The organism is Rhizobium sp. IBUN (assembly GCF_000510625.1).
Classification (GTDB): domain Bacteria; phylum Pseudomonadota; class Alphaproteobacteria; order Rhizobiales; family Rhizobiaceae; genus Rhizobium; species Rhizobium altiplani.
Window position 1 is genome coordinate 1 of record NZ_AZNV01000028.1, and the last position, 57671, is coordinate 57671.

Below are 57671 nucleotides of genomic sequence, written 5' to 3' on the forward strand. Positions count from 1 at the left end.
TCTGCTCGCTGTTCTGCAGCGGCTCTATCTGGTCGCGATCCTGGCGTTTGTTGTTGCGGTGGTCTTCTTCTATGTCCAGCACGGCGGTCCCGTGCTTGCCGTGCTTGGCCTTNCTGCGGCGCTGTTCCTGATCTTCGGCGCGATNGCCGATCTGTGGTATCGCGCCGGCGTCGGCAAGGTGGCTGCCTCCGTCGCCTGGAGACGCCTTGCCGGCCTGCCGCGCTCGGCCTTCGGCACGGCGCTCGCGCATGCCGGGCTTGGCGTTGCCGTCCTTGGCATCGTCGCGGTGACCACCTTCGAAACCGAGCATGTCATCGAGATGAAGCCCGGCCAGACGGTCGAAGCCGGCGGCTACNCCGTGCGGTTCGACGGCATGAAGCCGGCGACCGGACCGAACTACAGCGAAGAGCGCGGTCATTTCACCATCGGCCGCGGCGGCGTCGAGGTTGCCGATGTCTGGTCGTCCAAGCGGATCTACACGGCGCGGCAGATGCCGACGACGGAAGCCGGCATCGTGACNTTCGGGCTGAGCCAGCTCTATGTGTCGCTCGGCGATCCGACGAACGACGGNGGCATGGTCGTGCGCATCTGGTGGAAGCCCTTCATTCTCTGCATCTGGGGTGGCGCGGTGATCATGGCGATCGGCGGCTTCGTGTCGCTGAGCGACCGGCGCCTGCGTGTCGGGGCGCCGAACCGCAGGGCAAAGCCGCTGCGTCCTGCCATGGAGCCNGCCGAATGATGAGNCGTCTGCTCCTGGTGATAGCGATAGTTCTGTCGGCNGCGCCGGCCTTTGCCGTCAATCCGGACGAGGTTCTTGCCGATCCGGCGCTCGAGGCGCGCGCCCGGGCGATCTCCGCCGAACTGCGCTGCATGGTCTGCCAGAACCAGTCGATCGACGATTCCAATGCCGAGCTTGCGAAGGACCTGCGCCTGCTGGTGCGCGAGCGGCTCACCGATGGCGATACGAACGAACAGGTGATGAACTACATCGTCTCGCGCTACGGCGAGTTCGTGCTGTTGAAGCCGCGCTTCGAAACGAAGACGATCCTTCTGTGGGGCGCGCCGCTTCTGCTCGCCGTCGCAGGCGGCCTCTCGCTGAGCGTCTTCGCACGGCGTCGCGCGGAGGTACCGACCGGCAGTCGCCTCAGCGAGGAGGAAGAGAAAAAACTCGACCGACTTATGCATGGCGATGGTCTTTGACTGAGATCAATGTTGAACTGCTTTGCTCATTCTACCGTCGTGCCAGCAGCATTCCGGAAGAGCGAGGCATGAGATGCAGGCCAAGGACATAATGACCACCAACGTGGTTTCAATCAGCCCTGCGGCTAGTGTGCGGCATGCAGTCGCCGTCATGCTTCAAAACAACATCAGCGGCCTTCCGGTCGTCAGCGACGAGGGACGCGTTTGTGGTATGCTGACGGAAGGCGATCTTCTCCTCCGGCGGGAAATCCGGGTTTCGCTGCGGTCATCTCGCGTGTCCGAAGTCACCTCGGAACTTGACCTTGAGCGCTACATTCGCACTCATGGCTGGTCCGTGGCAGATGTCATGTCTCCCGACGTCATTGTCGCATTGCCGGACAGCGAGGTGTCAGACATCGCCGACAGCCTGCAGGCCCACCGAATCAAGCGGTTACCCATCGTCGAGAACGGGCGACTTGTCGGGATCGTGAGCCGGCGCGACATTCTGGCAATCATTCTCGACGCGCCGCCGGCCACGCTTCCTCGCGAGGATGAGAGTATTCGTCTGGCGGTACGTACGCGTCTGAGGTCCGACCTCGGTTTGACGCCGCAAAGGGTGCAAGTCTCTGTCAAGAACGGCGAAGTGACCCTGGACGGCCACCTGGAATCGGATCTGAAGCGAAAAGCAGTGCGCACGCTTGTCGAAAGCTTGGGAATCGGCGGCTATCGCGACCGACTGCATGTCATCACGCCCCAAAGTGCAGACTGCTCCGACATTGCCTCGGGCTAGCATCGATCTTCAGTAGCAACCAGTCGGTTTGTTTCGCAAACTTGGTCTTGAGAAGCCGTGGCGAATGGCACCTCTACTGGAGCAGTTGGACGAGGAGGCTTGTTCGCTTCGCGCCCCGAAATCGAACAAGCCTCTGTCAAGTTCCCAGCATTGACACGGGCATCGCCCGACCCGCGACAGCAATATAGGAAAGCACCGGAACGAAATCTTTGACCGATGTCAAAGATGGCAAGTTCCGATTGGCGCTCGGGTGGCGGCCATAGATCGGACATCGGCCAGGCGAGCCGCAAGTCAAGATGAACTTCACTCGCCCGCGAGGGCCTGGTCCAAAAACGGGCGAATATCTTTGGTAAGCGCAGCTGCGTCGAGTGGACCAACGTGCTTGGCCACGATGCGTCCATCCCGGTTGATGACGAATGTCTCCGGAACACCATAAACGCCCCAGTCGATCGAAGCCCTGCCTCTTGCATCGATCCCGATTGCGGCGAAAGGATTCCCGTTCTTACGTAGAAACGGCAGCGCCTTTTCGGGAGCGTCCTTGTAGTTGATCGCAACGACGGTGATGCGCGTGTCTTTGGCGAGTTCCATCAGGACCGGGTGCTCCTGACGGCATGGAATGCACCATGAGGCGAAGATGTTGACGACGGTCACCCGCCCCCGGATGCCGGCGTCCGCCAGTCCTGGCGTTGCTGAACCGGCGAGCGGCGGAAGATCCACATGTGGGTGTGGTTGGCCGATAAGGGAGGAGGGGAGTGTAGAAGGAGTGTATCCGTCGGCCGATTCCCGATACAGCACGTTGCCCACAGCACTTGCTATTCCGAGGAATGCGACGAGCGGTATTGCCGCTACGAGGTAACTCCGCATCCTAGCGTTCTTCGCGATTTGGCCGGCGACGCACGACCGCGAGCGCCTCGACCTGTCGGCGGTAGCTTCGGCTGGTAATCCAAACCTTCGCCGCCATCGCAAACATCACCGAGAAGGCCAGCGCGTAAGCGGCGAAAACATACTCCTGATGCGTCATCTCAACTATCCCTTTGTGACGCGGCCCTTGCTGCGAGCCTGTAATGGGAGACCAGCTTTCTTCGCCAGATCTCGTTTCGTATCGATGCGACGTAAAGCGTTGCAAAGAGCGTGGTGAAAGCGAGGCCCATGATCAGCAGCGGTCGCAGAAATTCGATGTCGAGAGCGGGTCCGTCAAATCTCAGGACACTTGCGGGCTGGTGGAGTGTATTCCACCACTCGACAGAGAATTTGATGATCGGAATGTTCACGAACCCGACAATGATGAGAACCGCGGAGACTCGGGCAGCCCGCGTCGGCTCGTCAACGGCGCGATTGATCGCCAGTATGCCAAGGTACATGATGAACAGCACGAACATGGACGTCAGCCGAGCGTCCCAGACCCACCAGGTCCCCCACATCGGCTTTCCCCAGATCGCGCCAGTGACAAGGGACACGAAAGTGAACGCGGCGCCGAGAGGCGCTGCCACGCGGGCTGAAACGTCTGCCAAAGGGTGTCGCCAGACGAGCGATCCAACGGCGTTCAGCGTCATGACCGTGTAGCACAGCATCGCCATCCACGCCGAAGGAACGTGAACGTACATTATTCTGACAGTCCCGCCTTGCTGGTAGTCCACATCGGAACTGAAGGCGAGGTAAAGGCCAATTAGAAAGAACAGCATCGTCAGCGCCGATAGAACGGGGATTGCCCGATCTGACATTTCGACGAACCGGGTGGGCTGCGCGAGGCCTTTGACGTATTTTGTGACGTTTGAATATGAACTCATGCCAGGAGCCATAGCGCCTGATTGCGCCTCGATAATTGATCCTGGTCAAACATTTCGAAGTGACCCGCAGTGATCGAAATATTGGAAGACTTCTTCAGCGCCCCGATTGCATGAAGCCTGGCCGGCAGCACAAAAGGCGCGACAGCATGGCGCGTTCCAAATGTGCCGTGCTTCCTCACGGAGCCTGCGAGATGTTCAGCAAGTTGACGGAGATCAAATACGGGGCTCGGGAGCCGGTGTATCGCTGCTTGCAGAATCAAGGAGCATGACATGGATTTCGAGGCGTTTTTCAAAAGCGAGCTGGACGGTCTTCACAGCGAAGGTCGCTATCGCGTTTTTGCCGATCTTGAGCGTCACCGCGGCAGCTTTCCGCGCGCCACGCGGCACACGGCGGACGGTCCGAAGGACGTGACGGTCTGGTGCTCCAATGACTATCTCGGCATGGGCCAGCACCCGAAGGTGATCGAGGCGATGAAGGATGCCATCGATCACTGTGGCGCGGGTGCGGGAGGCACCCGGAATATCTCTGGCACCACCCACTATCACGTTCTGCTCGAGCGCGAGCTGGCCGACCTGCACGGCAAGGAAGTGGCGCTGATCTTCACCTCGGGCTATGTTTCCAACTGGGCGGCCCTCGGCACGCTCGGCGCCAAGATTCCCGGCCTGATCATCTTCTCCGACGCCTTGAACCATGCCTCGATGATCGAAGGCATCCGCTATGCCAAGTGCGACAAGGTGATATGGAAGCACAACGACATCCATGATCTCGAAGCCAAGCTGGCGGCCGCCGATCCGAAGGCGCCGAAGCTGATCGCCTTCGAATCGGTCTATTCGATGGATGGCGATATTGCCCCGATCAAGGAAATCTGCGACCTCGCCGACAAATACGGCGCGATGACCTATCTCGATGAAGTCCATGCCGTCGGCATGTACGGGCCGCGCGGTGGCGGCATTGCCGAACGCGAAGGCCTGATGGACCGCCTGACGGTCATCGAAGGCACGCTCGGCAAGGCGTTCGGCGTCATGGGCGGCTACATCGCCGCCTCGACGGCGCTGTGCGACTTCATCCGCTCGTTTGCCTCTGGTTTCATCTTCACGACGGCGCTGCCGCCGGCTCTTGCTGCCGGTGCGGTTGCTTCGATCCAGCATCTGAAGGTCAGCCCGTTCGAGCGGGCACGCCACCAGCATCGTGTCCGCAAGCTGAGGGCGCTGCTCGATCAGCGCGGCATCCCGCACATGCCGAACCCGAGCCACATCGTGCCTGTGATGGTCGGCGATGCCGCCAAGTGCAAGTGGATCTCCGACCTGCTGCTCGACAATTGCGGTGTCTACGTGCAGCCGATCAACTACCCGACGGTGCCGAAGAAGACCGAGCGCCTGCGCATCACTCCGACACCGCTGCACAGCGACGCCGACATCGAGCATCTCGTCGAGGCGCTGCATTCGCTCTGGTCGCGCTGCGCGTTAGCGCGGCACGTGGCCTAGCCAGCGCTATTCGGACTGGCAATTGCGAGCGACGTCGTTGCCCGTGGACGGTCAAGGATTTCGCTCATTCAAAATGAGCCATACGCCACGGATACCAGAACGCAACCCGCGACGAACAAGGCTCTGCCAGGGCGACGATGCTTGGAGAAGGTGTTGGCGATTGTTCCCGGCCGTGCCGACTGCCTCCTGCCAACCTGAAGAAGGTGTCAGTCGCCGGCGGGCGAGGAAACCACAGCCGCTCGGTAGCCCCGGCATGGCCAGAAGGCTCGCCAATAATTGATCGCGATCAAAGACGCGTTGGTCCTTCCGGTGGACAAGACCTTATCGAATTCCTCAGGAGAAGACGGCCTTGATGATAGCCCAACACGACCGGCAAGCTGCCATCGCGCAGAATGATCAAGCAGATGGAAAGGAAGGTCCGGCGCCGTCGAGGCGGCAGGCCGTGGCGCACCTGCGGCGGCTTGTTCCTCTTCTTGGAAGCCACCGACGATTGACAATCGGCGCGATGCTTGCCCTGACCGCCGCAGCCTTGATTTCACTTGCGCTACCGATGGCCGTTCGGCGCATGATTGACAACGGCTTCGGGCAGGGCGATGGCGAATTCATAAACCGCTACTTCCTGATGGCCATGGCTCTGGCAGTGGCGTTGGCAATTGCCAGCGCTCTTCGATACTATTTCGTGACGGCACTGGGAGAACGCCTGGTAGCCGATCTCCGGAAGAAGGTCTTTGGCCACGTCCTGTCACTTCCCGCCCAATTTTTCGATTCGAACCACTCCGGCGAAATTGCCTCGCGTCTCACCGGTGACACTGCCCAGATCAAGACGGCGGTCAGTCTGACAGCTTCGGTGGCGTTGAGAAACTCAATCCTGTGCGCGGGCGCCCTCGGCATGATGTTCGTGACAAGCCCTGGCCTGTCATCGATCGCCCTCGCGGTGATCCCCTTGATCCTCTTACCGCTGATTGTCTTCGGCCGCTCAGTCAGGAAGAAGTCCCGAGCGGCCCAGGACTCGCTTGCGAGCGCCTCCGCCTATGCCAGCGAAATCATCGCGGCAAACCGGACGGTGCAGTCTTTCAACGCCGAAGATGCTGCCCGTCAACGGTATGTCTGCGACGTCGAAATGTCCTACGGCAAATCCATTGCGGCGGCACGCTCGCGCGCTTGCCTGACAGGCTTTGCCATCGCACTCATATTCGGCAGTGTGGTCGGCGTCCTCTGGCTTGGAGCGCACAGGGTCCTCGCCGGCACGCTCTCGCCAGGAAGTCTCAGTCAGTTTCTGATCTACTCGGTGATTGCAGCCGGCTCCCTGGGCTCTCTATCGGAAGTCTGGGGTGAGCTGGCGCAGGCGGCAGGAGCCGCCGGTCGGCTTTTCGAGCTTTTGAATGAACAAACCTATGATCGCGAGCCTGAGGCAAGCATGCCGCTTCGCGGCCCCGTCCGCGGTGGCATCGAGGTATCAGAGCTGCATTTCTCCTATCCCAACACCCCCCAGAAAGAAATCCTCGCCGGACTTTCCATGACGGTCTCTCCGGGAGAGACGGTCGCTCTTGTCGGGCCATCGGGTGCCGGAAAGAGCACGGTCTTTTCGCTTCTGCTCGGATTCTATGACGGCAGCGCCGGACGCCTTTCCATCGATGGTCGAGACGTGCGCTCCATCGCCCCGCGAGACCTCCGCAAGGAGATTTCGATCGTGCCACAAGAGGTGACGATTTTCGCGACCACCATCTTCGAAAACATCGCGTTCGGAAGACCCGATGCAACGCGGGACGAGGTCGTCGCAGCGGCGATCAAGGCCCAGGCGCATGGTTTCATCACTGGCCTTGAGAATGGATACGACACTGTCGTTGGCGAAAGGGGTCTGACACTTTCTGGAGGACAGCGCCAGCGGTTGGCGATTGCCCGCGCTATACTGAAGGACGCCCCTGTCCTCCTGCTCGATGAGGCAACCGCGTCGCTTGACGCCGAGAACGAGCAGCTCGTACAGGAGGGCTTGGAACAGCTCATGGACAATCGATCGACCATCGTGATCGCTCACAGACTTGCGACCGTTCTCAAGGCCGACAGGATCCTTGTGGTCGACGCGGGCCGGATCGTCGAGCAAGGAACGCACGCCTCTCTAATGCGCAACGGCGGCCTCTACAAACGGCTGGCCGAACTCCAGTTCAAGGGGCCCGCCACCGACACCGAGCTGGACGCAGCGTGAGGCGCCATCCAAACCGCACACCGGTCGATGCAGCTATGCGAGCAGTTCGTCTGCGGGCGAGGGTGGGATGGCGAACCAAACCTTGTGACCGGGCGCAGGGAAGTGGTGCGCTGAGGTCGTGGTGACGCGCAGGACGTGGGATAAAGGCGTTTCTGTGTAGGCAAAGTCTTCAGTCCCTGTTTGGGGATTGGCTCGCCAATCTAGGGTCGGTTTGTTAAGCTGCAGCTAAGCCAAGCGAGGCTCGGACATGCCAAACGATCCACCGCGATCTCATCTGGCGGCAATGAAAGGAGACGGCTTCTACAACCGTCATTCCGCAATGCAGGCCACTGGCATTTCAGCACTCCTTTCATTGTGGGAAACGGCGTGCCGGACAATCGCCGCGGGCGAAGGTCCCTTCACCATCGTCGATTATGGTTCCTCACAAGGCCGCAATTCGATGACCCCCATGCGCGTGGCGATTAAGGCGTTGAGGCTCCGGTCGGGCCCATCCGTGCCAATCGAAGTCGTCCACACTGACCTTCCTACGAATGATTTTTCGGCTCTGTTTGAAGCGCTTTCTTCAAGCCCTGACAGCTACATGAATGAAGCTTCTGATGTTTTTCCCTCTGCGATCGGAAGGTCGTATTTCGAGCCATTGTTCCCACGTCAACGCGTGGATCTTGGATGGTCGACGTGGTCATTGCAGTGGATGAGTACCGGAATGATCGAAGCGCCTGATCACATTCTCGCTGGAATGAGTGCCACGCCTGCAGTGGTTTCTGCGGTAAGGCGACAACAGGCGAAAGATTGGGAGCGCTTCCTGGTCCTGCGGTCATGGGAAATGCGCCCTGGCGGGAAACTCGTGACGGGCTTTACGGCCCGCGCAGCCGACATCACGGGTTGGGAATGGCTCCTTGGCGAGCTCTGGTCGGCATTGTGTGACATGAGGACGGATGGCTGGCTTTCGGAACGAGAGCAGACCCGCATCACAATACCGATCGGCATACGGACCTTGGATGAGATCAGGAAACCGTTCTTGAAAATTGAAAATTTCGCCGATCTGGAACTCGAGCATCTCGATCTCGTCAGGCTTGCTGATCCTTGTTGGGAGCAATTCGAGAGGAACGGCGATGTGTTGGCGTTCGCCAAGCGTCACACGGCAATGATGCAAGCCTGGTGCGAGCCGACAATCGCGAGCCTGATCGAGCCATCTCGCAATCCGGCCGCAATTGTCGCTGAACTGTTCAGCCGGTTTGAGCGTAGACTGGTTCAAGGTCCCCGGCCTCACGAACCCTACATGGCCGCCGTGGTGTTATCCAAACGAGCCTAGCCAGAGAATTGGCGCGCGGCGGAATTTCTCGATGCTCCTGATGCCGACAAATCTCTTTCTGCCAATACGGGTGTGGTCCATCCGGGCAGCCCTGTTGCGAGAGGCTCTGGAGGTCTTTTCCGTCCCGTCTTCCAGAAAGCCGGCCCGGTGACCGGTGGGCGCATATGAGCTTGCTGCGTCTTCAACATTGCAGCGAGCCGGCTCTCACTTCATGATAAGCGCATCGGATATCGAAAGCGGCGGCCAATGCATATCTACCTGGTTCGACACGGCGAATCGCTAGGCAATATCAATGAACAAGCCTACCGGCAGTTCGGCGACCATAATGTTCCGTTAACGCAGTGGGGGTATCGGCAAGCACTGGCGGCCGGGCGAGCGATCGCAGCCTATCTTGCCGAATTGCCGCGCGGACAGATACGACAACTTGACCTCTGGTATTCTCCCTATATGCGGACGCGGCAAAGCAAGGACGCCTTGCTGGAGGCGCTGCCTCCCGGATTGGTCAGGAGCGTTCGTGAGGACTACCTGTTGCGCGAGCAGGATTTCGGTCTCTTCACCGAAATCTATGACCACGCGGAGCGAAGACAGAAATTTCCTGATGAGTTCGAGAAATGGGCGAGATTGCGGAGCAACAGCGGGAAGTTCTACGCAAGGCCACCGGATGGCGAGAGCCGGGCGGATGTGGCCCAGCGGCTTCGTCTATTCCTTCAAACCGTGACGAATGACCTGCGCGATGGCAACAACGACCTGATCGTCGTCGGCCATGGTGTCACCAACCGGGCGTTCGAAATGAACCTTCTCCACCACGCCGTCGATTGGTTCGAGCGCTCCGACAATCCGGGCAATTCCGACGTGACTTTAATCTGCGGGACACACGCGCGCGGCTTCAGATCAACCCTGTTGCACAAGGCCGAAGACCGCCGAAGCGGAGATGAAGAGTTGCGCGATGCCTATGGATCCGAACTGACGATCACGCCGAAACCCACGTCATAGCTCAGCGCTGCAAACCCGCGGCTATCGCATGAGCCAGAAAAGTGCCACTGCTTCGAGCCAGGGCGTGAAGGGCCTCCATGGAGGGAGGGTTCGAAGCACCGGTTGCCACGATGCCTCGAAGCCTCCCTCGTCCTTCCAGGAGATGAAGGACAAGAAGGACATAGGTCGCAAATCGGAGCGGGGAAGGGGACCAAAGCCTGAGACAAGTGAATATGGTCCATTTGCAAGGCGGATAGTAGGCTAGCAAAATCAAGCACCTGGCAAATGAACTCTTGCGGGACCATCAAAAAGTCAGAACGCGTTGTCGATTTTTGCCGTCCCCAAACGTTCCTTGTTGGACGGCGGTTTCGAAATCCGCCCAGTCGTCCTTTCAATGTCAGGAGGAGTTGATGTGATGGATGCGAACAATCTTGTTTCCGCGCGGGAGCTGGCCAGAAGAAACGGCCTCAGTTTTCCGAACGAAAGCCCCGAGTATCGGCGGGCCCGCGATGAATTGCTCGCCGAGGAAATCGAGTTGCGCCGACATATCGAACGCGTTGCCGAGCAGCGCCGCGCGCTGCCTCCAGGCGGTCAGGTCCGGAAGGACTACCGCTTCCAGGGCCCCGATGGCGAGGTTACCTTGAGAGACCTGTTCGGGGACAAATCCACATTGGTGATTTACAGCTACATGTATGGGCCGCAACGCGAACGACCATGCCCGATGTGCACGTCCATGCTGTCGGCGTTCGACGGAGAAATCCCCGATATTTGCCAGCAGGTCGCCTTTGCCGTCGTCGCACGCTCGCCGATTGAACGCTTATTGGCGTTCAAGAAGGAGCGCGGCTGGCATCACTTGCCTCTCTACTCCGACACGACAGACGAATTCAGTCGCGACTATCACGCCATTGGTCCTGATGGCGGCGATGACGCTGCCTATAACGTCTTCACGATCAAGGATGGCGTCATCCGTCACTTCTGGAACCCGGAAATGGGCCCCGCAACTGCCGATCCCGGCCAGGATCCGCGCGGCGCGCCAGATTTCATGCCGCTGTGGACCGTGCTCGACACAACGCCGGATGGGAGACCGCCGAGCTGGTATCCGAGCCTTACCTATAGCAGTGGGCCGTAGGGCAGGGCCGCTTATAAGGCGGGCGTCAGCCTTGCCTGCCGACGCTCGCATACATGCCCGTTGTACGAAACTCGGTCGGGTTCGTGCCATAGATGCGCCGAAAGACCTTGGAAAAATAGTTCGCGTCCTCGAAGCCTGAGCGGATTGCGACCTCCTTGACGGGCATGTTCGCGGTCTTGGTCAACAGTTTGACGGCCCGCTTCAGTCGTTTCTGCAGGACGAACTCGGCCGGCGGCAGGCCCTCGTTGGCTGCGAACATTCGCGAGAAATGTGCCCGGCTGAGGCCTGCGACCCGCGCAAGATCCTCGACCGGCAGAGGACGTTCCAAATTCGCCATGATGTAGTCGATGACATGCTGCATCGTCCGGTATTCTTCACTGAAAACAGGATGCGAACCGAAGACATCGTCGTACAGCGCCATGGCCGCCTCATAGGCGATTGCCGAAGCCAGGCCCGGCGTCTCCGCGCCATTGATCAGCCGGAGACTGCAATCTGCCAGATGCTCGATCGTTTGCGGTTGCAGTTTCAGGATCGGTCCGGTCACCGCGAGGATCGAGCGGTGGATGCGCAGCGCCTCCTCTCCGTTCATCGAAATCCAGAAAAATTCCCAGCGGTCCCCATCTTCAAGCCAATAGCGGTGATTGTGCGGGACGAGCACGAGCAGTGTCTCGCCTTCTTTCACCCGAAGCTGGCGATTCTCGTAACGCAGGTTGCCCGCGCCTTTGATCGTATGCTGCAGGACGGTGAACGGTGTTTGGCCGCGCTTTCTGCCGTCCCAGTCGTAGGTCGCATTCTCGCGGATCTCGTAGCCTGTGCTGGTCGGCATGGTGTGCAGGCTCTGGCGGCCACGCGGCAGCGAGACCGTCCTCATGACCGGCCCATTGTCAATCAATTTTTGCAGCACAAAATTACCCATGAAAGCATAATCCTTCTCTGGCGGCCCCGCCGAATATGCGCATAATCCGCCCCCAAGAGAGAGAACACCGCCTGTACCGAGGAGCGGCAGGGAGGAGAATAAGCCGGATTTCTGGCCTTTTTTGGTGTCGGGCGCAAGTCCGGGTCCATTTCTTCTTCTCATCGTTCAGCGCCGGCAAATTTGATCGCATTGAGGCAAGGATCATGAGTTTCAAAATCGCTATCATCGGCGCAGGCAGCGTCGGCTTCACAAAAAAACTGTTCACCGACATCCTCTGTGTGCCGGAATTCCAGGACGTTGAGTTCGCGCTTGCCGACATGAGCGAACATAATCTGCAGATGATCAAGCAGATCCTCGACACGATCGTTTCCTCCAACAAGCTGCCAACCAGGGTTACGGCGACGACGAACCGCCGCGAGGCACTGACGGGTGCGCGCTATATCATCAGCTGCGTGCGCGTCGGCGGCCTGGAAGCCTACGCCGATGACATCCGCATTCCGCTGAAGTACGGCATCGACCAGTGCGTCGGCGATACGATCTGCGCCGGCGGCATTCTCTACGGCCAGCGCAATATTCCTGTCATTCTGGATTTCTGCAAAGACATCCGTGAAGTCGCAGAGCCGGGTGCGAAGTTCCTGAACTACGCAAATCCGATGGCAATGAATACCTGGGCCGCCATTGAATACGGCAAGGTCGATACGGTCGGTCTCTGCCATGGGGTCCAGCATGGCGCCGAACAGATCGCTGAGGTGCTCGGCGCGAAATCGCCTTCCGAACTCGACTACATCTGCTCTGGCATCAACCACCAGACCTGGTTTGTCGATCTCAAACTCAACGGTCGCAAGATCGGCAAGGACGAGCTGGTTGCCGCCTTCGAAGCCCATCCCGTCTTCTCGCAGCAGGAAAAGCTGCGCATCGACGTGCTGAAGCGGTTCGGAGTCTACTCCACGGAAAGCAACGGCCATCTGTCCGAGTATCTTCCCTGGTACCGCAAGCGCCCCGACGAGATCACCAAGTGGATCGACATGTCCGACTGGATCCATGGCGAAACCGGCGGTTATCTTCGTCACTCCACCGAGACCCGCAACTGGTTCGAAACCGAATTCCCGCAATTCCTGGAGTCGGCATCAAAACCGATCGATCGGGCCAAGCGTTCGAACGAGCATGCGAGCCATATTCTTGAAGCCCTCGAAACCGGACGTGTCTACCGCGGCCACTTCAACCTCAAGAACAATGGGATCATCACCAACCTGCCAGCCGATGCGATTATCGAGTCCCCCGGCTTCGTCGACCGCTTCGGCATCAACATGGTTTCCGGTATCACGATCCCCGAAGCATGTGCGGCCACCTGCATGGCGTCGATCAACGTTCAACGCATGTCGGTTCATGCGGCCGTCAGCGGCGATATCGACCTTTTGAAGCTCGCCGTTCTGCACGATCCGCTGGTCGGTGCCGTCGCGACGCCGGAGGAGGTCTGGCAGATGGTCGACGAGATGGTCGTCGCCCAGGCGCGCTGGTTGCCGCAATATGCGGATGCAATCCCGGCTGCCAAGGAACGTCTGGCGAAATCGACTGTCAAGACCCGCGACTGGGCAGGTGCCGCCCGCCGCAACGTCCGTTCCATCGACGAGCTGCGTGCCGAAAAGGCTGCACTCAAGCAGGCAGTCTAAAGCTTTCGGACACGGGTGGCGATGGGGCTCCGGGAGGGAACTCATCGCCGAAGGCCCGTCGCCGGATCGTTTGAGGAGAAGCGGGGCTGCCAAAAGCACCCCGAAAAACAAAGGGAGAGACGATGAGTAATATCCGCAACCTTGGCATTCTTGCCGGACTGGCGCTGAGCGTCTCGGTCTCGGCATTGAATGCCTATGCTTCCGAGCCGACGACACCGCCCGTTCCGCCGCAGTTTCCGGCGGAAGGCAAGATCAAATACGTATCGAGAGACTCCATCGAGGAATTCAAGGCGCTTCCGGCGTATCACGAGCCGGACTGGGTCACGAAGAACTTCGTCGACAGCGGCAAGCTGCCGCCCGTCAAGGATCGACTGCCCAAGGAACCTCTCGTCTTCAAGACCGACAACATGGTCGACGGCATCGGCGTTTATGGCGACACGATGCGCCATGTCATCGGCGGCCGGCCGGAAGGCTGGAACTATGGTGCCGGCCAGACACAGGGTTGGGGCGGCATCGATATCGGCCTGTCGGAGTGCCTGACGCGCACCGCGCCGCTCTTCCAGGTCGAAGCAAAGGATACCGAGCCGCTTCCCAACCTCGCCAAGAGTTGGGACTGGTCGCCGGATGGCCACAAGCTGACCATGCATCTGGTTGAAGGTGCCAAGTGGTCGGATGGCGCGCCGTTCAACGCCGACGACATCATGTTCTACTGGGACGACGAAGTCATCGATCCGAACGTCTCGCCGCTTGGAGGGGGCGCATCGCCTGAGGCCTTCGGCGAGGGAACGACGCTCAAGAAGATCGACGATTACACCGTCGAATGGACCTTCAAGGATGCTTTCCCGAAGCAGTATCTCTACACCATGGCCTATCCGAGCTTCTGCCCGGGCCCGTCGCATATCCTGAAGCCGCAGCATCCGAAGTATTCGAAGAACACTTACGACCAGTTCAAGAATGCCTTCCCGCCGGAATTCATGAACATGCCGGTCATGGGTGCCTGGGTGCCGGTCGAATACCGTCCCGACGACATTATCGTCATGCGCCGCAACCCCTACTACTGGAAGGTCGACGAAAAGGGCAACCAGCTGCCCTATCTCAACGAGTTGCACTACAAGCTGTCCACCTGGGCTGATCGCGACGTGCAGGCCGTTGCCGGTTCCGGCGACTTCTCCAATCTTGAGCAGCCCGAAAATTTCGTGGCTTCGCTGAAGCGTGCAGCCGAAAAGACGGCACCTGCACGTTTGGCCTTCGGCCCCCGACTGATCGGCTACAACATGCGCATGAACCTCTCCGCAAACGGATGGGGCGACCCTGATGCCCGTGGCCAGGCAATCCGTGAACTGAACCGGAACGAAGACTTCCGCAAGGCAGTCACCATGGGTCTCGACCGCAAGGCAATCGGCGACTCGCTGGTCAAGGGTCCATTCACGGCGATCTATCCCGGCGGCCTCTCATCGGGCACGAGCTTCTATGATCGCAAATCCGTGGTCTATTATCCGTTCGACCTCAAGGGTGCGAAGGAACTGCTCGCCAAGGTCGGCCTGAAAGACACCGATGGCGATGGCTTCCTGAACTTCCCGGCGGGAACGGAAGGCGGCAAGAACATCGAAATCGTGCTTCTGGTCAACAATGGCTACGCCACGGACAAGAGCCTTGCCGAGGGTGTCATCGGCCAGATGGAAAAGATCGGCCTGAAGGTCATTCTCAATGCGTTGGATGGCCCGAAGCGTGACGACGCCCACTACGCCGGCCGTTTCGACTGGTTGATCCAGCGCAGCTCGCCCGAGCTAGCCTCGGTCGTCCAGAACACCGAGCAGCTGGCGCCTGTTGGTCCGCGGACGAGCTGGCAGCATCGTGCCGGCAAGGACGGCAAGGTTGACCTGATGCCTTACGAACAGAAGATGGTCGATATCATCACGAAGTTCCAGAGCAGTCAGGACAACAACGAGAAGGTCGAGCTGATGAAGCAGTACCAGAAGGTTGCGACCGAGAATGTCGATACGGTTGGCCTCACGGAATATCCCGGTGCCCTGATCGTCAACAAGCGCTTCTCGAACGTGCCTGCGGGTACTCCGATCTTCATGTTCAACTGGGCCGAGGATTCCGTCATCCGCGAGCGTCTGTGGGTGGCCGCCGACAAGCAGGGTAAATACGAGCTGTTCCCCGAACAGCTGCCTGGCAAGCCTGGCGACAAAGGTCCGAACAACTAAGAACTCCCCTCCCAACGAGGACTCCGGTCGCGCGTGAAGCGCGGCCGGGCAATATCAACAAGCCAGCCGCACCGACAGGCGCGACCGGCGGCAAGGAGAAGCGAACCGTCCGATGTTACGATTCCTGCTCGTGCGCATAGCCTCTGCGATTCCCGTCCTCATCATTTTGAGCATCGTGACATTCGCGATCATCCAGGCTCCGCCCGGTGACTATGCCGACTACATCCGTTCGCAGCTGATCAATCAGAGTGGTGCCTCATTCGCGCAGGCGGATGAACAGGCCCAGGCATACCGGATCGCCCACGGCCTCGACCAACCGATGGTCATCCAGTACGTCAACTGGATCAAGGGCATCATTACCCGCGGCGATTTCGGCTACAGCATGTTCTACAACAAGCCTGTTGCCGATGTCGTGGCCGAACGCCTGCCGCGCACGCTGGCGCTGGCACTGGTCTGCCATATCTTCGCATCCGTGCTCGGCATTGGCTTCGGCATCTGGGCCGCAACCCGTCAGTATAGCTGGATCGACAGCCTTCTTTCCGGCATCTCCTTCCTTGGCATGACGGTGCCGCGCTTCCTGATGGCGCTGATCATCGTCTACCTCCTGGTCTTCCAGTTCAACGTCTCGGAAATCGGCAGCTTCTTCTCGCCGCAATTCGGCGGGGCTCCATGGTCCTGGGCAAAGTTCGTCGATCTCGTCAGCCATGTCTGGCCGGTCGTCGCCATCGCCACCTTCGGCGGGCTCGCCTACAACATGCGTGTCATGCGCGGCAATCTGCTCGATACGCTGAACGCGCAATATGTTGAAACGGCTCGCGCCAAGGGCCTCTCCGGCAGTGCTGTTGTCATGCGCCACGCAGTTCCGAACGCGCTGCATCCGCTCGTTATGTATCAGGGCGTCGTGCTTCCATACATGCTGACCGGCGAGATCGAGACCGCGATCATCTTCTCGCTGCCAACCGTCGGACCGGCGATCGTCGGCTCCATGGCAATCGGCGACGTCTACGTCACGGCCACCTTCATGATGGTGCTTTCCGCCACGCTGATCGTCGGCAACATCATTGCGGACATGCTGCTTGCCATGCTGGACCCGCGCGTCCGCCAGTACGGAGGAGCCTGACATGCTCGCCTTCGATTCAGCGCCTCCGCCACCGCACGAGGAAATCACCAAGCACCCGCATAACGGCAATGAAAGCTATCTTTCGCTCGTCTGGCGCCGGCTGCGGCGTTCCTGGACAGGCATGATGGGCCTGATCCTCGTCGGCCTGCTGCTCTTCATGGCAATCTTTGCGGATTTCTTCGCGCCGATGGATCCAAAGGCGACCGATGTTGGCTTCGCCCCGCCTCAGCTTGTCAGCCTGCGCGACAAAGACGGCAACTTCGCCTTCCCGCCTCGCGTCTATGCGCTCGGCGAATCCGAGGAACTCGATCCGGTCACGTTCCAGCCAATCGTCGGGCCGGACTACAACAACCCGCGCTATCTCGGCTTCTTCGTGAGAGGCGCTGAATACAGGCTCCTTGGCCTCATTCCTGCCGACCGGCACTTCTTCGGATCGGTCGATGGCCAACCGGTCCATTTCCTCGGAACCGACAAGTTTGGTCGTGACATCCTCTCGCGTGCCACCATCGGCTCACGCATCTCGCTGATGATCGCGCTGACCGTGGTCTTCATCGTCACCATTGTCGGAACAACCGTTGGCATGGTCTCGGGCTATTTCGGCGGAACCTTCGATGCATGGGTGCAGCGCTTCGTGGAAATCGTCCTGGCCTTCCCGCAGTTGCCGCTTTATCTGGCCCTGACGTCGCTGATCCCGGTCACCGCTCCAACCAATGTGTTCCTGGCATTTGTCATTGTCGTCATGTCGGCACTCGGTTGGGCGCAGATGTCGCGCGAAGTTCGCGGGAAGACGCTGGCGCTGGCCCGTATAGACTATGTGCGCGCTGCCATGGCGGTTGGCGCCACTGACCGGCGCATCATCTTCCAGCACATTTTCCCGAACGTGATGAGCCACGTGATCGTTGCGGTCACCCTGCATATCCCGAGCGTCGTGCTGCTGGAATCGTTCCTCGGCTTCCTCGGCTTCGCCGTAAAGCCACCGCTGATTTCCTGGGGCCTGATGCTGCAGGATACCGCAAATTACTCCGTCATCGGGACCTACCCCTGGATCCTGGCGCCTGTCGGCTTCGTGCTGGTCACCGTCTTCGCCTTCAATGCACTGGGCGACGGTCTGCGCGACGCGGTCGATCCTTATTGAGGTGATGAAGATGGCTCTCTCACTCGTCAATTCCTTCGCTCCGCCGGTGCGCCACGACCACGAGGCGCATCAGGAAAAACCCGTCATCGACGCCCGCAATATCGGCGTCAAGTTCAAGGTCGAGCACGGCATCGTCGACGCGGTGAAGGATATATCCTTTCAGCTCTACCGCGGCGAAACGATCGCCATTGTCGGCGAATCGGGTTCCGGCAAGTCCGTGACTGCCCGCACGGTCATGGGCCTTTTGTCCAAGCGTGCAACCGTCTCGGACAAGTCGAGCGTCCACTATGACGGCAACAACATCCTGACATTTTCGGAGCGTCAGCGTCGCAAACTGCGGGGCGACCGGATCTCGATGATCTTCCAGGAGCCGATGAGTTCACTGAACCCGATCTATACGATTGGCAGCCAGATCATCGAAGCGATCCGTGTCCACCGCAAGATCAGCCGCAAACAAGCCGAGGCACGGGCCCTGGAGCTGCTGAACCATGTGCAGATTCCTGATCCGGAAGCGCGGCTGAAGCAGTATCCGCACCAGCTGTCGGGCGGGCAGCGCCAGCGCGTGATGATCGCCATGGCTCTTGCCAACGATCCTGATGTGCTGATTGCAGACGAACCGACGACGGCGCTTGACGTCACCGTGCAGGCCCAGATCCTCAATCTCATTCGCAGCCTCCAGACCGAACTGCGAATGGCGGTGATCCTCATCACTCACGACCTCACGGTGGTGCAGAAGTTCTCCGACTATGTCTACGTCATGCAGCATGGTGAAATGCGCGAACACAACACGACGGAGCGCCTCTTTGCCAATCCGCAGCACGCCTATACCAGGCATCTTCTTGGCTCCGAGCCGCGTGGGCAAGCCAATCCGTTGCCCGAAGGATCCGACATTATCCTCGAGGCGCGCGACGTGAGGGTCTCCTTCATGATGCGCCACGGCAGTTTCTTCAAACCGCAATTGAAGGAACTGGTCGCCGTCGACAGCCTGAACCTGACGCTACGACGTCACGAAACGCTGGGTCTTGTCGGTGAATCTGGCTCCGGCAAGACGACCTTCGGACAAGCGCTGCTTCGACTGAACGACCCTGATGGCGGCGAGATCTTCTTCGACAAGCTGCCGATCCATGGCAAATCCCGCGCCGAGATGCGGCCGCTTCGCTCACGCATGCAGGTCGTCTTTCAGGATCCGTTCTCCTCGCTCAACCCGCGCATGACGATCGGCCAGATCATCGAGGAAGGGTTGGTCGTCAACCAATTGGGCGCGACCAGGGCAGAGCGGCTCGATCGTGTTCGCGAGGCGCTGATTGCGGCAGGCATGCCGGGCAATATCCTGTCGCGTTTCCCGCATGAATTTTCCGGCGGTCAACGCCAGCGCATCGCGATCGCTCGCGCCATCGCGCTCGAGCCGGAGTTCATCCTGCTCGATGAACCGACCTCGGCGCTCGACCTTTCCGTCCAGGCCCAGATCATCGAACTGCTTCGCAAGCTGCAGGACGAGCGCGGCCTCAGCTACCTCTTCATCTCGCACGATCTCAAGGTCGTGCGCGCCCTCTGCCACCGTGTGATCGTCATGCAGCATGGCAAGATCATGGAGGAGGGACCCGTCAACGAAGTTCTCACCAATCCCAAGACCGCCTACACGGAACGGCTCGTCAAAGCCGCTTTCGAGGTCGCCTGATTGCACATGCCGGAGGTTATAATGGCAAGAAATCCCAAGATCACGTTCATCGGAGCTGGCTCCACCGTCTTCATGAAGAACATCGTCGGCGACGTGCTGCAGCGCCCGGCGCTGTCGGGTGCGACCATCGCCTTGATGGACATCAACCCGCAGCGGCTTGAAGAAAGCGCCATCGTTGTCAACAAGCTGATCTCGACGCTTGGCGTCAAGGCCAAGGCGGAAACCTATTCAGACCAGCGCAAGGCCCTTGCTGGCGCCGACTTCGTCGTCGTCGCCTTCCAGATCGGCGGCTACGAGCCCTGCACAGTGACCGACTTCGAAGTCCCGAAGAAATACGGTCTGCGCCAGACGATTGCCGATACACTTGGCGTTGGCGGCATCATGCGGGGCCTGCGAACAGTGCCGCATCTCTGGAAGATCTGCGAGGACATGCTCGCTGTCTGCCCCGAGGCGATCATGCTGCAATATGTCAACCCGATGGCGATCAATACCTGGGCGATCGCGGAAAAATATCCCACGATCAGGCAGGTCGGTCTCTGCCACTCAGTTCAGGGCACGGCAATGGAACTGGCCCACGACCTCGACATTCCCTACGAGGATATCCGTTACCGTTCGGCCGGCATCAATCACATGGCCTTCTACCTGAAATTCGAACATCGCCAGCCAGATGGCTCCTACAAGGATCTCTATCCGGATCTCGTGCGCGCCTATCGCGAAGGCCGTGCGCCGAAGCCCGGCTGGAACCCGCGTTGCCCGAACAAGGTCCGTTACGAGATGCTGACCCGTCTCGGCTACTTTGTCACTGAAAGCTCGGAGCATTTTGCCGAATATACGCCTTACTTCATCAAGGAGGGCCGCGAGGATCTGATCGAGAAGTTCGGCATTCCGCTCGACGAATATCCGAAGCGCTGCATCGAACAGATCGAGCGCTGGAAGGGGCAGGCCGAGGCCTACCGTTCGGCCGACAAGATCGAGGTCAAGCAGTCGAAGGAATACGCGTCCTCGATCATCAATTCGGTATGGACGGGTGAGCCGTCCGTCATCTACGGCAACGTCCGCAACAATGGCTGCATCACGTCGCTGCCGTCCAATTGCGCCGCCGAAGTGCCGTGCCTCGTTGATGCATCCGGCATCCAGCCGACGTTCATCGGCAACCTGCCGCCGCAGCTCACGGCACTCATGCGCACCAACATCAATGTCCAGGAGCTGACGGTCCAGGCGCTGATGACGGAAAATCGCGAGCACATCTATCATGCCGCCATGATGGACCCTCATACGGCGGCCGAACTCGACCTCGACCAGATCTGGTCGATGGTGGACGAACTGCTGGCCGCCCACGGTGACTGGTTGCCCGCATGGGCGCGCACCGGCCGCAAGGTTCAGGCCGCCTGACCATCTCTCTCCCGGTCACGGCCCCAAGAGGTCCCGCGGCATCGCCGCGGGACTTTTGCTATCGGGCACATAAAATCGACGGCCCGATTGATTAAATCAATATCTCTGATATAGAACCAATTGCGTAATCTTGTCCTGTGCCGATCGGAGCCCCATGAGCCGCAGCTTCCTTGTCGTCGACCCCGAAGAGGGTATGCCTATCCTCAAGGGACTGGCATCGCCGGCTCGCGTGGCGGTGTTGAAGCTTCTGCACGAGAAGGGCGCGCTCAACGTCAACGAAATAGCTGATATCCTTGATCTGCCGCAATCCAGCGTGTCGACCAACGTCCAGATGTTGGAAGAGGCGGGGCTTATCCACACGGAAACCCAGAAGGCCCGCAAGGGCAATCAGAAGGTCTGCCGCAGCGTTTATGACGAGATCCTTGTGGTCTTCAAGAATGAAATCAAGGAAACTGAACCAGACGCGATCGAGGTATCGATGCCACTTGGTCTCTATACGAGCTTCGAGGTGACGGCGCCTTGCGGACTTTGCTCGGCCGACGGCATCATCGGGTTGCTCGATGTGCCCAATACCTTCCTTGATCCCGACCGCATGAAGGCGGGGCTCATCTGGTTCACACGCGGCCATGTTGAATATCAGTTTCCCAACAATGCGCGATTGACGAATACCAGCATCCGCGAAATCGAGTTCCTGATGGAGCTAAGCTCCGAGGTTCCCGGCACCAGCGCCGACTGGCCCTCCGACATAACCCTGACGGTCAACGGGGTCGATATCGGAACCTGGACGTCTCCGGGTGATTTTGGCGACAAACGCGGTGTATTCACCCCGGATTGGTGGAAGCTGAAGGGATCGCAGTACGGCAAGTTGAAGAACTTCCGCATCAATGACGACGGCGCCTTTGTCGATGGATTGCGCATTTCCGAGATCACGCTCGCTGACCTGAAGCTCGACGAACATCATTCGATCCGCTTGCGCATCGGTGTGCGCGACAACGCCAAACATCCTGGTGGCATCAACATCTTCGGGCGCGGATTCGGCAATTACGACCAGGACATTCTGCTGCGTCTCAAGACTCGGTAAGTCTGTCCGATTTTCTGCATTTTGGTCTTGACCACGCCCCGGGCTTCCGCTTTATTCATCTCAAATTGTGATACAAATCACAAATGACGATACAGTGGAGGATCTCATGAAGGCCGCGGTTACAGCGCACAGCAAATACACGATCTCGGACATCGATCCGCGCCTTTATGGCTCGTTCATCGAGCATCTCGGTCGGGCCGTCTATACGGGCATCTACGAACCGGATCATGCCACCGCCGACGAGAACTTTATGCGGCGGGACGTCATCGATCTCGTCAAGGAATTGAATGTTCCGATCGTACGCTATCCCGGCGGCAATTTCGTCTCGGCCTACAACTGGGAAGACGGCATCGGCCCCAAGGAAGACCGTCCGACCCGCCTCGACCTTGCCTGGCATACATCCGAAAGCAACCAGGTCGGCATCCACGAATTCGCAGAGTGGTGTGTCTCGGCGAATACGGAGATGATGCTGGCCGTCAACCTCGGTTCGCGTGGCCTCGACGAGGCGCGCAACTTCCTCGAATATGTCAATCATTCTGGCGGCAGCGAGTGGAGTGACAAGCGCATTGCCAACGGAAGAAAGGAGCCCTGGAACGTCAAGCTCTGGTGCCTCGGCAACGAAATGGACGGACCCTGGCAGATCGGCCACAAGACGGCGGACGAATATGGCCGTCTGGCACATGAAACCGCCAAGGCCATGCGCGCCTTTGACAGCTCCCTTGAGCTCGTCGTCTGCGGCTCGTCCAACGCACACATGCCGACCTATCCGGAGTGGGAGGCAACCGTCCTCGACCACACCTACAATGAGGTCGATTACATTTCGCTGCACATGTACTTCGAAAACCGCGCCAAGAACACGGCCAACTATCTCGCCCGCAGCATTGAGCTGGACAATTACATCGGCACGGTCGCAGGCGTCATCGATTACGTCAAGGCGAAGAAGCGCTCGTCGAAGAACGTCTATATCTCCTTCGACGAGTGGAACGTCTGGTACCACTCCAAGGAGCGCGACAAGGCAACGCTTGCCGGCGCCAATGGCTGGCCGCATGCGCCGGCCCTTCTGGAAGACGACTACAACTTCGAGGACGTGCTCCAGGTTGGCTGCATTCTCAACACCTTCATCAATCGCGCCGATGTCGTCAAAATTGCCTGCCTGGCGCAGCTCATCAACGTCATTGCGCCGATCATGACGGTCCCTGGCGGCCCGGCGTGGCGTCAGACAATCTTCTATCCCTACTATTTCGCTTCCGTCTACGGGCGTGGAACTGCGCTGAAACTGATGGTCGACAGCCCGAGCTACAAAGTCGACGACCTTGGAGATGTGCCCTACCTCGACGTATCGGCGGTCCATGATGCGGACAAGAAGACGGTGACCTTCTTCATCGTCAACCGCCACGGAACCGAGACGCTCGATCTCGATGCGAGCCTCCTCGAATTCGGCGCCTTGCGGGTCATCGACGATCAGGTCGTGGCCCATGCGGATCTCAACATCACCAATACCGCCGACAAGCCCGACAACGTCGTGGCGAAGGCCGTCACGGGCACGAGCTTTGCCGATGGCAAGCTCAGCGCCAGGATCGCGCCGCTCTCCTACAGGATGATCCGCCTGCAGGCATAATATAAATCCGCTTTGCTGATACATATCAAACGATGTGTTGACAAAGCAATTGTATGATTTAACGTCAGCGCACCGGTTTTGACGTGCCACTGGGAGGAAGAGATGGGAGCGACAGCTTCTGTTCTGGCACTATCACTGACTGAGGGACATTCGCCGATAAAAGCGGATGCATACCCGCTCTCAGCATGCCTGCCATGTGTCCATATCGGTTTTTCGGGTTCTGACTGCAATCCAGGAGCAGCCGGATGACCGCGAATATCGAAATTCAGAATGTCACCAAGCGCTACGGCTCGATGACCGTCCTCGACGGCTTGTCACTGTCGATCAAGGCCAACGAGTTCCTGGTCTTCCTGGGGCCGTCGGGTTGCGGAAAATCGACGCTGTTGCGCATGATCGCGGGGCTCGAAAGCGTGGATGGCGGAACGATCTCCATCAATGGCGAGCGCATCGACACGTTGCCGCCCGGTCAACGCGACATCGCCATGGTGTTCCAGTCCTATGCGCTCTACCCGCATATGACGGTCGCCGACAACATGGCCTTCGGACTGCGCAACATCAACGTATCGAGCGATGTGATCTCGAAGCGAATTGCCGAAGCAGCCCGCATGCTCGAGATCGGCCACCTCCTGGAGCGCAAGCCCGGCCAGCTGTCCGGCGGCCAGCGCCAGCGCGTCGCCATTGGCCGCGCCATCGTCAAGGAACCGAAGGCGTTCCTCTTCGACGAACCGCTGTCCAACCTCGATGCGGCGTTGCGCGTTCGCACCCGCGTCGAGCTCGCCCAGCTGCGCAATCGGGTGAGATCGACGATGATCTTCGTGACGCATGACCAGATCGAGGCAATGACGCTCGCCGACCGTATTGTCGTCATGAACAATCGCAAGATCGAGCAGATCGGCACGCCGATGGAGATCTACTCGCGTCCGGCCACCCGTTTCGTCGCCACTTTTGTCGGCTCTCCGACCATGAACTTCCTGACCGTCGCCCTGTCGGAAGAAAACGGTTTGCTGCGCGCAAGGCTTCCCGACGGCACGCAACTGCCGACCGCCATCCGCGCAGCTGGGGTCAAGGGTGGCGACTACTCGCTGGGCATTCGTGCAGAGGCCGTCAAGCTCGCCAACGGCGTTGCTGCGACGACGACGGGCAAGGTGGATGTCCTCGAGCGTCTCGGTGATCGCACCCTTCTTTATACGCGCCTCAAGGATGGCAGCGTCGTCATTGCCGAGGACATCGGCAACAGCCGCGTGGCAATCGGCGACGAGGTGGGGCTGACGCTCGACGGGACGCGCACGCATCTCTTCGATGATGCCGGTCACGCCTGGCACAATGAGGAGGCCGGTCATGGCTGAGGCGGCACTCGATCGTGCCGAGGCGACGGCTACGGCCGCCGAACGGCGCAACATCCAGAACATCAATGCGCCGCAATGGCGCAATGCCCTCTTCGTCGCGCCCTATCTCCTCGTCTTCGTGGCCCTTCTCGTCGTGCCGCTCTTCTGGGGCATCTGGCTGAGCCTGCACAAGGCGGACGCCTTCGGCGTCGGCAAGTTTGTCGGCCTGACCAACTATATCCGCCTCTATAACGACCGCATCTTCCTGCAGGCGATCGCCAACACCTTCTATTTCGTCTTCCTAACGGTACCGGCGCTGGCGATCATCGGCCTGATGCTGGCACTGGCGCTCAACCGCCGCACCCGCACCGCCGCCGTGCTGCGCGCCTTCTATTTTTCCTCTTCCGTTCTTTCGGTGACGATCGTGACGCTGATCTGGCGGATCGTCTTCATCGGCAATTTCGGTTTGCTGGCGACGATCTACGGCTGGTTCGGGGCGACTGCGCCGGCTTTTCTCTCCGATCCGCAGCTTGCCATGATCGGCATTGCGATCGCCACCGTCTGGTGGTGCATCGGCCTGCCGATGATGCTCTTCCTCTCGGCGCTGCAGCAGGTGCCTGGCGAGATCTACGAGGCGGCAGCCCTTGATAATGCCAGCCGCTGGCGCACGCTCTGGTACATCACGCTGCCCTCGATCAAGCGCACCTTCGTGCTCGTCGTCATCATCCAGATCGTCTTGCAGTTCCAGCTTTTCGGCCAGGCGCGGCTGATGACGAACGGTGGCCCCAACAACGTCTCCAAGCCGGTCGTCCTCTACATCTACGAGGCCGCCTTCACCAAGTGGGACCTCGGGCTCGGTGCTGCCGCTTCCGAAGTCCTGTTCATTATGATCCTGATTGCCGCCATGGCGCAGTACATCGCCACGCGGCGCAAGGGAGAAGAGGGATGAGCGGATCTGTCTCGGGCAATATCGTCGGCCGCACCTTGGGTGACCGCATCATCCTCGGCCTGGTGATCGCGCTGGCCCTCGTCATGGTGGCGCCGGTGGTCTGGGTGGTGGCGCTCTCCGTGAAGGACAACAAGGAACTCATGCTGGACATGAACTCCGTCTTCCGCGCGCCCTACACGATCAAGAACTATATCGATGTCATCGGCACCTCCTCGGTCTTCCGCTGGGTGTTAAACAGCACCATCGTTTCGGGCGGCCTGACGCTCGCGACGCTGGTCCTTTCCTCGCTTGCCGGCTATGGCTTCGCGCGGCTGAACTTTCCTTACCGCAACGTGCTTTTCGTCATCGTGCTGCTCGGCCTTGCCGTGCCGGAACAGGCCGTACTGATTGCCCGTCAGCAGATCTTTGGCTGGCTGAAGCTCCACAATACCTATCCGGGGCTGATCCTGCCGGGGCTTTCGGCACCCTTCGGCGTCTTCCTGATGACGCAGTATTTTCGCGCCATCCCCAAGGAGCTGGACGAGGCGGCCCTGCTCGACAACGCCAGCCGCTTCAAGATCTTCTGGAAGGTGCTCTTGCCGCTCACCATTCCGGCGCAGGCAACGCTTGGCATCTTCACCTTCTTCAGCGCCTGGAATGACTATCTCTGGCCGCTGATCTCAGGCACCCGCAAGGAGATGTTCACGCTGACCGTCGGGATCGCCTCGACCCAGATGAATTTCGCGCAGTCTCAAGGTCTCGGCTTCCTGATGTCCCAGGCAGTCTTCGCCAGCGCGCCGATCCTGATCCTTTATCTGTTCTTCCAGAAATACATCGTGACGGCCGTATCCGGCACCGCCGTGCGCTAGGGCTGGCGACAGAGACCACGTTTTAAGTGCAACCGGCTCCCGAGGAGGGGGCTCAAGTCGAGGGGTGGGGAACCCCAAAGAGGAGGAGTTGGAATGACGCATACTTTCAGAAAATACATGCTTGCGGCGGCCTCGGTGATTGCCCTTGCCGGCGCAAGCCCGGCTTTTGCCGCCACCGAACTGACGGTTCAGCGCTTCTTCGGCGCGTGCGATGCCGACTTCGGCACCAACACCGATGTCAGCAAGGCTGTCGGGGAATGCGGTATCATCACCTCGCTTATCAACAAGTTCAACGCGGACAATCCGGATGTGCATGTGACGGTGACGACCGTCGAATGGCCGGGTTATGACCAGCTGACGGCACAGTTCGCTGCCGGCGACCCGCCGGATATCGTTACTATCCACCAGTCGGTACTGGCTGACTATCAATCCAAGGGCCTGCTGATGCCGCTGGACGACGTCCTGAAGTCCGTTGGCGTTGCGTCTTCCGACTTCACCGATGCCAGCTTGAACGGCGTGACCAAGGACGGCAAGATCTACGGTCTGCCGATCGACAACTGGACCATGCTGTACCACATCAACTTGGACCTTTTCAAAAAGGCCGATCTCCTCAACGCCGACGGCACGCCGAAGTTGCCGACCAGCGTTGATGAACTCATGGCTCAGGCCAAGCAGTTCAAGGAAAAGACCGGCAAGCCATACTTTGTCCAGAACCTGGCGAACGAAGTCGCGCTTTATACCCGCAATCTTTATACCTACCTGTTCCAGCAGGATTCGAACTTCTTTGCCGATCCGAAACAGGTGAAGATCAATACGCCCGAGGCAAAGAAGGTCCTCGAGATGTACAAGGCGATCTACGACAACGGTTATACCACCAAGGATCTCGACTATGCGGCCGGCATCAACGCATTCCTCGCAGGCGAGGGCGGCGTTCACCTGAACGGCACCTGGGTCATCGGCGACTATACGGCATCCTCCGAAAAGGCAGGTACCGCGCTGAACGCCGGCGGCTATGCCGTTTATCCCTATCCGCAGCTCTTCCCGGGAAAGAAGGCGCAATATGCCGACGGCCACAGCTGGGCAGTGTCGCAGAAGGATCGCAGCGACGAGCAGACAGCTGCCATCGGCAAGTTCCTGAAGTTCTTCCACGACAACGACTTCGACTGGTCGCGGACCGGCCACCTGCCAGCTGTCAAGGCGGTTCTGGCTTCCGATCAGTTCAAGGCTCTACCGCATCGTGACACGATTTCGGCAATCGCCACGCTCGGCACTCCGCTGCCGTCTTCCGTCCAGCGCCAGTTTGCCATCCAGGACATTATCGGCCAGGAAATGAGTGCTGCGATCACCGGTCAGAAGGAGATCGATGCAGCGCTCACCGATATGGAACAGCGCATCAACGAGTTGCTCGCCAACATCTGAGGCTTATTCTCCCAAGCCAAGAGAGCAAATGCCCGCCGCGCTCCGCGGCGGGCATTTGCAGTTGAAGGGGGCTGGTTGGAGATATGCCGGTTTCAGCGCCGTTTGTCCCCGTCAAAGAAAAGCAGCAGGAAAAGCCCGCAAAGCCCTGCTGCAGCACCGATGATTGCCGTACCGGAATAGCCGCTGACGCCAGTGCCGATCGCAAAGAGAAGGGCGCTCAGCCCCGCGCTGACAAAGATGTTGACGGATATCAGCGCACTGCCAAGGCCCGGCCGCTCGGCGATCAGATCCTGCAGGTAGGTGATCGGAATGCTGATGAGTGCTGCTGCGCCAACACCACTGATGAGGGTCAACGCGTAAACATGCCATGGCGCAGAGGCAAAGCCGAGCAACAGAAGGTACACGACATAGATGATCGTGCCGATCGCCAGCGCCGTAACGTGGCTCATGATCCGTTGGGCACGGCCCCAGACGACGATGAAGACCACTTCGAGCAGGGCAACGATGCCAACCAGGATCCCGATATCGCCGACCGTCCCGTGTGCGGGGCCCGTAACGATCAGTGGCAGGATGGCACCGTTCACGTGAAGGGTGCTGCTGATCAGCGCCACCGCGATCACGCGGACGAAGACGCGAGGTGAGATGACTTCTGCGAGTGCAGCAAGATAGGAAAGATGATGCGTGGCTGCATTATCGGTTCCGCTCTGGCGTGGCAGGAACGCGGCGATCAGGCAGAGGCACACCAGGCAGGCAAGGCTTGCGAAGAGATAGGCGGGCAGCATGCTTGTTGACCGCGACAGGAGTATACCGACAAAGCCTGGGACCAGCACCCAGGAGAGTGAAATCATCGCTCTCACGCCCGAGTTGACCGTCGCCACGTCACCGCGTGGCATCCCGTTGGTGGTGGCGCGCACATTGGCAAAGAGCAGGGAATTGAGCGCGTTGTAGATTGGCAGGAGCAACAGTGCACTGAGGACAAAGGTTGCCTGTGCCGGAAAGACGTAGACCGCGCCATAGCCGAAGATGCCGAACACGGCGACCGACAGCATCAGCCTGCGGAATTCACCAAGTCTGTCCGCAAGATTGCCGAGCAGGATGCTGACGGTGACATTGACGGCTGCTGCAGCAAAGATCAGTGCCGAGTAGAGGCCATTGCTCAGGCCAAGCTCGCGGATCGCGATGACCGCTTGATATGGCGAGGTCGCCGCGCCGGCAAAGCCAAAGGCGAAGATCGCAAGCATGCTGACCCGAACTGTCGGGTTGCGGAATACATCAGGCAGAAAACGGGTCATGATGGGTCGAGGGAAGGAAATCAACCGGCGATGCGGATCGAGACGCCTTAACAGGTTCGACGCGAGGCCGAAACCTGCCAGGAAAAAAATCAGTCTTGCCAGCGCGCCGAAAGGCGTGCCTGCGGCGTATAGGCAAAGTCGCGGTCAAAGGGAAAGACCGGCCGGATGCGTCGTTTGCTCACCAGAGCTTCGATGTCCTGGTTCACCACCCCCTCAGTCAGCGCCATCAGGTTCGGGTTGGCGATCGGCGCAAGTTCCGGAGAGAGGTAGCCCGACTTTACCACCAGCATGCGCACTGACTTTGGATCGAGCCCAAGGCGCGTGAAATCGGCGATGTTGTGATAGGGCCGTCGGCGGCCCGCAAGCACGACTGTAATCCCTCCGGTCCGCACCACCGCCTGACGCTCGTCAAAGGCGCCGGGATCATCGAGGAAGACAACCTCTGCTTCCACGTGGACAGGCGAACTCGACGGGTCAAGCGTCGCACCGATATCGAGCCCGATCCTTGCGCCCTTGCCGGCGGCAAAGCACGCCTCGACAGCGGGCCGATCCGTAATGCCGGCAAGCAGTGCCCCGTCAAACCGCCGCTCCAGCAAAGCCTTGAGCACATCAGCGCGATCCCCGACACCGCCGCCTGTCGGATTGTCGGCTGAATCCGCAAGGATCACAGGCGCTGTAGAGGCTTCCTCCGCCAATTCAAGCATCTGTTCGAGCGGCCCGGTCACCGGCCCAAAAACAAAGTTTTCCCGCGCATTCCAATAGGATGCGGCGATCTCTTCAACTGCCCTTGCCGCCGCCTGTCTGTCGGTCGCTGTGACAACCGCGCAGGCGCTCGCCCGTGGTTCGTCCGCCCAGACATAGCCGATCATCAGATTTGCATCGAGAATGCCGGCGCGCCGGTCGATGTCGGGCAGCGCCTTGTAAAGGCTTCTTGCAGGCTCGTCCTCGGTCGAGGTTCGCTCGCCCGGCCAGAGCACCGGCACCGGTGCCCAGGCGACACCGGGTCGTCTGCCGGATCTCAAGGCGTCCACAAGCATCGACCAGGCACGCACCATTGTGTCCCTGACGTCGATGTGCGGTGCGGTGCGATAGGCCGCGAATATGTCGAGTTGGTCGACGATCCTCTGACTGACATTGCCATGCAAATCATAGCTTGCAGCGACCACGCAGTCCGGACCGACGACGGAGCGGGCCGCCGCGATCCAGTCGCCTTCGGCATCCTCCATGCCCTCGACATTCATGGCGCCATGCATTGCAAGGTAGAGCCCGTCGACCGGCAGGACAGCCTTCAATCGATCAAGAAACTCCGCCTTGAACGCCTCGTATGCAACAGCCGAAACCGGGCCACCGGGCACGGCGCGTGCGTGAAGTAGCGGGAGATGTTCAACCCCTTCCGCATCGAGAAAACTGAAATAGTCGGAAGCAAGGAGATCGGCCGCACGCAGGACGCGAAAATCGTCGACCGCCATCAGCACCGGCGAATAGGTGCTGCATTCCGTATGAATTCCGCCAACCGCAATCCGCATCGCCGGCCTCACAGTTTTGGGCTAAGGGGAACGATCGCGGCGAAGCGATGCCAGTCCTTCATCGCCCGCGGCGTCCACGCGGCCTCGGCAATTGCCGGCAACCGTGGGAAGACCAGCCGGTTGAAATAGCCGCGCGACAGAAAGTGTTCCGACCAGATACAGGCCTGAACGCCCTTCATCCTGTCCTTCAGTTCCTCGGGAAATTCACCTTCCGCCTCATAGGCATAGGTGTGGGCCGGCGGCACTGTCCCGGCCCAGCTTGCACCGGGCTCCTGAAAGGCCTCCGCCTGCACCATGTCGAGATAGTAGGCCTGGCCAGGGGTCATGACGACCTCGTAGCCTTGTCTGGCGAGATCGATCCCGACCTGCGGGTTCTCCCAAGCCATCAGCAATGTGTCTGCTGCGGCGACACCGCCGCCATGGGCCACTTCGTTCCAACCGGCCAGCTTGCGACCACGCGCGCTCAGCATGTCCTTCACGCGCTTGAGGAAATAGGACTGCAGCGCAAACGTTCCTGAAATCCCTTCCTTCTCCATCAGCGCCTTGGCAAGCGGGGAGGCAAGCCACGAGCCGTTCGCCACCTCGTCACCACCGATGTGGAGATAGGAGGAGGGGAAAAGCTCGACCATCTCGTCGAGCACGTTCTCGAGGAATTCGTAGGTCCCGGGCACGGCTGGATTGAGCGCGTTGTTCGGATAGCCCTGCACGGAGTGATAGCTCTCCGGCGCCTCCTGTCCGTCGGACAGATCGGGCAGCGCCGTCAAGGTGGCCGTGCTGTGGCCCGGAATATCGATTTCGGGGATGATCTCGACGTTCAAGCTTGCAGCGTGAGCGACAATGTCGCGAACGTCCTCCTGGGAATAAAAGCCGCCAACCGGCTCGGCACTGTTGCCGAGTTGAGGCAGGAGCGGCTCATCCGGCCCCCGCAAGACGCCTGTCGTCGTCAGTTCCGGATAGGCCTTGATCTCAAGCCGCCATGCCTCGTCGTCAGTCAGATGCCAATGGAAGATGTTGACCTTCAACCAGGCAAGGATGTCGATCAGGCGTTTGATATCAGCGACCGGATAGAACTGCCGCGAAACGTCGAGATGGCACCCCCGCCAACCGTATCGCGGCTTGTCGGATATTGTCCCGGAGACGGGAAAGCGGAAAGTCTGTGGATGGCTGCGCGCGCCATGCAGGAGTTGCGAAAGCGAAGTCAGCCCGTATTGACGTCCGGCAGCATCGGCAAAGGATAGCGTGATCGTCGCGGGCGAGAAGGCAAGCTTGTAGCCCTCCGGAGCTATCGTCGGATCAACCGAAAACTGCAGGGCCCGGCCCTGCGGCGAGGCCACGAGATTGTAAGGTGCGTGGTCGCTCTCAAAGAGGCGCCGGAAGAGCGAAAGGGCAGTTGAAACGGCGCGCATGTCGTCAGCCGAGGATCCTTCGGCGGGATAAAGAACGACAGGAAAGCCATCGCCGGGCCTGGCGTCGATTTCTGCCGGCCATGGCTGCAACGAGAATGGAAGCGTGAGCCTGCCTTCCGGGAGAAGCATCGGCGGCGGTTCATTGACGCGACCTTCAAGCAGCAGGTCGGACACTCCAACCGTGACATGCTTGCCATCCGCCAGCGTCACATAGGCGGACTTGGCGCCATCGGTGCAGTGGCGCGCGGGCCTGTGCAGGCCACTGACGGTGAAAGTCCAGCTCTTGCCCGGTTCGAGGACGAAGCCGGTTGGCGGTGCAAACTCGTGAAAATTGGCATTGCGGCGCACAAAGGTGGCATTTTCGCAGGCCTTGGCATCGATGACACGCGTCAGCGAGGTGTAGACCAGCGTGAAGCCGGAAAGCGCAACATCGGAAAGATTGAAAAGGGAAAAGGTAAAGCGGCCGTTCGGGCCACCATCCGGCTGCCACGAACTCTCCAGGCGATAGGGCGCCACAGTCATATCTGTTCCTCTCTTGGAATGTCTTTCAGTAGTGCTCGGATTGCGAAAAGGTACGGGCAAGTTCCGCCTGACCGGCGGTGAGGCCGCAGTCCACCGGCAGGCAGACGCCGGTGATGGCGGCGGCCTGCGGGCCAGCCAGAAATGCAACGGCATTGGCGACATCCCGGGGATCGACAACCCGCTGCAGCGGGTACCATCGGCGCGCTTCCTCAAAGACATTGGGATTGGCGGCAGCGCGCGCCTCCCAGGCCTGCGTACGCACGGTGCCGGGCGCAACCGCATTCGAGCGGATCCCGAGCTTTCCATATTCCACCGCAATCAGCTTGGTCAGATGCAGCAGTCCGGCTTTCGCCGCGCTATAAGCAGGATGGCCGAAGACGTTCATGCCGTTGACGGATGCAATGTTGACAACCGAGCCCTTCGTCGCTTCGAGCTGTCCCTCGACGGCGCGGAAGCAGAGGAACGCCGCCTCGAGATTGAGGGCATTGTCCAACCGCCAGATTTCCGCAGTGGTATCGTGCAGGCTGACGGCGCGCGCAGCACCGGCATTGTTGACCAGCGTCCTGACGGCACCGAGCGTCGCGGCACGCTTCGCCATCTCGGCAACACTTGCCTCATTCGTTACATCACAGCCACAGGCGATGAAGCGTTCGGCCGCGCCCAGCGTGCGGGCGGCCCTCTCGGCGGCGGCAAAGTCGATGTCGACCATCAGGATGGCATCGTGATCCTCGGCAAGCCGCTCGGCAATCGCTCGGCCTATATCACCCGCAGCACCGGTCACGATTGCTACCGTCTTTGTCATTCTCTACCCCTCTCTGGCATGCAATGGTCAGTCCCCGAGCAGTTGCCGGTCATCGCCATCGCGGTGGGCAACGAGCTGCTGCTTGATGCGGCGCAGCGCCACTGCCGCCTTTGGCTGGATGGCATAGGCGACGAGGCTGGCGAGAATATCGACCGCCGCCAGATAGGCGATGCGCGTCGAGGTGGGCCGGAAGATATTGTTGCCCTCTTGCAAATCGATCGGCACGACGATTTCGGCTGCTTGCGCGACCGGGCTATTGCTCTGGGTGAGCGCGATCGTCGTCACCTTCGACTCGCGCGCAAGAGCGAAGGCACGCACGAGCTCGGTGTTGCGCCCGGTGAAGGACGAGCCTATCAGCACGTCGTTCTGCTTGGCGGCGGCGGCCATCATCAATTGCATGCCGTGATCGGAGCTTGCGGTGACATGCAGGCCGAAGCGAAACAGGCGGTTTTGCAATTCACTGGCAATCATTGATGAATTGCCACCGGAACCGAAGGCATAAATCATGTCGGCGCGTGCAAGTCGCCCGGCGGCAAGCTCGATGGCAGCAAGATCAAGTGAACGATGAAGCAGGAAGAGAGCGTTCTGGGCCTTTGTTATGATATCTTGCGCGACATCTCCCGGATTGGTGCTTTTCGGCTCAGGTTTCAGATATCGCATTCCGACATAGGCAGTTCGGGCAAGCTGGACCTTGAAATCGGAGAAGCTTTCACAGCCAAGCCGCCGGCAGAAACGCGTGACCGTCGGCGGCGATACGTCAGCCTTTTCGGCAAGCTCGATGATCGAGGCGTTCACCGCGAACTCGAAGTCATTGAGGAGGATATCGGCGATACGGTTTTCCGAGGGCGAAAGCCGGGGCTTCTCTTCCTGCAATGTAGAGAAAATGTCCAACCGAGCTCTCCTGTCCTTTGCGCTACTGATCCTTCGGCTTATACGCTACGCAGTCGATTTCAACCTTGCAGTCGACCATCATCGATGACTGGACGCAGGCACGCGCCGGCGGGTGGTCGCCGAAATATTGCTGATAGATGGCGTTGAAGGTCCAAAAGTCGCGAGGGTCGTCGAGCCAGACGCCGCACCGCACCACATGCTCGACGCCGTAGCCGGCTTCGTTGAGAATCGCGATCACGTTCTCGATCGTCTTGTGCGTCTGCGCGACGATGTTTCCATCAATGATCTCGCCATTGTCCATGGCAACCTGGCCGGAAACATAGAGCCATCCGTCTGCTTCGACGGCGCGGGCAAAGGGGAGGGACTTGCCGCCGGCACCTTTTTGAACCGTGCCATAACGCTTGATGGACATTGGTCGATCCTTGCAAATTATTTTCGTATTAAGTTGACAAGTCACCATAGAAAGCGGAATTTGGCCAGCGAAAAACAGCATTCATGAAAAGAATTTCAATGCGGGGGAGATAATGCGCGATCCTTTCAAAAATCCGTTTCCTGCTTCGGACGCTGCCCGCCACTCGATCTGGGAGATGCTGGTAGCGCGCGATATCGACGCATTCCTGGCTGCCGACTGGTCGATGGTCGAGCATGATTTCGTCGAGGAAGGCTTCCTCGGCATCGACGGACGCAAGCAAGTCAGCCCCGACAAGTGGCGCCTGGCCTTTCCGACTTTGTCGGCCTACCGTGACGAGTGGCTGCGTCAGGCACGGGACTTTGCAACGCAGTCCTTCTCTGAGGACACCCGCAGCGCCATCTTCACGACCACCACGCTTGAGGGCATCGAGATCGAAGGTGAAATGGCGCTGGTGCGCAAGAAGTTCGATGGCGGCCTTACCAAGGCCGATGGCACGCGTGATGTGATGCAGTGGCAGACCCTCTATTATTGCCGCCTGCATGAAGGCCGCTGGAAGATATGCGGCTTCACCGGCTACCTGCCGAACCCGATGGGCTGATCAACACAAAGGCAAATCCTTGCGCATTTTTACGGCGGCGCTCGCAACCGAGACCAATACGTTTTCCCCGATCTGCGTTGATCGGCGCGCGTTCGAGGCGTCGCTTTATGCGCCTCCAGGGCAGCACCCGGAAACCCCGACCCTCTGCACGGCGCCAATTACCGTAGGGCGGCGTGTTTGCGCCGAGAAGGGATGGGAGCTGATCGAGGGTACGGCGGCGTGGGCGGACCCGGCCGGACTGGTGAACCGCTCGACCTATGAGGGGCTGCGCGATGAGGTGCTGACCCAGCTTGAGGCCGCGATGCCGGTCGACGCCGTCATCCTCGGCCTGCACGGCGCCATGGTCGCAGCCGGCTACGAGGATACTGAGGGCGACATACTGGCGCGTGTACGCGCGATTGTCGGGCCTGATGTCCTTGTCTGCGCCGAACTCGATCCACACAGTCATCTTACGGCCAAAAGGCTGCAGGCCGCCGACTTCTTTGTCTACTTCAAGGAGTTCCCGCACACCGATTTCGTCGATCGCGCGGAGGATTTATGGCGCATTGCCAGCCAGACGCTGGAGGGTCGATCAAAACCGGTCATGTCCGTCTTCGACTGCCGGATGATCGATGTCTTTCCCACCTCGCGCGATCCGATGCGCTCCTTTGTCGACAAGATCATGCGGCTTGAAAAGGAGGACGCTGATATCCTCTCGATCTCGGTCATTCACGGCTTCATGGCAGGCGACGTGCCGGACATGGGTACGAAGCTGCTTGTCGTCACCGACGACAAACCGGAGAAGGGTGAAGCCCTGGCGCGTGAACTCGGCCTCGAGCTGTTTTCGAAGCGTGGTACCTTCATCATGCCGCAGATCGACGAGATTGAAGCCGTAACGCAGGCAGTGGCAGCAACGTCCTGGCCGGTCGTCGTCGCCGACGTCTGGGACAATCCGGGCGGCGGCACTGCCGGCGATGCCACCGTCCTGTTGCAGGAACTCCTTGCAAGGGGAGTGAGAGATGTTGCGATCGGCACGATCTGGGACCCGATGGCAGTGCAGATCTGCATGGCGGCGGGAGAGGGGGCCGAAATTCCCCTGCGCTTTGGTGCCAAGTCCGCACCCGGCACCGGCAACCCGGTCGATGGCGTCGTCAAGGTCGTGAAGCTCGTCACGAATGCTGAGATGCGTTTCGGCGAGAGCTTTGCGCCATTCGGCGATGCAGCGCACATCGTACTCGACGGCATCGATATCATTCTGAATTCGACCCGCGCCCAGAGCTTCGACCCAAGCCTTTTCTCGGTCATGGGCATCGATCCGACGTCCAGGAAGATCCTGGTCATCAAATCGACCAATCATTTCTACGCATCCTTCTCCAAAATCGCTGCGGAGATCATTTACTGCTCTGCTGGAACGCCTTATCCCAACAATCCGGCCAAGACACCCTATCGTCGGGCGCCGAAGAACATCTGGCCGATGGTCGAAGATCCCCACGGCCGCTAGCGCGGAGAGCCGTCACATGCAGCAAAATTCGTTTGCCGTCGTCGCCAAGCCGGGCGACAGGGTTGCCGACCTTTCAACGCCGCGGCCGATCATCGATGAGGAGCGACTGGCGGCAAACATTGCCCGCACGCAGGCCTACATGGACAGGCACGGCCTGAGCTTCCGTCCGCACATCAAGACGCACAAGATCCCCGCGCTTGCCACCGAGCAGATCGCGGCAGGTGCCAAGGGCATCAATTGTCAGAAGATCAGCGAGGCGGAAGTGTTCGCCGCGGCCGGCTTTGAAGACATCCTGATCACCTTCAATATCCTTGGCGCGCAAAAGCTCGAGCGCCTTGTCGCGCTCAACGACAGGATCTCGGGTCTGAAGGTCGTTGCCGATAGCGCCGTGACGGTCGAAGGCCTGTCCTCTACCTTTCAATCCCGCAGGCCGCTGACCGTTCTTGTCGAATGCGACACCGGTGGTGGGCGCTGCGGTGTCCAGACGCCTGAAGAAGCGAAGAACCTTGCCAAGCGCATTCACGATGCGCCGGGCCTTTCCTTCGGCGGCCTCCTCAACTACCCGAAGCCCGCTTCCGCCGAGGCTGTGCAAGCGTTCCTCGGCAAAGCGCTACTGCTCTTGAAGGCTGACGGCATTGCCTGTCCAATTGTCAGCAACGGCGGCACGCCAAGCCTCTTTGAGGCTCATCTGGTGAGCGCTGCGACCGAGCACCGCGCTGGCACCTATATCTACAACGATCGCTCCATGGTCCGTGCCGGCCACTGCAGCGAGGCCGACTGCGCCATGCATGTACTGGCAACCGTCGTGTCGCGCCCGACCGCAGATCGCGCTGTCATTGACGCCGGATCGAAGGCCCTGACGTCCGATCTGCTTGGCTTCTCCGACTTCGGAACAGTCGTCGGCTATCCCGAGGCGGTGATTACTGGTCTCTCCGAGGAGCATGGCGTCATCGACCTTTCAAAATGCGGCGGCAAGCGTCCTGAGATCGGCGAGAAGATCCGCATCATTCCGAACCATACCTGCGTTGTCTCCAATCTCTTCGACACGATGGTGTTTCATCGTGACGGGGTGGTCACACGCGTCGAAGACGTGGCTGCGCGCGGTCTTGTTTGGTAGGGCCTTAGGTGCAGGGCCTTAGGCGCAGGGCGTTGGGTGCTTTCCCTATCAGCCGCGGTCGTGTGGAGGTTTGTGCGCTGGCGAGCTCTTTGGTGCCCGCTCACCCTCAATCTGGCGGCGAAAGCTGAAATGTGTAATACTCGTATTGGACGACCGCAGTCTTTGAGGCGGGCTCGTTAGAACGAGTGTTTCATAGCCGCCACCGGCCCCTTCGGTGGCGCAAGTGCCGTCGCCGCCCTATGGCGAGTCATTTACAGCAGCATTGACTTCCAACAAGCCCACGCAGGCGGGCGATGCCACGCGATTCCTTGGATTGCATCCGGAGGCGTGCCACCCTTTGCGTTGGGCGTCAATTGTGATTCAGGCAGATTCAACGGAGGTACATGCCATGAATAGCATGAGAAACCTTTGCTTTGGTCTATTGGCTTCCGCACTGACATCCGCGCTGGCTGCGCCGACTGTTGCGCAGCAGCAGGCAAAACCCAATATCCTTGTGATCATGGGCGATGACGTCGGCTGGTTCAACCTTGGCGCCTATCACCGGGGCATCATGTCCGGGAAGACGCCCAATCTCGACAAGCTCGCGTCCGAGGGCTTGATGTTCACCGACTACTATGCCGAGGCAAGCTGCACGGCTGGCCGGGCGAGTTTCATCACCGGTGAAATTCCGTTGCGCACCGGCTTGACGACGGTCGGCCAGGCGGGCGCGGATGTCGGCATGCCCGACAAGGCGGCGACCCTGGCCACCGTCCTCAAGACAGAAGGATACGCCACCGGACAGTTCGGCAAGAACCATCTTGGCGATCTGAACAAGTATCTTCCGACATTGCATGGCTTCGACGAGTTCTTTGGCTATCTCTATCACCTCGATGCGATGTCAGACCCCTATTGGTATTCGTTTCCGAATGACCAATCCTACCGGGACAAATTCGGTCCGCGCAATCTGGTCCACAGCTTCGCGACTGATACCGACGATACGACCGAACAGCCGCGCTGGGGTAAGGTCGGCAAGCAGAGGATAGTGGACGAGGGCCCCCTGGCACCTTATCCCGACATGTCCAACGTGCCGAACATGCATGACATCATGCCCAAGGCCAAGTACGACATGGGCACGTTCGATGAAGTGCTGGTCAAGGCTTCGTGCGACTTCATGGACAAGGCCAAGACCGATAACAAGCCGTTTTTCGTCTGGCACAACACGACGCGCATGCACGTCTGGACTTATCTGTCGCCCAAGTACCAGGCTCTCATGAACAGCGACAGCAACTATGGCCTCGAGGAAGCCGGCGTGGCGCAGCTTGATGACAGCGTCGGCGCTCTTTTGAAATGTGTGGAAGATGCTGGCGAGACCAGCAACACGATCGTCGTGTTCACCACTGACAACGGGGCGGAGGTCTTCACCTGGCCAGACGGCGGCATGACCCCGTTCAAGGGCACCAAGGGTACCGTGATGGAAGGCGGCTTCCGCGCGCCAGCCATCATTCGGTGGCCGGGCAAGGTCAAGCCGGGAACGGTCGAGAACGGCATTTTTTCAGCCCTGGATTGGTTCCCGACGCTAGCAGCGGCAGCCGGCAATACGGAGATCACCGACCAGTTGCTGAAGGGTGTGCAGCTGGGCGACAGAACCTACAAGAACCATCTTGACGGCTACAATCAGCTGGACCTGCTGCTCGGCAAATCACCGTCCGCACGGCATGAATTCTTCTATTTCGGCGGCCCTGCTCTCGGGGCAGTTCGCATTGACAACTTCAAGTTCCAGTTCTTCCAGCAGCCCCAGGGCTGGCCCGGTGGAAAGGTAACGACGGACATGCCCACCATGGTCAATATCCGTCAGGATCCGTTCGAGCGAACACCGTCGATTGGCGAGCAAAGTCTCAATGACCTTGGTGGAGGATACATGAATGACTTCTTTGCCCGCGAGTTCTGGCGGTTTGTCAGCGTTCAGGACGAGGTCAAGAAACTCGCCCTGACAGCCGTCGATTACCCGCCAATGCAGGATCCGGCTTCCTTCAATCTGGATGCGGTCAAGAAACAGATAGATGCCGCTATCAGGAACAAGCCGGGCAACTGACGAATAAAACTCAAGCAGCGGGCAGCCGGCAAGGGCTGCCCTTTTTTGCTGTCCGCGCAAACAGGATCACCGTATCGCGCAAAGCCAACACCTTCTGCGAGGCACGCATTGCCTGAGGCTAGGCACGCTTCCCATTGGCTGCAATTGAGAAGCCCCCCCGCAACATCACCTGGGATGTCGGACCCCGCGCCTTCCTTTGGTGTAGGACACTTGACCTTACGCGATTGAAAAGCATCTTCTTTTGTGTGGGCGTTAGGCACGCGGGAGGTCACGTCGATGAGAGTCTTGGTTGCATTGGGAATGGCAGCAAGTCTTTTGGCAATATCGGCGGCCGAGCCGCCCTGGCAATGGCAGACCTTTCACGGCGTACGGATGGATTCCGATCCCGTGCTGCTTTCGCGGTTTGACAGGATCTATCGCTATTGCTTGCCCGAAGCCAACTATCGCGGCTCACCCTATCCGACAAATGCCTGGCACATTACAGCGCTGAGAAGCTGCATGTATCGATTCGGCGTCGTGGACCGGGGGGCTTATTCCTATCCGGCCAACAGGCTCTTCTATCCTCTCTTCTGAGGTGGAGCGCCAGCACGGGGTTGGTGATCACGCAGCCGTGGGGTTGAGGAGGTTCATGTCGATGCTCGTCAGCTCCACATGGCGCTCGAACGCTATGCCCACCTCATCGAACAGATGGCAGTCGGCAACATTGATCCCGGTGACGAGTGGCTGATCCGGGTGAACAGCGGCGCGCCCATGCAGCGTCGCGCAGAAATTCTCGCTTTCGCCGTCGAGCGACGCATAGGCGACGGTCTGGGCGCCAAGGCGCTCGATGACAGACGGCGTAACGGTGAAGACGATGTCGCCAGACCCGATCTGGATATGCTCCGGACGCACGCCCAAGGTCAGCTGTTTGCCAATAGCGCCGCCTCTTGGCGTGACAGGGATCACCGCCTTCTGTCCTTTGTAGTCGATTTCGATGCCGGCATCGCTGACACCTGTACAGGTGACGGGCAAGAAGTTCATCTTCGGATTGCCGATGAAGGCGGCAACAAAGATGTTGGCAGGCTTGTGGTAGAGTTCCAGCGGGGCGCCGGTCTGGGCGATCTCGCCGGCATTCAAAACCACAATCCGGTCCGCCATGGTCATCGCCTCGATCTGGTCGTGCGTGACATAAATCATCGTCGCCTTCAGCTGGCGGTGCAGTTTGGCAAGCTCGATGCGCATGTCGGCGCGCAAGGCAGCGTCGAGGTTGGAGAGTGGTTCGTCAAACAGGAATATCTTCGGTTCGCGCACGATCGCGCGGCCGATTGCAACGCGCTGACGCTGGCCGCCCGAAAGCATGCCGGGCTTCTGCTGCAGGCGCTGGTCGAGGTGGAGAATGCGCGCTGCATGCTCGACCTTGGCCTTGAGCTTTTCCTCCTCCATCTTTTCCACCCGCAGCGGGAACGCGATATTCTCGAACACAGACATGTGCGGATAGAGGGCATAGGATTGGAACACCATGGCGATGCCGCGCTTGACCGGCGGCAGGTCGTTGACCCTCAGCCCGTCGATGACGATGTCGCCGCCGGAGGTTGCGTCCAGGCCGGCAATCATGCGCAGCAAGGTGGATTTGCCGCAGCCTGATGGCCCGACGAAAACTACGAACTCGCCGTTCCTCACCTCAAGCTGAACACCCTTGAGAACCTCGAAGTCGCCGTAGAACTTCTGAACCTTGTTGAGAAGAAGCTGTCCCAAAACCTGTCTCCGGTCACCGCCGCTGCGGCACTGTATGCGATAGTCAAAGGGATCGCGGTTGTTGCGCCCGCGATCCCGACAAAGGCTTACTTGAACGCTTCGATCTCGCCAGCAGCCTTCTTGAGAGCATCGGCCGGCTCGGCCTTGCCAGTCACGACGGACTGCACCATTTCGATCATCGAGTTCTGGAAGCCCTTGTAGTCGGTGAAGAGCGGCTCGGGACCGCCGAAAGTGATACCGTCGATGAACGGCTTCCACGACGGATCAGCCTTGACGAACTCATCGACCTTCGGCGACGGACGCAGCGGCGTCAGGCCGGCACCACCCTGAAGTTCGTATTCGCCTTGCGGGCCCGGCGAGGTGATGAACTTGGCGAATTCGATCGCCTTGTCTTCCACACCCGTACCCTTGAAGACCGCCAGGCTGTCGGTGATGAGCAGCGTGCCTTCACCCTTGGCCGACGGGCCGAGCGGCAGCGGTGCGACGCCCCAGTTGATCTTGGTGTCCTTCAGGCGGGCAGCAGCACCCGAACCTGCCTGGATCATGCCGACCTTGCCATCGAGGAAGATGGCGCGGATTTCGTTCTGCTCGTAGGCGGTTGCGCCTTCGACGGAGTAGGGCGTGATGTCCTTGTAGGCCTGCAGGGCGGCCAGGACTTCCGGGCTGTCCATGACGATCTTATCGCCGTCGATCACCTTGCCGTTGTTGGTGTAAACCCAATGCATGAACTGATGCATGGTGTTGTCGAAGGTCTTCGCCGGGAGGCCGTAGCCTGCAATGCCGGTCTTTTCCTTGATCTGCTTGGCGGCGGCAATTTCCTCAGCCCAAGTCTTCGGCGGGTTCTCCGGGTCGAGGCCGGCCTGCTTGAAGATGTCCTTGTTCCAGTAGAGTGCCTTGGTCGAGAAGGCGACCGGCACGCCCCACTGGTTGTTGTCGAAGGTGACGGTGTCGACGATGTTCGGGTAGTAGCTCTTCTTCTCGTCGTCGGTCATCGGCACCGGAACGATCAGATCGTTCTGGGCGAATTCCTTCAGCGTACGCGAACCGACATAGGCCATGCCGACCGGAGTGCCGGCAGCAGCCAGCGTCGTGGCCTTGTCCTGGCACTGTTCCCAGCCGACAACCTCAGGCGTGACCTTCCAGCCTGGGTTCTTGCCTTCCCATTCCTTGATGTATTTCTCGTGGATCGGATCGATCTTGTCTCCGCAATAGATCCAGCTGATCTCCTTGTCAGCGGCGTGCGCGGTCATTGCGCCGAGTGCGGTAGAGCCGAGCAGGGCAAGGGCCATCAGCCCGGTCTTAAATTGAATTGTCACGTTGTTAGCTCCCGTTTTTTCTCTGGTGGTTGACTTACTGTTTCACCGCGCCCGCGGTCAGACCGCTGACGAGATACCGTTGAAGGAAGAAAATCACGATCATGGCCGGCGCAATGCCGACGAAACTTGCAGCCATCAGTTCATTCCACACGACTTCCTGGCGGCCGAAATAGGCGAAGAGTCCGACCGGCAAGGGCGCAAATTCAGTCTTGGAATTGAAGGTGAGCGCGAAGATGAACTGCTGGGCATAGGAGCCGATGAAGGTGGTGATCGCAACTACCATGATGCCCGGCATGGCGATTGGCAGGATGACCCGACGCAGGGTATAGAAATGGCTGGCGCCGTCGACGAATGCGGCTTCGTCCAGCTCCCGCGGAATGCGCATCATGTAGGTTCTGAGCAGCCAGATCGCCGAAGGGATCAGGAAGGCAACGCCGGGAACCATGATGGCGAAATAGGTATTCAGCAGGCCGAGCGTTCGCATCAGCCGGAAGAGCGGGATGAGCAGCACCGCGCCCGAAAACATGTTGACGGCCAGGAACGCGCCGAGCAGCAGCCCGGCGCCTTTGAATTCAAACCGCGCGAACGCATAGGAGGCAGGGATGACGAGCACCAGGACAACGGCGGTGACGATGGTCGAGATAAAGAAGGAATTGAAGATGTAGCGCGCAAAGCCCGGCACGCTTACCCACATGGTCCGATAGGCCTCGAACGAACCGTTCTCGGGGATGAACCGGTAAGGCGATGAAAAGAGCTGGCTGAGCGGCTTCAGCGATACCAGGAAGCCCTCGACGAAGGGCGCAAGCACGAAGGTAAGGAACACCAGGATGCCGGCATAGATGCCGATGATCTCATACCATTTGTACCGATGGATCAGCAGATGCGGCTGTTTCATCGCTTGTCTCCGGAAGTAAGGCGGCTGGTCACGCGGAAGTAGCAGACGCAGAAAATCGACAGGAAGATGCAGATGAGCACGGCGCGCGCGGCGCCTTCTCCGTATCTGTTCGAGCCGATCGCGGTTTTATAGGTGTCGATGATCATCGTCGTCGTTTCGCCGCTCGGGCCACCACGCGTCAGGATCCAGATGATGTCGAATGAGTTGAAAGTAGCGATCAGCGACAGCATCGACATGGTGATCATCGACGGGACGATCAGTGGCAGGGTAATGCGCCGGAAGCGATAGAATCGGCCGGCCCCGTCGGTCCAGGCGGCCTCATAGAGATCCTGCGGAATCGCCTGCATGGCCGCTAGCATATAAAGCGTGACCAGCGGAACGCCGATCCAGACATCGGTGATGATCGTCGCCCAGAACGCTGTGGACCCCTGCGCGAGAAATGCGACCGGCGCGTCCACCAGCCCGAAGCGCTGCAGCATGCCGGAAATCATCCCGAACTGGCCGTTGTACATCCAGCCCCACATGAAGATGCCGATCGCCATTGGGACAATCCATGGCGGCATGGTCAGGACGCGGAAGAGCGCCCTGCCGGGAACCGCAGAATTCAGCATCGTTGCGCCGAACACACCGATGATCATCTTGATGGAGACGGAAAAGAACGTCCAGATGAAGGTGCGAATGATGACTTCGGCGAAGGTAGCATTGAAGATCTTGCTGTAATTGGCCCAGCCGACCCAGTTCGTCGTCTTCTTCAGCGATGCATCGGTGAAGGACAGGATGAATGTGTCGACGAGGGGATAGGCGACAATCGCCGCCACGTAGAGCACTGCCGGAAGAAGGAGGATCCAGGCGAAGATGACTGCGTTGCGTTGGACGCTCATCCTGCCGTTCTCCTCAAGCCGCTCTTGCGTGCAGGGCTTCGTCGAACCTGTCCCAAATCGGGCGCAGATCGATCACCGCCTTTTTCATCCTTGCCTCGTCCATCGATAGGGCAAGGATCCCGGCCTCAAGGGCATTGAGTGTTGAAACAGGAAGTTCGGTACCGGTACGCACGCTGTCGAGCAAATCCGCTGCCATCTGCTCGTCGGCGCCGTAGTGCTGGGAAAGCTCGGTCGCGACGTATTTGTTCTCGACAACCTTCTTGCCTGTCAGCTGCTCATGAACATCAAGATAGCCTCGGACGAAATCGCCTTCAGCCATGCCGCGCGATCCCATGATGGCAAAACGGCGGAACTGGTCAGGAACGTTGAGGTTGGTATGGAAATTCATGCCGACGCCATTGGCATATTCGACGATCGCCACCTGATAGTCGATGATGTCGCCGTCGCTGTCGAAAACCTTGTCGGACCCCATCCAGCCGCTCGGCTTGCGGTGAAAAAGCTCCAGGTCGTTGATGCCTTCGCGTGCGGGATCGTTGGCCGGAATGAAGCTCTTGCGGCCGCCGAAGCTTGCAACGCGCTCCGGACGAGCGCCGACGACGCCGTTGTAGAGATCAAGGTCGTGGCAGCACTTTTCCAGCATGAAGCTGCCCGAATAACGCTCGTAGCGACGCCAATCGCGCATGAAGAAAGCGCCGTGGTAGGGCTCGATATGCTCCGAGGCCTCGATCGAAACGATCTGTCCAAGCTTGCCTGCGGCCTGAATGGCGCGAAGGTCCTTGTAGAGGGGCGAATAGCGAAGGACGAGACCAACCATCAGGCGCTCATGACCGAACTTCGCCATCAGACGGGCGAGCTCGATGCTCTCGGCGACCGTCGTGACGATCGGCTTTTCGCAGAAGACCTTCAGGCCACTTTCAAGACCCAGCCTGATATGATCGAGATGCATGTGGTTGGGCGAACCGATCATCAGGAGATCGAGCTTTTCCCTGGCGATCAGCTCCTCAGGGGAAGCATAGGCCGTGCCGGCAGAGATGCCTTTTTCGACAAGACCCGGAAGACCTGCCGGATCGGGGTCGACGTAACCCACGATCTCGAAGCTTTCATCAACGGACTTGAAGACGTAGCCAAGGTAGCCGAGCCTGAAACCTAGCCCGATAATTCCCACTTTCATGCTCTTCTCGTTCCCATTCACGTAATTTATTTTCGTCAAGTTGGGACAAAATTTCGAACTCGTCAACACGAATCCCGCGAAAAGTTGCAAGCATGAAATTAATTTTCATAACCGCCCATTTCCCAGCGTCAATCGCCTTCAATCGGGCATGAACGCCCGTTCTCGCCGCGCGCAAGCGCCGAAGGATGGCCTGCGAGCTTGCGTGAAGGCCCGGCAACGGCGAAATACGCCGTCGTCGCGCTGCCTCGATCTAGCGGTTTCGCCGTTTGCCCTCGAGCAGATCGAGCACGGAATTTGCGGCATCGAGAACGTTCGTGCCCGGGCCGAAGACAGCCGCAACCCCGTGGTCCATCAGATACTGGTAATCCTGCCGCGGAACGACCCCTCCCACCACGACGATGACATCGCCGGCGCCCTGTGCCTTGAGCTCGTCAACCAGTTGCGGTGCCAGTGTCTTGTGGCCAGCCGCCAGCGACGACATGCCAACCACGTGGACCTTGCTGGCGACCGCGAGGTCGGCGGCTTCCTTTGGCGTCTGAAAGAGGGGGCCTGCCAGCACATCAAAGCCAATATCGCCAAACGCTGAGGCGATCACCTTGGCGCCGCGGTCATGACCGTCCTGGCCAAGCTTTGCAACCATGATTCTCGGCCTGTGACCGAGGACCTTGCCGACTTCGACCATGCGGTCCTTCAGGACTGCCAGCTCCGGCTCGTTGCGATAGGCTTGACCATAGACGTCCCTGATGACCTCGGGCTCGGCTGCGTGGTCCCCGAAGGCCCGACGCATGGCATCCGAAATCTCGCCAACAGTTGCCCGCGCGCGCGCCGCTTCGATGGCTGCCGCAAGCAGGTTCCCATTGCCGCTGTTTGCGGCCTCCTCGAGCGCCTTGAGTGCCGCGTGTACTGTAACGCCATCGCGGCGGCGTTTCGTGTCTTCGATCCGCGCAATCTGGGCGGCGCGTACGGCTGCATTGTCAATCGCCAGGATCTCGAGCTCTTCTTCCGTCTCGAGACGATATTTGTTGACGCCGACGATGACCTCTTCGCCCTTGTCGACTGCCGCCTGGCGTCTTGTCGCCGCTTCCTCGATGAGCCGCTTGGGCAATCCCTCGTTCACCGCCCTGGTCATGCCACCGAGTGCCTCGACCTCCTCGATCAAGGCCCAGGCCTTGTCGGCAAGCGCCTTTGTCAGGCTTTCGACATAGTAGGAACCCGCAAGCGGATCAACGACATTGGTCACGCCCGTCTCATGCTGAAGAATGAGTTGCGTGTTGCGGGCAATGCGGGCGGAAAATTCCGTCGGCAAGGCGATTGCCTCGTCGAAGGAATTGGTGTGGAGCGACTGCGTGCCGCCAAGAACCGCCGACATTGCCTCGAAGGCGGTGCGGATGATGTTGTTGTAGGGATCCTGCTCCTGCAGCGAGACGCCGGATGTCTGGCAATGCGTGCGCAGCATGAGGGAGGACGGTTTCCTGGGCTCGAACTCCTCCATGATGCGCGTCCAGAGCAGGCGCGCAGCACGCAGCTTCGCCGCTTCCATGAAGAAGTTCATGCCGATGGCGAAGAAGAAGGAGAGGCGGCCGGCAAAATCATCGACGTTCAATCCCTTGGCGAGCGCGGCACGAACATATTCGCGCCCGTCGGCTAGCGTGAAGGCGAGCTCCTGAACCAGTGTGGCGCCGGCCTCCTGCATGTGATAGCCGGAGATCGAAATGGAGTTGAACTTCGGCATCTCCCTTGCCGTGTATTCGATGATATCCGCAACGATCCGCATCGAGGGCTCCGGCGGATATATATAGGTGTTGCGAACCATGAACTCCTTGAGGATGTCGTTCTGTATCGTCCCCGAAAGCTCAGCCCGGGACACACCCTGTTCCTCGCCAGCCACAATGAAGCTCGCAAGTATCGGAATGACGGCGCCGTTCATCGTCATGGAGACCGAGATTTTCTCCAGCGGGATGCCATCGAACAGGATCTTCATGTCCTCGACGCTGTCGATCGCAACTCCTGCCTTGCCGACATCGCCGACGACGCGCGGATGATCGCTGTCATAGCCGCGGTGGGTTGCAAGATCGAAGGCCACGGAAACGCCCTGCTGGCCGGCGGCGAGCGCCTTGCGGTAGAAAGCGTTGGAGGCCTCTGCGGTGGAAAAACCGGCATATTGCCGGATCGTCCAGGGGCGGCCAACATACATGGTGGCACGCGGCCCCCGGGTAAAAGGTGCAAAGCCCGGGAGCGACCCGAGATGCTCGGCACCCTTTATGTCGCCCTCGGTATAGAGCGGCTTGACGTCTATTCCTTCGGGCGTGTGCCAGACGAGCGTCTCGGGCGAGGCCTTCAACTCTTTTTCGGCAAGAGCCTGCCAGTCGCCAAGCGTTTTCTTCGTCATCCTATCCTCCGGCATTCTTCTTTTGCCGCAGGCTAGCACTTTAACCGCCTGCGGCGCGATAGAGCCTTAGGATAATTTGTTGGCGAATGTCTTGCCCCCTTCGACATCCGTGCTTGTCAGGAAACGCTGACCGGTTTGGAGCGCAACCGGCTTGCAGTTGCCGGATCCGCCCTTCTGCAAAGCTGTGGCGGCAAGCCTTTCATGATGAGCTCTGCATCGGCGACAGCCATCGAGCCAAGCGCGTAGAAGGCGTCACGTGTGCCGCCGGTGCGATGGGCCGACAGCAACAGCCCTTCCACCTTGCGAACGGGATCGTCGGGAGCGACAGGCTCGTCGGGGAAGACATCGGTGGCGGCACGGATATGGCCAGAACCCACCGCTTCGAGCATTGCCGGAAAGTCGACGACAGCTGCGCGGCTCATCAGCAGGAAGGCGGAGCCGGGCTGCATGAGCGCAAACTCCCTCCGGCCGATGAACCCTTCGTTCTCGCTTGTCACACTGGCAAAGACGAAGACGACACGGCTTTGGCTGAGGACCTCATCCAGCGATGCCGGCATGCAGTCGAGCCGCTCGATGATCTCGGCCGGCAACCAGGGATCAAAGACGCGCACCGTATTGCGAAACGGCCGGACAAGCTCGCGCAATTGGCGACCGAGATCACCAAAGCCGACCAGGCCGACCGGTGCGCTGGCGAAGCGAAACGTTCCTTCGTTTCCCGCAAGGCCATAGTCTTCGACACCGGCTCGAAACTGCCGGTCAGCCATGGTGATACCGCGGGCAAGATCGATCGCCATGCCGAGTGCAGCTTCGGCAACGGGTGAGGCGAAGGCCGATGCAGGGGTGATCACCCAGATGCCCCGCTCGACACAGGCCTGGTAGTCGATGTTCGGCAGGAAGTTCGACTCGACATTGATGATTGCCTTTAGCCTCGGCGCGCGATTCAGCCGCTCCTTCGGCATGTCGGTCTGACCGAAGATCAGCACCGTATCCGGCAACAGGGCTTCCACCTGGTCAGCCGGCATTTGCCGATCTTCGGAGACGACGACATCTCCGAGTTGCTCAAGACGGCGGCGAACATCCGGCGTCATGATGAGATCGAGCGTTCGCGGCAACGGATCGACAAGAATGATATTGCGACTCATGGTTCCTCCCCTTGCCTCCAGAATGAAAATGCGCGCGGCTTTCGCAAGTCCCTTGTGCGCCAGGAAACGCTCAAGAACCGAGTGAGGATACCATCAAAGGGTCTTCCCGCACCGTCTGTACCAGGAAATCAAGGACTGTGCGGACCCGCAACGGCAGGTTCTTGCGCGATGGGTAGACGACGTTGATCGGCAGGCGTGCCGGAGGAAAATCGGGCATCACGTTTATCAGCCTGCCGGCCTCGATGTCGGGGCAGGCGAGGATGTGCGAGAGCACTGCAAGACCGCCCCCGGCCAGTACCGCGCGATGCACCGCGACCGCATTGTTGGCAATCAGGCGTGGCGCGACGCGCACCGAAGTCTCGTCGGAACCATTGGAAAATGTCCACGAGCGCAAATCTCCGGCGCGGCTGTAACAGATGCAGTCATGGCCGCCGACGTCGTCGGGCGTTTCGGGCATGCTTCGTCGTTCGACATAGCTCGGTGCCGCAACGAGAAAGGCGGTCGTCCATCCAATCCGCCGGCACATCAGATTGCAGTCAGAGACGGGACCGAGGCGCACTTCAAGGTCGATGCCATCGCCGATCAGGTCGGACGGTTCCTCGCGAAAAATCAACTCGACGGAAAGCCCGGCATGGCGATCGAGCAGACCGGCAAGGCGCTCGCTGACGTAAAGACCAAGCGGCGCGGGCAGGGTGAGCCGCACCCGACCGGATACGGTGGTGGCCTCGGCACAGGTCGCCTCGTTGAGCGCGTCCACCGCTTCGACCACCTTCAGCGCCATCGCAATCATCTGCTCGCCCTCGACCGTCAGGGCAAGCGCATTCGTACTACGATGCAGCAGGCGTGTGTTGAGATGTCCTTCCAGAGCGGAGACCTGCCGGGAGACCGCCGGCTGTGTCAGGTCGAGGTCGATCGCCGCTGCAGAAAACGAGCCCGTCTCCGCAACCCGGAGGAAGGCTCTCAGCGCAGATACGATGTCCATTCGTCCCTCATACATTTCGACATAAGCCTTATGCAGCAGTCTAGGTCGGAAGCGCTTTACTGTCCAGTAATTACGGATATCTTATGTCCATAAGGATACATGATATCCGTAATTAAGGAGACAGACATGTCACAGCGCCTCAACTACGCACAGCATTCCCCTGAACTCTTCAAGAAGATCTCGGATCTCAGCATGAGCTTGAAGGACAGCACCATCGAGCAGAAAATCCGCGATCTTGTGAACATCCGGGCATCCCAGATCAACGGTTGCGCCTTCTGCCTCGACATGCATGTCAAGGAAGCCAAGATCCACGGCGAAAGCGAACTGCGCCTCTATCATGTCGCGATCTGGCGTGAATCGAACCTCTTCGTTCCGCGCGAGCGGGCAGCTCTTGCCTGGACCGAGGCCGTCACCAAACTTCCGGAAGGCGGGATCCCCGACGAACTCTACGAGCGGGTCCGTGGTCAGCTTTCGGAAAAGGAAGTCTCCGACCTGACTTTCTCGATCATGGTCATCAATGCCTGGAACCGCGCGAGCATCGCCTTCAAGGCCGTACCCGGCTCCGCCGACAAGGCTTATGGCCTCGACAAGGCCGGCCTCAACTAGGCCGGCCTCAACTAGGCCTGCAACCTCAAAGCCATCCGCGCGGAAATAACCACCCACAAAAGGAATCTTGAAATGATGAAGTCGCTTTTTGTCGCGGCTGCGCTTGCAGCCGCATCATTCAACACAGCCGTTGCCGCCGAGGCAGGCGGCAAGGCTGCCAAGGTCACGCTCGTCTATGAGCATGAACTGCCGAACGCCCCGGGCAAGAGCATCAAGGGTGTTCTGGTCGAGTATGGTCCGGGCGGCTCTTCCGAGGGGCACACGCATCCGACTTCCGCCTTCATCTATGCAACGGTCCTGGAAGGCTCGATCCGCAGCCAGGTCAATGATGGGCCGGTGAAAACCTACAAGGCTGGCGAGAGCTTCTCGGAGATGCCGGGCGACCGTCATGGCGTCAGCGCAAACGGCAGCAAGGTAAAGCCGGCCAAGCTCCTTGCCGTTTTCGTGGTTGACACCGACCAGAAAGAACTGACCTATCCCTTGAAGAAGTAGGCGAGGACGGGGCCGGCTGTCGACCGCGCACTCGGCCCCCCACAGCGCGGCAATTATCGCGATCGGAGCTGCCATGTTCAACGACCCACTTTCGTTGCCGCTTGTTCTGATCAACCTTCTGGGCGTAGCCGGCATAGTTGTCTGGCATCTCCAGGGCCGTGACCGCCCGACTGCCCGGCTGATCGTCCAGATCCTCTTCTTTGCAGGCATGACCGCCGTCCTCGTTATGGCAGGCATCCTGCCTCATCGCGTTGAGGAGACGCAGCTTGCCGGCGCGATGGCATTCCTGTCCATCTCGGCAAGGGTATTGTGGTGGACACATCTGGCATGGACCCTCATCGGCTTCGTACGGATCTATATCGTTCTGGAAAAGAGACCGCATGAAGCGCGGCTGTTGCAGGATCTGATCGTGGCCGTCGTCTATCTCGGTGTCGCGCTGTCCATCCTGGGCTTCGTTTTCAAAGCACCGATCGGCACCCTGGTGGCAACGTCGGGTGTGGTTGCCATCATCTTCGGCCTGGCGCTGCAAAATACCCTCGGCGACGTGTTCTCGGGGATCGCGCTGACATTGGGGCGGCCCTTTGCCATCGGTGACTGGATCTTGCTTGGCGACGGCACCGAGGGCCGCGTCATCGAGAATAACTGGCGCTCCACCTTTCTGCTCACCGGCGCTCACAATGTCGTCATTCTGCCCAATAGCGCCCTGGCGAAGGTGGGGCTTACCAACCTCAGCCGTCCCGATGAAACGCATCAGATCACGCTGCTTGTCCGGATCGCGGCAAACCATAGCCCGCAGCTTGTCGAGGAGGCATTGCGAACCGCGTTGCAATCGAGCACCCGCATCGTCCAGGATCCACCGCCGATCGTCGCTCTCAAGGGGATTGATGCTGTCGCAATCGAGGCAGAATTGCAGTTTCGCGTGACCAGTCCAGCAAACAGGACGCCGGCGCGCAACGAAGTGATCGATCTCGTCCACCGCCACTGCCGGGAAAGCGGGCTCTCGCTCGCAATGCCCCCTCAGAGCTATCTCTACGCATTGCCCGACCCAAGCGAGGTCAAACTGCGATCAGCCAGCTCGCTCTAAAACCCACTCGGAGCTGTTCTTCCAAAGGTCCGGCGGAATATCCCTCGCCAGGGTCTCGATCAGATCGGAAAAGCTGACGCTGCGCAATTTCTGGCGCCACGCTTCGTCGGCCTCCCACATGACGCGCGCCACCGCGCATGGACTGCTTTCGCAATAGCCGTGGGGCCGACAGGGATTGTTGGCTCTGATGTTGTTGCAGACAAACGTCTGCGCCTTACCTTCGACGGCCTCGACGATGTCGAGAAAGGTCAGATCGGCTGGTGCTCTTGCCAGTCTGTAGCCGCCAGATGGGCCGAGCGTCGTATGGACGAGACCTGCTTGAGAAAGGCTCTGCAGCGCCTTCGAAAGATATTCCTTCGGAAGTCCGTGGAACTCGGCCAACGCCTTCGTCGACAGGTAACGACCTTCGGGCAGACCGGCAAGTATGGCGCAACAATGCAGCGCCCATTCGACTTGGCTTTTCAGGATCATCATTTCCGTCCGAAAGGGTACCGAGCGGCACCTATTAAGGACAGAAAATATCCCTATTTCGCGGCAATGTAAACGGGACAAGAAAGCAACAAGCATCAGCAAGGTCGCCAGCAATCAGCCAGCGACCGGCCGTGAAGCCCGGGACCGATCTGCTCCGGTATTCAGGCACCCCGGGCTGCAACATGGAGGCAAGGGATGTGGACGGCACCAGCCTTGTCAGACCATCTCGCGCAATCGACGACCCGTTTCCTGCAGCAGCTTGAACGCCTGATATCGCCGATCGTGCTTGTCTCGAAGCGCGCCCGAAACAGGGCGATAGACCCTTGCAATACGCGACATGACAGCCATCGCGCTGGAAAGGTCCGGGTAGTGTCCGCCGGCGACCGCCCCGAGCATTGCAGCCCCAAGCAGCACCGGCTCAGGGCTTGTCACGCTGGCCACCTCCGTTGCCGTGGAATCCGCGATCATCTGCAGGACGAGGGGGCTGTTTGCCGCTCCACCACTGGCCATGATCAAGTCGATATCGATCGCCTTGTCGGCCAATGCGTCAAGCAGTTGCCGCAGCCCGCAGCCGAGACCTGCAAGGCCCGCCACGTAAAGTGCGACAAGCGAAGCCTCGCTTTCGTCGAGCGTCAATCCGGCGATCAGGGCTCGTGCATCAGGGTCGGCAAAGGGCGCCCGGTTGCCGAGAAATTCGGGCACGACGACAATACCATCAGCGAGGTCGGCAACACCATCCCCTGCGCGAGCGGCTGCTCGCTCCAGATAGCCGACGAGCGACAATCCCTCCGCCTTGGCACGCGCCTCGATTACGCCGGCGGCCGGGTGCATGCGCACCAGATAGTCGATTGCGGCGCCTGCCGCCGACTGTCCGCCCTCGTTCAGCCAGAGGCCTGGAACCATCGCGGAAAAATACGGACCCCAGACCCCATCGACGAAGGTGGGTTGCCCTGTTGTCGCCATCGAGCAAGCCGAGGTCCCGAAGATATAGGCGAGCCGTCGGCCGATGTCGGCGCTTCGTTCTGTTTCGTTCTCACCTGCGCCCAGCGTTCCAATGCCTCCAGCATGCGCATCGATGAGCGCTGCGCCCACAGGCGTGCCGACCGGCAGGGCGAGCTCGGCAGCCGCCTCGACGGAAAGCCCGGTGCCAAGCGCGACGCCCGGCGCGACAATGTCCGTCCCGATCCGCCTGAATTCATCGGCGGCCAGATCCTCAAGGCCGATGGCCCGAAAATAGTCGGCGTCCCAGCGCCCTTCATGGGCGAGATAGGTCCATTTGCAGGTCACCGTGCAGACCGATCGTGCCAGGCTTCCCGTGGCACGCCACGTAAGATAGTCGGAAAGGTCGAAGAAGTGGGTGGCTGCCTGGTATTGCTCGGGGAGGTGTCGCTTCAGCCACAGGAGTTTCGGGGTCTCCATCTCGGGCGAGATGCGACCCCCGACATAACGCAGCACCGCATGCCCGCCGCCGTTGATTTCGTCGGCTTCTGCGACCGCCCGGTGATCCATCCACACGATGATGTTTCTGTCGGGGTCACCGGAACGGCTGAGGCTGATCGGGGCTCCACCCGTGCCGACAGCCACCAGCGAACAGGTGGCGTCGAAGCCGATGCCGGCGATCAAGGCCGGGTCGATGTCCGCATCTGCGACGGCCTGACGAACGGTGCCGGATACTGCCCGCCAGATATCCTCGCTGGACTGCTCCACGATGCCGCCAGCCTCATGCCAGATGGCAATCGGCTGCTTGGCTGATGAGAGCAGATCGCCGCTCTCGTTGAATACCCCCGTGCGCGCGCTGCCGGTACCGACATCTATGCCGAGAAAATAGCGTGCCATGTCTAGAGATCCGTGCTGTGAGGCAAAATGACGAGGTCGCGAATTGTCACGTTGCGCGGTCTCGTCAGCATGAACATGACGGCATCGGCCACTTCGCTGGCTTCCATTAGACCGCCTGCTGCGATGGTCTCCTCGAGCTTGGCCTTCGGCCAATCGCTGATCAGGGCGGTGACGACGGGACCCGGCGCGACGGCGCCGACGCGGATGCCATGCTTCATGACCTGTCGCCGAACAGTGTGAACAAACGCCTGCACGGCGAACTTGGAGGCAGTATAGATCGGCTCCCAAACCACGGGAACCAGGCCCGCGATAGAGCTCGTCATGATGATGTCGCCGGTCTGCCGTTCAACCATATGCGGCAAGACGGCCTGAACCGAGCGAAAGGCAGCATTGACGTTCAAATTCAACATGCGATCCCAGGCATCGGGATCCCCGTCGACGACATCGCCGCCGATATAGGCACCGGCATTGGCGTGGAAGATGTCAAGCTTGCCGAACTTTTCCAGGATTTGCGGCATCATCGTTGCAACGCTTTGCGGGTTCGTCAGATCGATGACCAGCGGAAATGCCTGCGGGCCAAGGTCAGAGCAGATATTCCTCAAGGAATCCTCTGCCCGATCGATGAGAACGACACTGACGCCCTCGGCAAGCAGCGCCTTGGCGCATTCAAGGCCGATCCCCGAAGCCGCGCCGGTGACCGCTGCGACCTTTCCCGAAAGTTCCTGTCTCATAGCATTCCTTACCTTTTATCTTGGACCTTTTATCTCGGGACCTTTTATCTCGGGTCTACGCGCGTCCGTGCGACACTCTTGAACGGCGTGCGAGTGAATCGACGATGACGGCAATGGCAAGAACGGCCCCCGTGATCATGTAGCGAAGCGACGATGACAGATCGAGCAGCGTCAGTCCGTTGGCGATCGACTGGATGACGATGATGCCGAGCAGGGCCGAATAGGCACTGCCGCGACCGCCAAACAGGCTGGTTCCGCCGATGACCGCAGCAGCGATGGCATTGAGGTTGACGTCGCCCGTTCCGGCCTGCTGGCTTGCCGATGCAAGACGAGCCGCAGACAGCACGCCACCCAGCGCAGCCAGCATCGAACAGAGCATGAAGGCGCTCGTGTAGATCATCCGGACATTGATGCCGGCACGGCGCGCAGCCTCGCGATTGCCGCCAACAGCCGTCATTGAGCGCCCCCACTTGGTCCGGGTCAGCGCGTAGCTCATGGCCACGACCAATCCCACGAAAAGGCCGAACATCCACGGAATGCCGCGGTCCTGGTTGAGATAGAAGACGATGAGTTCCAGCACAACGGTGATGAGGATTGCACGCAAGACGAGGCTGCCGAGCGAGCGTGAGGACAGGCTTGCCTCACGTCGGCGAACGACGGTCCGGTAGCCGGTCACGAACAGCACGATCCCTGGGATGGCGGCGAGCACGTAGGAAACCGGATCGGGCATGACGAGCAGCTGCCCGAAATTCACGACCGCCGAACCGTAAGGCAGGTTGATCGAGCCGGTCGCGCCGAGAAGATAGAGTTGCATGCCGAGAACCGCGAGCAACCCGGCCAGGGTCGAAACGAAGCTCGGCATTCCCAGGCGATTGAACAGCAATGCGTACAGAGCGCCGATGACGCCACCTGCGACAAGAGCGGCAAGAATCGCCAGGGCAACCGGCCAGCCTTCGTTGACCCACAGCATACCGACAAGTGCCGAGGCAAAGCCGCTGATCGAGCCGACGGAAAGGTCGATTTCGCCGACCATCAGGATGCAGACTATGCCGAGCGAGATAACGCCAACCGTGGAAGCGTCGAACAAAAGGTTGACGAGATTGTTGGCCGAAAGGAAGATCGGATTGAGCGAGGCGAACACTGTCCAGATGAGAACCAGCCCGACGACAACAGGCAATGATCCAAGGTCACCCGATCGCACGCGATCGGCGAAGGCCCGGACGGCGCCGCTGACGCCGGTTTCATGTTTGACGCGAACGTCGCTTCTATCCAGCAACGGCGCGGATGGCGCGTTCTGATTGGCGTTGCTGCTCATGGGCTGTCTCCATCAGTGATCTCCTGCGACAGCTGGCGTCGGCTTGCCCTGCGGGAGACGGAATTGTCGGCAGCTCCGGTGATGGCACTGACGAGTTCCTGGTTGGTTGCGTCGGGATAGAATATTCCATTGTTGCGACCGAGGCGCAGGACCACGATGCGGTCCGCCACGGCCCGGACGTCTTCCATGTTGTGGCTGATCATGATGACACCGAGGCCACGGTCGCGGACCCGTTCGATGAGGTTCAGGACCTCCGCCGTCTGCGCCACGCCAAGTGCGGCCGTCGGTTCA

At 59.8% G+C, this 57671-nt stretch carries 51 protein-coding genes (1 of these 51 running past the window's edge); 28 read left to right on the plus strand and 23 right to left on the minus strand.

Annotation, left to right across the window (positions count from 1 at the left end; translation table 11 throughout):
* The 3 genes from RHIBUN_RS0122525 to RHIBUN_RS0122535 form a co-directional block, all read left to right on the plus strand.
* The coding region (locus RHIBUN_RS0122525) for a cytochrome c-type biogenesis CcmF C-terminal domain-containing protein (RefSeq protein ID WP_025661248.1) at window positions 1–739 on the plus strand (739 nt) is incomplete at its 5' end.
* On the plus strand, window positions 736–1200 hold the full coding sequence (locus RHIBUN_RS0122530; protein ID WP_025661249.1) for a cytochrome c-type biogenesis protein: 465 nt from the start codon (window positions 736–738) through the stop codon (window positions 1198–1200). The genes RHIBUN_RS0122525 and RHIBUN_RS0122530, both read left to right, overlap by 4 nt.
* Window positions 1201–1273: 73 nt before the next feature.
* Complete coding sequence (locus RHIBUN_RS0122535) at window positions 1274–1969, plus strand: CBS domain-containing protein (protein ID WP_025661250.1); 696 nt, start codon at window positions 1274–1276, stop codon at window positions 1967–1969.
* Between the two features lie 303 nt (window positions 1970–2272).
* Here RHIBUN_RS0122535 and RHIBUN_RS0122540 read toward each other — a convergent pair whose 3' ends face one another.
* From RHIBUN_RS0122540 to RHIBUN_RS0122550, 3 genes are read right to left on the minus strand one after another with little or no spacing between them, the layout of a single operon-like run.
* Window positions 2273–2833 (minus strand): DsbE family thiol:disulfide interchange protein, encoded by a 561-nt coding sequence (locus RHIBUN_RS0122540; RefSeq protein WP_025661251.1) that lies wholly within the window; start codon window positions 2831–2833, stop codon window positions 2273–2275.
* 1 nt (window position 2834) lies between these two features.
* Complete coding sequence (locus tag RHIBUN_RS35600) at window positions 2835–2990, minus strand: hypothetical protein (protein ID WP_018857488.1); 156 nt, start codon at window positions 2988–2990, stop codon at window positions 2835–2837.
* A gap of 1 nt (window position 2991) precedes the next feature.
* Window positions 2992–3756, minus strand: a complete 765-nt coding sequence (locus RHIBUN_RS0122550; protein ID WP_025661252.1) for a heme ABC transporter permease — start codon at window positions 3754–3756, stop codon at window positions 2992–2994.
* Window positions 3757–4026: 270 nt separating this feature from the next.
* On the opposite strand from RHIBUN_RS0122550, the gene hemA reads away from it, so the two are divergent.
* From hemA to RHIBUN_RS0122580, 5 genes are all read left to right on the plus strand, one after another.
* Window positions 4027–5241 carry a 5-aminolevulinate synthase gene (gene hemA / locus RHIBUN_RS0122560; RefSeq protein WP_025661254.1) on the plus strand — a complete coding sequence of 405 codons (1215 nt, stop codon included), beginning with the start codon at window positions 4027–4029 and terminating at the stop codon, window positions 5239–5241.
* A gap of 352 nt (window positions 5242–5593) precedes the next feature.
* Window positions 5594–7444: an ABC transporter transmembrane domain-containing protein gene (locus RHIBUN_RS0122565; RefSeq protein ID WP_025661255.1), complete on the plus strand. Its 1851-nt coding sequence runs from the start codon at window positions 5594–5596 to the stop codon at window positions 7442–7444.
* 283 nt (window positions 7445–7727) lie between these two features.
* Window positions 7728–8756, plus strand: coding sequence for an SAM-dependent methyltransferase (locus RHIBUN_RS0122570; protein ID WP_037217375.1), 1029 nt, complete (start codon window positions 7728–7730; stop codon window positions 8754–8756).
* A gap of 246 nt (window positions 8757–9002) precedes the next feature.
* Entirely contained in the window at window positions 9003–9749 is a 747-nt protein-coding gene (locus RHIBUN_RS0122575; RefSeq protein ID WP_025661257.1) for a phosphoglycerate mutase family protein, read from the plus strand.
* A gap of 394 nt (window positions 9750–10143) precedes the next feature.
* A complete protein-coding gene (locus RHIBUN_RS0122580) occupies window positions 10144–10857 on the plus strand; it encodes a DUF899 family protein (protein WP_025661258.1) in 714 nt (237 codons plus the stop codon).
* 25 nt (window positions 10858–10882) lie between these two features.
* On the opposite strand, the gene RHIBUN_RS0122585 is transcribed toward RHIBUN_RS0122580, so the two are convergent.
* Window positions 10883–11773, minus strand: a complete 891-nt coding sequence (locus RHIBUN_RS0122585; protein WP_025661259.1) for an AraC family transcriptional regulator — start codon at window positions 11771–11773, stop codon at window positions 10883–10885.
* A gap of 203 nt (window positions 11774–11976) precedes the next feature.
* Here RHIBUN_RS0122585 and RHIBUN_RS0122590 point away from each other — a divergent pair, with 203 nt between their 5' ends.
* From RHIBUN_RS0122590 to RHIBUN_RS0122645, 12 genes are all read left to right on the plus strand, one after another.
* On the plus strand, window positions 11977–13443 hold the full coding sequence (locus RHIBUN_RS0122590) for an alpha-glucosidase/alpha-galactosidase (RefSeq protein WP_025661260.1): 1467 nt from the start codon (window positions 11977–11979) through the stop codon (window positions 13441–13443).
* Between the two features lie 122 nt (window positions 13444–13565).
* A complete protein-coding gene (locus RHIBUN_RS0122595; RefSeq protein WP_025661261.1) occupies window positions 13566–15653 on the plus strand; it encodes an ABC transporter substrate-binding protein in 2088 nt (695 codons plus the stop codon).
* Window positions 15654–15765: 112 nt separating this feature from the next.
* Window positions 15766–16773: an ABC transporter permease gene (locus tag RHIBUN_RS0122600; RefSeq protein WP_018858448.1), complete on the plus strand. Its 1008-nt coding sequence runs from the start codon at window positions 15766–15768 to the stop codon at window positions 16771–16773.
* A 1-nt stretch (window position 16774) separates the two neighbouring features.
* On the plus strand, window positions 16775–17908 hold the full coding sequence (locus RHIBUN_RS0122605) for an ABC transporter permease (RefSeq protein ID WP_025661262.1): 1134 nt from the start codon (window positions 16775–16777) through the stop codon (window positions 17906–17908).
* Between the two features lie 10 nt (window positions 17909–17918).
* Window positions 17919–19586 (plus strand): ABC transporter ATP-binding protein, encoded by a 1668-nt coding sequence (locus RHIBUN_RS0122610; RefSeq protein ID WP_025661263.1) that lies wholly within the window; start codon window positions 17919–17921, stop codon window positions 19584–19586.
* Between the two features lie 21 nt (window positions 19587–19607).
* Complete coding sequence (locus RHIBUN_RS0122615) at window positions 19608–20978, plus strand: alpha-glucosidase/alpha-galactosidase (protein WP_018858445.1); 1371 nt, start codon at window positions 19608–19610, stop codon at window positions 20976–20978.
* Between the two features lie 154 nt (window positions 20979–21132).
* Window positions 21133–22059 (plus strand): helix-turn-helix domain-containing protein, encoded by a 927-nt coding sequence (locus tag RHIBUN_RS0122620; RefSeq protein WP_025661264.1) that lies wholly within the window; start codon window positions 21133–21135, stop codon window positions 22057–22059.
* 106 nt (window positions 22060–22165) lie between these two features.
* On the plus strand, window positions 22166–23677 hold the full coding sequence (locus RHIBUN_RS0122625; RefSeq protein ID WP_025661265.1) for an alpha-N-arabinofuranosidase: 1512 nt from the start codon (window positions 22166–22168) through the stop codon (window positions 23675–23677).
* 245 nt (window positions 23678–23922) lie between these two features.
* On the plus strand, window positions 23923–25023 hold the full coding sequence (gene ugpC / locus RHIBUN_RS0122630; RefSeq protein WP_025661266.1) for a sn-glycerol-3-phosphate ABC transporter ATP-binding protein UgpC: 1101 nt from the start codon (window positions 23923–23925) through the stop codon (window positions 25021–25023).
* Entirely contained in the window at window positions 25016–25951 is a 936-nt protein-coding gene (locus tag RHIBUN_RS0122635) for a sugar ABC transporter permease (RefSeq protein WP_025661267.1), read from the plus strand. The genes ugpC (RHIBUN_RS0122630) and RHIBUN_RS0122635 overlap by 8 nt, the downstream gene beginning before the upstream one ends.
* Window positions 25948–26799, plus strand: a complete 852-nt coding sequence (locus RHIBUN_RS0122640) for a carbohydrate ABC transporter permease (protein ID WP_025661268.1) — start codon at window positions 25948–25950, stop codon at window positions 26797–26799. Before RHIBUN_RS0122635 ends, RHIBUN_RS0122640 begins: the two co-directional genes overlap by 4 nt.
* Before the next feature lie 93 nt (window positions 26800–26892).
* Window positions 26893–28218: an extracellular solute-binding protein gene (locus tag RHIBUN_RS0122645; protein WP_018858439.1), complete on the plus strand. Its 1326-nt coding sequence runs from the start codon at window positions 26893–26895 to the stop codon at window positions 28216–28218.
* Window positions 28219–28310: 92 nt separating this feature from the next.
* Here RHIBUN_RS0122645 and RHIBUN_RS0122650 read toward each other — a convergent pair whose 3' ends face one another.
* From RHIBUN_RS0122650 to RHIBUN_RS0122675, 6 genes are all read right to left on the minus strand, one after another.
* Complete coding sequence (locus RHIBUN_RS0122650; protein ID WP_025661269.1) at window positions 28311–29510, minus strand: MFS transporter; 1200 nt, start codon at window positions 29508–29510, stop codon at window positions 28311–28313.
* An 89-nt stretch (window positions 29511–29599) separates the two neighbouring features.
* On the minus strand, window positions 29600–31036 hold the full coding sequence (locus RHIBUN_RS0122655) for a M81 family metallopeptidase (RefSeq protein WP_025661270.1): 1437 nt from the start codon (window positions 31034–31036) through the stop codon (window positions 29600–29602).
* 8 nt (window positions 31037–31044) lie between these two features.
* A complete protein-coding gene (locus RHIBUN_RS0122660) occupies window positions 31045–32964 on the minus strand; it encodes a beta-N-acetylhexosaminidase (RefSeq protein ID WP_025661271.1) in 1920 nt (639 codons plus the stop codon).
* 25 nt (window positions 32965–32989) lie between these two features.
* Window positions 32990–33766 (minus strand): SDR family oxidoreductase, encoded by a 777-nt coding sequence (locus RHIBUN_RS0122665; RefSeq protein WP_025661272.1) that lies wholly within the window; start codon window positions 33764–33766, stop codon window positions 32990–32992.
* Window positions 33767–33793: 27 nt separating this feature from the next.
* On the minus strand, window positions 33794–34657 hold the full coding sequence (locus tag RHIBUN_RS0122670; protein WP_025661273.1) for a MurR/RpiR family transcriptional regulator: 864 nt from the start codon (window positions 34655–34657) through the stop codon (window positions 33794–33796).
* A 22-nt stretch (window positions 34658–34679) separates the two neighbouring features.
* Window positions 34680–35069 (minus strand): RidA family protein, encoded by a 390-nt coding sequence (locus RHIBUN_RS0122675; protein ID WP_018858433.1) that lies wholly within the window; start codon window positions 35067–35069, stop codon window positions 34680–34682.
* A gap of 112 nt (window positions 35070–35181) precedes the next feature.
* Between RHIBUN_RS0122675 and RHIBUN_RS0122680 the strand changes: the two genes are divergently transcribed.
* From RHIBUN_RS0122680 to RHIBUN_RS0122700, 5 genes are all read left to right on the plus strand, one after another.
* Window positions 35182–35667: a hypothetical protein gene (locus RHIBUN_RS0122680; protein WP_025661274.1), complete on the plus strand. Its 486-nt coding sequence runs from the start codon at window positions 35182–35184 to the stop codon at window positions 35665–35667.
* Window positions 35668–35686: 19 nt separating this feature from the next.
* A complete protein-coding gene (locus RHIBUN_RS0122685) occupies window positions 35687–37147 on the plus strand; it encodes a M81 family metallopeptidase (protein ID WP_025661275.1) in 1461 nt (486 codons plus the stop codon).
* A 16-nt stretch (window positions 37148–37163) separates the two neighbouring features.
* Window positions 37164–38264, plus strand: a complete 1101-nt coding sequence (locus RHIBUN_RS0122690) for a D-TA family PLP-dependent enzyme (RefSeq protein WP_025661276.1) — start codon at window positions 37164–37166, stop codon at window positions 38262–38264.
* 388 nt (window positions 38265–38652) lie between these two features.
* A complete protein-coding gene (locus RHIBUN_RS0122695) occupies window positions 38653–40335 on the plus strand; it encodes an arylsulfatase (protein ID WP_025661277.1) in 1683 nt (560 codons plus the stop codon).
* Between the two features lie 276 nt (window positions 40336–40611).
* Window positions 40612–40908 (plus strand): hypothetical protein, encoded by a 297-nt coding sequence (locus RHIBUN_RS0122700; protein WP_025661278.1) that lies wholly within the window; start codon window positions 40612–40614, stop codon window positions 40906–40908.
* 27 nt (window positions 40909–40935) lie between these two features.
* Here the strand turns inward: RHIBUN_RS0122700 and ugpC (RHIBUN_RS0122705) are convergent, their stop codons facing one another.
* The 8 genes from ugpC (RHIBUN_RS0122705) to RHIBUN_RS0122740 all read right to left on the minus strand — a co-directional run bounded on the left by ugpC (RHIBUN_RS0122705) (window position 40936) and on the right by RHIBUN_RS0122740 (window position 50845).
* Window positions 40936–42069 (minus strand): sn-glycerol-3-phosphate ABC transporter ATP-binding protein UgpC, encoded by a 1134-nt coding sequence (gene ugpC, locus RHIBUN_RS0122705; RefSeq protein WP_025661279.1) that lies wholly within the window; start codon window positions 42067–42069, stop codon window positions 40936–40938.
* 86 nt (window positions 42070–42155) lie between these two features.
* On the minus strand, window positions 42156–43385 hold the full coding sequence (locus tag RHIBUN_RS0122710) for an ABC transporter substrate-binding protein (RefSeq protein WP_025661280.1): 1230 nt from the start codon (window positions 43383–43385) through the stop codon (window positions 42156–42158).
* Window positions 43386–43419: 34 nt separating this feature from the next.
* Window positions 43420–44280 carry a carbohydrate ABC transporter permease gene (locus RHIBUN_RS0122715; protein WP_025661281.1) on the minus strand — a complete coding sequence of 287 codons (861 nt, stop codon included), beginning with the start codon at window positions 44278–44280 and terminating at the stop codon, window positions 43420–43422.
* Window positions 44277–45161, minus strand: coding sequence for a sugar ABC transporter permease (locus RHIBUN_RS0122720; protein ID WP_025661282.1), 885 nt, complete (start codon window positions 45159–45161; stop codon window positions 44277–44279). The genes RHIBUN_RS0122715 and RHIBUN_RS0122720 overlap by 4 nt, the downstream gene beginning before the upstream one ends.
* Before the next feature lie 13 nt (window positions 45162–45174).
* Window positions 45175–46332, minus strand: a complete 1158-nt coding sequence (locus RHIBUN_RS0122725; RefSeq protein WP_025661283.1) for a Gfo/Idh/MocA family oxidoreductase — start codon at window positions 46330–46332, stop codon at window positions 45175–45177.
* Window positions 46333–46582: 250 nt separating this feature from the next.
* On the minus strand, window positions 46583–48721 hold the full coding sequence (gene scpA / locus RHIBUN_RS0122730; protein ID WP_025661284.1) for a methylmalonyl-CoA mutase: 2139 nt from the start codon (window positions 48719–48721) through the stop codon (window positions 46583–46585).
* Window positions 48722–48837: 116 nt separating this feature from the next.
* Complete coding sequence (locus RHIBUN_RS0122735; protein WP_025661285.1) at window positions 48838–49863, minus strand: hydroxyacid dehydrogenase; 1026 nt, start codon at window positions 49861–49863, stop codon at window positions 48838–48840.
* A gap of 70 nt (window positions 49864–49933) precedes the next feature.
* Window positions 49934–50845 (minus strand): LysR family transcriptional regulator, encoded by a 912-nt coding sequence (locus tag RHIBUN_RS0122740; protein WP_025661286.1) that lies wholly within the window; start codon window positions 50843–50845, stop codon window positions 49934–49936.
* A gap of 126 nt (window positions 50846–50971) precedes the next feature.
* On the opposite strand from RHIBUN_RS0122740, the gene RHIBUN_RS0122745 reads away from it, so the two are divergent.
* From RHIBUN_RS0122745 to RHIBUN_RS0122755, 3 genes are all read left to right on the plus strand, one after another.
* Window positions 50972–51451, plus strand: coding sequence for a carboxymuconolactone decarboxylase family protein (locus tag RHIBUN_RS0122745; RefSeq protein WP_018858418.1), 480 nt, complete (start codon window positions 50972–50974; stop codon window positions 51449–51451).
* A 72-nt stretch (window positions 51452–51523) separates the two neighbouring features.
* On the plus strand, window positions 51524–51943 hold the full coding sequence (locus RHIBUN_RS0122750; RefSeq protein ID WP_025661287.1) for a cupin domain-containing protein: 420 nt from the start codon (window positions 51524–51526) through the stop codon (window positions 51941–51943).
* Window positions 51944–52016: 73 nt separating this feature from the next.
* Window positions 52017–53027, plus strand: coding sequence for a mechanosensitive ion channel family protein (locus RHIBUN_RS0122755; protein ID WP_025661288.1), 1011 nt, complete (start codon window positions 52017–52019; stop codon window positions 53025–53027).
* Here RHIBUN_RS0122755 and RHIBUN_RS0122760 read toward each other — a convergent pair.
* From RHIBUN_RS0122760 to RHIBUN_RS0122780, 5 genes are all read right to left on the minus strand, one after another.
* Window positions 53010–53498, minus strand: a complete 489-nt coding sequence (locus RHIBUN_RS0122760) for an Rrf2 family transcriptional regulator (protein ID WP_025661289.1) — start codon at window positions 53496–53498, stop codon at window positions 53010–53012. The two genes, RHIBUN_RS0122755 and RHIBUN_RS0122760, sit on opposite strands and share 18 nt — an antisense overlap.
* A gap of 216 nt (window positions 53499–53714) precedes the next feature.
* A complete protein-coding gene (locus tag RHIBUN_RS0122765; protein WP_025661290.1) occupies window positions 53715–55334 on the minus strand; it encodes an FGGY-family carbohydrate kinase in 1620 nt (539 codons plus the stop codon).
* A 2-nt stretch (window positions 55335–55336) separates the two neighbouring features.
* Window positions 55337–56065 carry an SDR family oxidoreductase gene (locus tag RHIBUN_RS0122770; protein ID WP_025661291.1) on the minus strand — a complete coding sequence of 243 codons (729 nt, stop codon included), beginning with the start codon at window positions 56063–56065 and terminating at the stop codon, window positions 55337–55339.
* Between the two features lie 55 nt (window positions 56066–56120).
* Window positions 56121–57380, minus strand: coding sequence for an ABC transporter permease (locus tag RHIBUN_RS0122775; RefSeq protein ID WP_025661292.1), 1260 nt, complete (start codon window positions 57378–57380; stop codon window positions 56121–56123).
* Window positions 57377–57671: the 3' end of an ATP-binding cassette domain-containing protein gene (locus RHIBUN_RS0122780; RefSeq protein ID WP_018858411.1), read on the minus strand. The gene runs 527 nt beyond the window's last position; only the last 295 of its 822 coding nucleotides appear in the window; its start codon lies beyond the right edge, outside the window — the gene reads right to left on this strand; the stop codon is at window positions 57377–57379. Before RHIBUN_RS0122780 ends, RHIBUN_RS0122775 begins: the two co-directional genes overlap by 4 nt.

Coding starts and splice junctions, on each gene's coding strand:
- RHIBUN_RS0122535 (WP_025661250.1), top strand. CDS start 1,274: ATGCAGGCCAAGGACATAATGACCACCAACGTGGTTTCAATCAGCCCT.
- RHIBUN_RS0122540 (WP_025661251.1), bottom strand. CDS start 2,833: ATGCGGAGTTACCTCGTAGCGGCAATACCGCTCGTCGCATTCCTCGGA.
- RHIBUN_RS35600 (WP_018857488.1), bottom strand. CDS start 2,990: ATGACGCATCAGGAGTATGTTTTCGCCGCTTACGCGCTGGCCTTCTCG.
- RHIBUN_RS0122550 (WP_025661252.1), bottom strand. CDS start 3,756: ATGAGTTCATATTCAAACGTCACAAAATACGTCAAAGGCCTCGCGCAG.
- hemA (WP_025661254.1), top strand. CDS start 4,027: ATGGATTTCGAGGCGTTTTTCAAAAGCGAGCTGGACGGTCTTCACAGC.
- RHIBUN_RS0122565 (WP_025661255.1), top strand. CDS start 5,594: ATGATAGCCCAACACGACCGGCAAGCTGCCATCGCGCAGAATGATCAA.
- RHIBUN_RS0122570 (WP_037217375.1), top strand. CDS start 7,728: ATGAAAGGAGACGGCTTCTACAACCGTCATTCCGCAATGCAGGCCACT.
- RHIBUN_RS0122575 (WP_025661257.1), top strand. CDS start 9,003: ATGCATATCTACCTGGTTCGACACGGCGAATCGCTAGGCAATATCAAT.
- RHIBUN_RS0122580 (WP_025661258.1), top strand. CDS start 10,144: ATGGATGCGAACAATCTTGTTTCCGCGCGGGAGCTGGCCAGAAGAAAC.
- RHIBUN_RS0122585 (WP_025661259.1), bottom strand. CDS start 11,773: ATGGGTAATTTTGTGCTGCAAAAATTGATTGACAATGGGCCGGTCATG.
- RHIBUN_RS0122590 (WP_025661260.1), top strand. CDS start 11,977: ATGAGTTTCAAAATCGCTATCATCGGCGCAGGCAGCGTCGGCTTCACA.
- RHIBUN_RS0122595 (WP_025661261.1), top strand. CDS start 13,566: ATGAGTAATATCCGCAACCTTGGCATTCTTGCCGGACTGGCGCTGAGC.
- RHIBUN_RS0122600 (WP_018858448.1), top strand. CDS start 15,766: ATGTTACGATTCCTGCTCGTGCGCATAGCCTCTGCGATTCCCGTCCTC.
- RHIBUN_RS0122605 (WP_025661262.1), top strand. CDS start 16,775: ATGCTCGCCTTCGATTCAGCGCCTCCGCCACCGCACGAGGAAATCACC.
- RHIBUN_RS0122610 (WP_025661263.1), top strand. CDS start 17,919: ATGGCTCTCTCACTCGTCAATTCCTTCGCTCCGCCGGTGCGCCACGAC.
- RHIBUN_RS0122615 (WP_018858445.1), top strand. CDS start 19,608: ATGGCAAGAAATCCCAAGATCACGTTCATCGGAGCTGGCTCCACCGTC.
- RHIBUN_RS0122620 (WP_025661264.1), top strand. CDS start 21,133: ATGAGCCGCAGCTTCCTTGTCGTCGACCCCGAAGAGGGTATGCCTATC.
- RHIBUN_RS0122625 (WP_025661265.1), top strand. CDS start 22,166: ATGAAGGCCGCGGTTACAGCGCACAGCAAATACACGATCTCGGACATC.
- ugpC (WP_025661266.1), top strand. CDS start 23,923: ATGACCGCGAATATCGAAATTCAGAATGTCACCAAGCGCTACGGCTCG.
- RHIBUN_RS0122635 (WP_025661267.1), top strand. CDS start 25,016: ATGGCTGAGGCGGCACTCGATCGTGCCGAGGCGACGGCTACGGCCGCC.
- RHIBUN_RS0122640 (WP_025661268.1), top strand. CDS start 25,948: ATGAGCGGATCTGTCTCGGGCAATATCGTCGGCCGCACCTTGGGTGAC.
- RHIBUN_RS0122645 (WP_018858439.1), top strand. CDS start 26,893: ATGACGCATACTTTCAGAAAATACATGCTTGCGGCGGCCTCGGTGATT.
- RHIBUN_RS0122650 (WP_025661269.1), bottom strand. CDS start 29,510: ATGACCCGTTTTCTGCCTGATGTATTCCGCAACCCGACAGTTCGGGTC.
- RHIBUN_RS0122655 (WP_025661270.1), bottom strand. CDS start 31,036: ATGCGGATTGCGGTTGGCGGAATTCATACGGAATGCAGCACCTATTCG.
- RHIBUN_RS0122660 (WP_025661271.1), bottom strand. CDS start 32,964: ATGACTGTGGCGCCCTATCGCCTGGAGAGTTCGTGGCAGCCGGATGGT.
- RHIBUN_RS0122665 (WP_025661272.1), bottom strand. CDS start 33,766: ATGACAAAGACGGTAGCAATCGTGACCGGTGCTGCGGGTGATATAGGC.
- RHIBUN_RS0122675 (WP_018858433.1), bottom strand. CDS start 35,069: ATGTCCATCAAGCGTTATGGCACGGTTCAAAAAGGTGCCGGCGGCAAG.
- RHIBUN_RS0122680 (WP_025661274.1), top strand. CDS start 35,182: ATGCGCGATCCTTTCAAAAATCCGTTTCCTGCTTCGGACGCTGCCCGC.
- RHIBUN_RS0122690 (WP_025661276.1), top strand. CDS start 37,164: ATGCAGCAAAATTCGTTTGCCGTCGTCGCCAAGCCGGGCGACAGGGTT.
- RHIBUN_RS0122695 (WP_025661277.1), top strand. CDS start 38,653: ATGAATAGCATGAGAAACCTTTGCTTTGGTCTATTGGCTTCCGCACTG.
- RHIBUN_RS0122700 (WP_025661278.1), top strand. CDS start 40,612: ATGAGAGTCTTGGTTGCATTGGGAATGGCAGCAAGTCTTTTGGCAATA.
- RHIBUN_RS0122715 (WP_025661281.1), bottom strand. CDS start 44,280: ATGAAACAGCCGCATCTGCTGATCCATCGGTACAAATGGTATGAGATC.
- RHIBUN_RS0122720 (WP_025661282.1), bottom strand. CDS start 45,161: ATGAGCGTCCAACGCAACGCAGTCATCTTCGCCTGGATCCTCCTTCTT.
- RHIBUN_RS0122725 (WP_025661283.1), bottom strand. CDS start 46,332: ATGAAAGTGGGAATTATCGGGCTAGGTTTCAGGCTCGGCTACCTTGGC.
- scpA (WP_025661284.1), bottom strand. CDS start 48,721: ATGACGAAGAAAACGCTTGGCGACTGGCAGGCTCTTGCCGAAAAAGAG.
- RHIBUN_RS0122735 (WP_025661285.1), bottom strand. CDS start 49,863: ATGAGTCGCAATATCATTCTTGTCGATCCGTTGCCGCGAACGCTCGAT.
- RHIBUN_RS0122740 (WP_025661286.1), bottom strand. CDS start 50,845: ATGGACATCGTATCTGCGCTGAGAGCCTTCCTCCGGGTTGCGGAGACG.
- RHIBUN_RS0122745 (WP_018858418.1), top strand. CDS start 50,972: ATGTCACAGCGCCTCAACTACGCACAGCATTCCCCTGAACTCTTCAAG.
- RHIBUN_RS0122750 (WP_025661287.1), top strand. CDS start 51,524: ATGATGAAGTCGCTTTTTGTCGCGGCTGCGCTTGCAGCCGCATCATTC.
- RHIBUN_RS0122755 (WP_025661288.1), top strand. CDS start 52,017: ATGTTCAACGACCCACTTTCGTTGCCGCTTGTTCTGATCAACCTTCTG.
- RHIBUN_RS0122760 (WP_025661289.1), bottom strand. CDS start 53,498: ATGATCCTGAAAAGCCAAGTCGAATGGGCGCTGCATTGTTGCGCCATA.
- RHIBUN_RS0122765 (WP_025661290.1), bottom strand. CDS start 55,334: ATGGCACGCTATTTTCTCGGCATAGATGTCGGTACCGGCAGCGCGCGC.
- RHIBUN_RS0122770 (WP_025661291.1), bottom strand. CDS start 56,065: ATGAGACAGGAACTTTCGGGAAAGGTCGCAGCGGTCACCGGCGCGGCT.
- RHIBUN_RS0122775 (WP_025661292.1), bottom strand. CDS start 57,380: ATGAGCAGCAACGCCAATCAGAACGCGCCATCCGCGCCGTTGCTGGAT.